At 72.7% G+C, this 54,366-nt stretch carries 55 protein-coding genes; 20 read left to right on the top strand and 35 right to left on the bottom strand.

The window, feature by feature from the left end; all coding sequences use genetic code 11:
- Positions 1-165: 165 nt before the first annotated feature.
- Both ACZ5GP_RS10400 and ACZ5GP_RS10395 read left to right on the top strand, forming a co-directional pair.
- Positions 166-957 (top strand): PTS sugar transporter subunit IIA, encoded by a 792-nt coding sequence (locus tag ACZ5GP_RS10400; RefSeq protein WP_468750440.1) that lies wholly within the window; start codon positions 166-168, stop codon positions 955-957.
- A 40-nt stretch (positions 958-997) separates the two neighbouring features.
- The gene (locus tag ACZ5GP_RS10395) at positions 998-2,575 is read left to right on the top strand and encodes a PTS ascorbate transporter subunit IIC (protein WP_468750439.1); all 1,578 of its coding nucleotides are present in this window, start codon (positions 998-1,000) and stop codon (positions 2,573-2,575) included.
- Between the two features lie 20 nt (positions 2,576-2,595).
- Here the strand turns inward: ACZ5GP_RS10395 and ACZ5GP_RS10390 are convergent, their stop codons facing one another.
- The 3 genes from ACZ5GP_RS10390 to ACZ5GP_RS10380 all read right to left on the bottom strand — a co-directional run bounded on the left by ACZ5GP_RS10390 (position 2,596) and on the right by ACZ5GP_RS10380 (position 5,212).
- On the bottom strand, positions 2,596-3,453 hold the full coding sequence (locus ACZ5GP_RS10390) for an endo alpha-1,4 polygalactosaminidase (RefSeq protein WP_468750723.1): 858 nt from the start codon (positions 3,451-3,453) through the stop codon (positions 2,596-2,598).
- 387 nt (positions 3,454-3,840) lie between these two features.
- Positions 3,841-4,683, bottom strand: coding sequence for a DUF1206 domain-containing protein (locus ACZ5GP_RS10385; RefSeq protein WP_468750438.1), 843 nt, complete (start codon positions 4,681-4,683; stop codon positions 3,841-3,843).
- 76 nt (positions 4,684-4,759) lie between these two features.
- Entirely contained in the window at positions 4,760-5,212 is a 453-nt protein-coding gene (locus ACZ5GP_RS10380) for an STAS domain-containing protein (protein WP_468750437.1), read from the bottom strand.
- Between the two features lie 310 nt (positions 5,213-5,522).
- On the opposite strand from ACZ5GP_RS10380, the gene ACZ5GP_RS10375 reads away from it, so the two are divergent.
- Positions 5,523-6,674, top strand: a complete 1,152-nt coding sequence (locus tag ACZ5GP_RS10375) for a hypothetical protein (RefSeq protein WP_468750436.1) — start codon at positions 5,523-5,525, stop codon at positions 6,672-6,674.
- Positions 6,675-6,698: 24 nt separating this feature from the next.
- On the opposite strand, the gene ACZ5GP_RS10370 is transcribed toward ACZ5GP_RS10375, so the two are convergent.
- The 5 genes from ACZ5GP_RS10370 to ACZ5GP_RS10350 all read right to left on the bottom strand — a co-directional run bounded on the left by ACZ5GP_RS10370 (position 6,699) and on the right by ACZ5GP_RS10350 (position 14,527).
- A complete protein-coding gene (locus ACZ5GP_RS10370) occupies positions 6,699-8,300 on the bottom strand; it encodes a sigma-70 family RNA polymerase sigma factor (RefSeq protein ID WP_468750435.1) in 1,602 nt (533 codons plus the stop codon).
- Between the two features lie 89 nt (positions 8,301-8,389).
- Entirely contained in the window at positions 8,390-11,164 is a 2,775-nt protein-coding gene (locus ACZ5GP_RS10365) for a helix-turn-helix transcriptional regulator (RefSeq protein ID WP_468750434.1), read from the bottom strand.
- A gap of 66 nt (positions 11,165-11,230) precedes the next feature.
- Positions 11,231-12,094: a bis(hydroxyethyl) terephthalate hydrolase gene (gene bdeA / locus ACZ5GP_RS10360; protein WP_468750722.1), complete on the bottom strand. Its 864-nt coding sequence runs from the start codon at positions 12,092-12,094 to the stop codon at positions 11,231-11,233.
- A gap of 201 nt (positions 12,095-12,295) precedes the next feature.
- Complete coding sequence (locus tag ACZ5GP_RS10355; RefSeq protein ID WP_468750433.1) at positions 12,296-13,495, bottom strand: alpha/beta hydrolase family protein; 1,200 nt, start codon at positions 13,493-13,495, stop codon at positions 12,296-12,298.
- 438 nt (positions 13,496-13,933) lie between these two features.
- Positions 13,934-14,527, bottom strand: coding sequence for a sigma-70 family RNA polymerase sigma factor (locus ACZ5GP_RS10350; protein WP_468750432.1), 594 nt, complete (start codon positions 14,525-14,527; stop codon positions 13,934-13,936).
- Positions 14,528-14,681: 154 nt separating this feature from the next.
- On the opposite strand from ACZ5GP_RS10350, the gene ACZ5GP_RS10345 reads away from it, so the two are divergent.
- The 3 genes from ACZ5GP_RS10345 to ACZ5GP_RS10335 all read left to right on the top strand — a co-directional run bounded on the left by ACZ5GP_RS10345 (position 14,682) and on the right by ACZ5GP_RS10335 (position 17,492).
- Positions 14,682-15,761: a MerR family transcriptional regulator gene (locus tag ACZ5GP_RS10345; RefSeq protein WP_468750431.1), complete on the top strand. Its 1,080-nt coding sequence runs from the start codon at positions 14,682-14,684 to the stop codon at positions 15,759-15,761.
- An 82-nt stretch (positions 15,762-15,843) separates the two neighbouring features.
- Positions 15,844-16,962 (top strand): GNAT family N-acetyltransferase, encoded by a 1,119-nt coding sequence (locus ACZ5GP_RS10340; RefSeq protein WP_468750430.1) that lies wholly within the window; start codon positions 15,844-15,846, stop codon positions 16,960-16,962.
- A gap of 131 nt (positions 16,963-17,093) precedes the next feature.
- The gene (locus ACZ5GP_RS10335) at positions 17,094-17,492 is read left to right on the top strand and encodes a nuclear transport factor 2 family protein (protein WP_468750429.1); all 399 of its coding nucleotides are present in this window, start codon (positions 17,094-17,096) and stop codon (positions 17,490-17,492) included.
- A gap of 36 nt (positions 17,493-17,528) precedes the next feature.
- Here ACZ5GP_RS10335 and ACZ5GP_RS10330 read toward each other — a convergent pair whose 3' ends face one another.
- From ACZ5GP_RS10330 to ACZ5GP_RS10315, 4 genes are read right to left on the bottom strand one after another with little or no spacing between them, the layout of a single operon-like run.
- Entirely contained in the window at positions 17,529-18,113 is a 585-nt protein-coding gene (locus ACZ5GP_RS10330; RefSeq protein ID WP_468750428.1) for an alkaline shock response membrane anchor protein AmaP, read from the bottom strand.
- A complete protein-coding gene (locus ACZ5GP_RS10325) occupies positions 18,110-19,147 on the bottom strand; it encodes a DUF6286 domain-containing protein (protein ID WP_468750427.1) in 1,038 nt (345 codons plus the stop codon). Before ACZ5GP_RS10325 ends, ACZ5GP_RS10330 begins: the two co-directional genes overlap by 4 nt.
- A complete protein-coding gene (locus ACZ5GP_RS10320) occupies positions 19,144-19,329 on the bottom strand; it encodes a hypothetical protein (RefSeq protein WP_468750426.1) in 186 nt (61 codons plus the stop codon). Before ACZ5GP_RS10320 ends, ACZ5GP_RS10325 begins: the two co-directional genes overlap by 4 nt.
- A gap of 58 nt (positions 19,330-19,387) precedes the next feature.
- Complete coding sequence (locus ACZ5GP_RS10315) at positions 19,388-19,924, bottom strand: Asp23/Gls24 family envelope stress response protein (protein WP_468750425.1); 537 nt, start codon at positions 19,922-19,924, stop codon at positions 19,388-19,390.
- 215 nt (positions 19,925-20,139) lie between these two features.
- On the opposite strand from ACZ5GP_RS10315, the gene ACZ5GP_RS10310 reads away from it, so the two are divergent.
- The 6 genes from ACZ5GP_RS10310 (at position 20,140) to ACZ5GP_RS10285 (ending at position 23,720) form a co-directional block, all read left to right on the top strand.
- Positions 20,140-20,730 carry an RNA polymerase sigma factor gene (locus ACZ5GP_RS10310; protein WP_468750424.1) on the top strand — a complete coding sequence of 197 codons (591 nt, stop codon included), beginning with the start codon at positions 20,140-20,142 and terminating at the stop codon, positions 20,728-20,730.
- Complete coding sequence (locus ACZ5GP_RS10305) at positions 20,721-21,401, top strand: Asp23/Gls24 family envelope stress response protein (protein WP_468750423.1); 681 nt, start codon at positions 20,721-20,723, stop codon at positions 21,399-21,401. The genes ACZ5GP_RS10310 and ACZ5GP_RS10305 overlap by 10 nt, the downstream gene beginning before the upstream one ends.
- Positions 21,398-21,766, top strand: a complete 369-nt coding sequence (locus ACZ5GP_RS10300) for a hypothetical protein (RefSeq protein ID WP_468750422.1) — start codon at positions 21,398-21,400, stop codon at positions 21,764-21,766. The genes ACZ5GP_RS10305 and ACZ5GP_RS10300 overlap by 4 nt, the downstream gene beginning before the upstream one ends.
- 155 nt (positions 21,767-21,921) lie before the next feature.
- Positions 21,922-22,536, top strand: a complete 615-nt coding sequence (locus tag ACZ5GP_RS10295; RefSeq protein WP_468750421.1) for a hypothetical protein — start codon at positions 21,922-21,924, stop codon at positions 22,534-22,536.
- 257 nt (positions 22,537-22,793) lie between these two features.
- Positions 22,794-23,060, top strand: a complete 267-nt coding sequence (locus ACZ5GP_RS10290) for a GlsB/YeaQ/YmgE family stress response membrane protein (protein WP_468750420.1) — start codon at positions 22,794-22,796, stop codon at positions 23,058-23,060.
- 96 nt (positions 23,061-23,156) lie between these two features.
- Positions 23,157-23,720 carry a type 1 glutamine amidotransferase domain-containing protein gene (locus ACZ5GP_RS10285; protein WP_468750419.1) on the top strand — a complete coding sequence of 188 codons (564 nt, stop codon included), beginning with the start codon at positions 23,157-23,159 and terminating at the stop codon, positions 23,718-23,720.
- 83 nt (positions 23,721-23,803) lie between these two features.
- Here the strand turns inward: ACZ5GP_RS10285 and ACZ5GP_RS10280 are convergent, their stop codons facing one another.
- The 8 genes from ACZ5GP_RS10280 to ACZ5GP_RS10245 all read right to left on the bottom strand — a co-directional run bounded on the left by ACZ5GP_RS10280 (position 23,804) and on the right by ACZ5GP_RS10245 (position 29,873).
- Positions 23,804-24,409, bottom strand: coding sequence for a hypothetical protein (locus tag ACZ5GP_RS10280; protein WP_468750418.1), 606 nt, complete (start codon positions 24,407-24,409; stop codon positions 23,804-23,806).
- A gap of 215 nt (positions 24,410-24,624) precedes the next feature.
- Complete coding sequence (locus ACZ5GP_RS10275) at positions 24,625-25,629, bottom strand: YdcF family protein (protein ID WP_468750417.1); 1,005 nt, start codon at positions 25,627-25,629, stop codon at positions 24,625-24,627.
- Positions 25,630-25,713: 84 nt separating this feature from the next.
- Positions 25,714-26,346 carry a hypothetical protein gene (locus ACZ5GP_RS10270; RefSeq protein WP_468750416.1) on the bottom strand — a complete coding sequence of 211 codons (633 nt, stop codon included), beginning with the start codon at positions 26,344-26,346 and terminating at the stop codon, positions 25,714-25,716.
- Between the two features lie 140 nt (positions 26,347-26,486).
- On the bottom strand, positions 26,487-27,065 hold the full coding sequence (locus ACZ5GP_RS10265) for a VanZ family protein (RefSeq protein WP_468750415.1): 579 nt from the start codon (positions 27,063-27,065) through the stop codon (positions 26,487-26,489).
- A gap of 184 nt (positions 27,066-27,249) precedes the next feature.
- Positions 27,250-28,188: a YihY/virulence factor BrkB family protein gene (locus ACZ5GP_RS10260; protein WP_468750414.1), complete on the bottom strand. Its 939-nt coding sequence runs from the start codon at positions 28,186-28,188 to the stop codon at positions 27,250-27,252.
- Positions 28,189-28,232: 44 nt separating this feature from the next.
- Positions 28,233-28,493, bottom strand: a complete 261-nt coding sequence (locus tag ACZ5GP_RS10255) for a hypothetical protein (RefSeq protein WP_358588724.1) — start codon at positions 28,491-28,493, stop codon at positions 28,233-28,235.
- A gap of 189 nt (positions 28,494-28,682) precedes the next feature.
- Positions 28,683-28,901 (bottom strand): hypothetical protein, encoded by a 219-nt coding sequence (locus ACZ5GP_RS10250; protein ID WP_468750413.1) that lies wholly within the window; start codon positions 28,899-28,901, stop codon positions 28,683-28,685.
- Positions 28,902-29,006: 105 nt separating this feature from the next.
- Positions 29,007-29,873: an ANTAR domain-containing protein gene (locus tag ACZ5GP_RS10245; protein ID WP_468750412.1), complete on the bottom strand. Its 867-nt coding sequence runs from the start codon at positions 29,871-29,873 to the stop codon at positions 29,007-29,009.
- Between the two features lie 374 nt (positions 29,874-30,247).
- Between ACZ5GP_RS10245 and ACZ5GP_RS10240 the strand changes: the two genes are divergently transcribed.
- The gene (locus ACZ5GP_RS10240; protein WP_358588731.1) at positions 30,248-30,427 is read left to right on the top strand and encodes a hypothetical protein; all 180 of its coding nucleotides are present in this window, start codon (positions 30,248-30,250) and stop codon (positions 30,425-30,427) included.
- 28 nt (positions 30,428-30,455) lie between these two features.
- Here the strand turns inward: ACZ5GP_RS10240 and ACZ5GP_RS10235 are convergent, their stop codons facing one another.
- From ACZ5GP_RS10235 to ACZ5GP_RS10220, 4 genes are all read right to left on the bottom strand, one after another.
- Positions 30,456-31,076, bottom strand: coding sequence for an L-threonylcarbamoyladenylate synthase (locus ACZ5GP_RS10235; RefSeq protein ID WP_468750411.1), 621 nt, complete (start codon positions 31,074-31,076; stop codon positions 30,456-30,458).
- Between the two features lie 98 nt (positions 31,077-31,174).
- Positions 31,175-31,633, bottom strand: a complete 459-nt coding sequence (locus ACZ5GP_RS10230; protein WP_468750410.1) for a hypothetical protein — start codon at positions 31,631-31,633, stop codon at positions 31,175-31,177.
- 109 nt (positions 31,634-31,742) lie between these two features.
- Entirely contained in the window at positions 31,743-32,240 is a 498-nt protein-coding gene (locus ACZ5GP_RS10225) for a hypothetical protein (RefSeq protein ID WP_468750409.1), read from the bottom strand.
- 14 nt (positions 32,241-32,254) lie between these two features.
- Positions 32,255-32,686 (bottom strand): hypothetical protein, encoded by a 432-nt coding sequence (locus ACZ5GP_RS10220; RefSeq protein ID WP_468750408.1) that lies wholly within the window; start codon positions 32,684-32,686, stop codon positions 32,255-32,257.
- Positions 32,687-32,823: 137 nt separating this feature from the next.
- Between ACZ5GP_RS10220 and ACZ5GP_RS10215 the strand changes: the two genes are divergently transcribed.
- The 5 genes from ACZ5GP_RS10215 to ACZ5GP_RS10195 all read left to right on the top strand — a co-directional run bounded on the left by ACZ5GP_RS10215 (position 32,824) and on the right by ACZ5GP_RS10195 (position 38,439).
- Complete coding sequence (locus ACZ5GP_RS10215; protein WP_468750407.1) at positions 32,824-34,140, top strand: ATP-binding protein; 1,317 nt, start codon at positions 32,824-32,826, stop codon at positions 34,138-34,140.
- The gene (locus ACZ5GP_RS10210; protein WP_468750406.1) at positions 34,137-35,258 is read left to right on the top strand and encodes a tetratricopeptide repeat protein; all 1,122 of its coding nucleotides are present in this window, start codon (positions 34,137-34,139) and stop codon (positions 35,256-35,258) included. Before ACZ5GP_RS10215 ends, ACZ5GP_RS10210 begins: the two co-directional genes overlap by 4 nt.
- Before the next feature lie 23 nt (positions 35,259-35,281).
- Complete coding sequence (locus tag ACZ5GP_RS10205; protein ID WP_468750405.1) at positions 35,282-36,565, top strand: ROK family protein; 1,284 nt, start codon at positions 35,282-35,284, stop codon at positions 36,563-36,565.
- Between the two features lie 101 nt (positions 36,566-36,666).
- Entirely contained in the window at positions 36,667-37,542 is an 876-nt protein-coding gene (locus ACZ5GP_RS10200) for an alpha/beta fold hydrolase (RefSeq protein ID WP_468750404.1), read from the top strand.
- 141 nt (positions 37,543-37,683) lie between these two features.
- The gene (locus ACZ5GP_RS10195; RefSeq protein WP_468750403.1) at positions 37,684-38,439 is read left to right on the top strand and encodes a calcium-binding protein; all 756 of its coding nucleotides are present in this window, start codon (positions 37,684-37,686) and stop codon (positions 38,437-38,439) included.
- A gap of 9 nt (positions 38,440-38,448) precedes the next feature.
- Here ACZ5GP_RS10195 and ACZ5GP_RS10190 read toward each other — a convergent pair whose 3' ends face one another.
- The 3 genes from ACZ5GP_RS10190 to ACZ5GP_RS10180 all read right to left on the bottom strand — a co-directional run bounded on the left by ACZ5GP_RS10190 (position 38,449) and on the right by ACZ5GP_RS10180 (position 43,051).
- Complete coding sequence (locus ACZ5GP_RS10190) at positions 38,449-40,275, bottom strand: RICIN domain-containing protein (protein ID WP_468750402.1); 1,827 nt, start codon at positions 40,273-40,275, stop codon at positions 38,449-38,451.
- 34 nt (positions 40,276-40,309) lie between these two features.
- A complete protein-coding gene (locus ACZ5GP_RS10185) occupies positions 40,310-42,130 on the bottom strand; it encodes an RICIN domain-containing protein (protein ID WP_468750401.1) in 1,821 nt (606 codons plus the stop codon).
- 90 nt (positions 42,131-42,220) lie between these two features.
- Positions 42,221-43,051, bottom strand: a complete 831-nt coding sequence (locus tag ACZ5GP_RS10180; protein WP_468750400.1) for an ANTAR domain-containing protein — start codon at positions 43,049-43,051, stop codon at positions 42,221-42,223.
- A 128-nt stretch (positions 43,052-43,179) separates the two neighbouring features.
- Between ACZ5GP_RS10180 and ACZ5GP_RS10175 the strand changes: the two genes are divergently transcribed.
- Positions 43,180-43,530, top strand: coding sequence for a helix-turn-helix transcriptional regulator (locus tag ACZ5GP_RS10175; protein WP_468750399.1), 351 nt, complete (start codon positions 43,180-43,182; stop codon positions 43,528-43,530).
- Between the two features lie 13 nt (positions 43,531-43,543).
- Here ACZ5GP_RS10175 and ACZ5GP_RS10170 read toward each other — a convergent pair whose 3' ends face one another.
- From ACZ5GP_RS10170 to ACZ5GP_RS10150, 5 genes are all read right to left on the bottom strand, one after another.
- Entirely contained in the window at positions 43,544-44,920 is a 1,377-nt protein-coding gene (locus ACZ5GP_RS10170) for an erythromycin esterase family protein (protein ID WP_468750398.1), read from the bottom strand.
- 152 nt (positions 44,921-45,072) lie between these two features.
- On the bottom strand, positions 45,073-45,696 hold the full coding sequence (thpR, locus tag ACZ5GP_RS10165; RefSeq protein WP_468750397.1) for an RNA 2',3'-cyclic phosphodiesterase: 624 nt from the start codon (positions 45,694-45,696) through the stop codon (positions 45,073-45,075).
- Positions 45,697-45,759: 63 nt separating this feature from the next.
- Entirely contained in the window at positions 45,760-46,818 is a 1,059-nt protein-coding gene (locus tag ACZ5GP_RS10160; RefSeq protein ID WP_468750396.1) for an LCP family protein, read from the bottom strand.
- A 73-nt stretch (positions 46,819-46,891) separates the two neighbouring features.
- Positions 46,892-47,392 (bottom strand): transglycosylase SLT domain-containing protein, encoded by a 501-nt coding sequence (locus ACZ5GP_RS10155; protein WP_468750395.1) that lies wholly within the window; start codon positions 47,390-47,392, stop codon positions 46,892-46,894.
- A 459-nt stretch (positions 47,393-47,851) separates the two neighbouring features.
- Positions 47,852-48,832 (bottom strand): TIGR03557 family F420-dependent LLM class oxidoreductase, encoded by a 981-nt coding sequence (locus ACZ5GP_RS10150; protein ID WP_468750394.1) that lies wholly within the window; start codon positions 48,830-48,832, stop codon positions 47,852-47,854.
- Between the two features lie 235 nt (positions 48,833-49,067).
- On the opposite strand from ACZ5GP_RS10150, the gene ACZ5GP_RS10145 reads away from it, so the two are divergent.
- A complete protein-coding gene (locus ACZ5GP_RS10145; protein WP_468750393.1) occupies positions 49,068-49,766 on the top strand; it encodes a TetR/AcrR family transcriptional regulator in 699 nt (232 codons plus the stop codon).
- Here the strand turns inward: ACZ5GP_RS10145 and ACZ5GP_RS10140 are convergent.
- The 3 genes from ACZ5GP_RS10140 to ACZ5GP_RS10130 are packed head-to-tail and all read right to left on the bottom strand — an operon-like array spanning position 49,763 to position 54,285.
- Positions 49,763-51,223, bottom strand: a complete 1,461-nt coding sequence (locus ACZ5GP_RS10140; protein WP_468750392.1) for an APC family permease — start codon at positions 51,221-51,223, stop codon at positions 49,763-49,765. The genes ACZ5GP_RS10145 and ACZ5GP_RS10140 overlap by 4 nt on opposite strands.
- The gene (locus ACZ5GP_RS10135; RefSeq protein ID WP_468750391.1) at positions 51,220-52,788 is read right to left on the bottom strand and encodes a GMC family oxidoreductase; all 1,569 of its coding nucleotides are present in this window, start codon (positions 52,786-52,788) and stop codon (positions 51,220-51,222) included. The genes ACZ5GP_RS10140 and ACZ5GP_RS10135 overlap by 4 nt, the downstream gene beginning before the upstream one ends.
- Positions 52,789-52,818: 30 nt before the next feature.
- The gene (locus ACZ5GP_RS10130; protein ID WP_468750390.1) at positions 52,819-54,285 is read right to left on the bottom strand and encodes an aldehyde dehydrogenase family protein; all 1,467 of its coding nucleotides are present in this window, start codon (positions 54,283-54,285) and stop codon (positions 52,819-52,821) included.
- Positions 54,286-54,366 lie beyond the last annotated feature (81 nt).

The following is a 54,366-nucleotide window of genomic DNA, read 5'->3' as shown; positions in this document are numbered from 1 at the left end:
CTTCCTCCCGGGGCCGGACGCGTATCACCACAAGGGCCATCCACCCGCTCACGTCACTCCTTCCGGGCGTTGTGCGCCCCTCCTGGCGCGCCGCACCCGGGTGGCGCGTCGCGGCCGTCGGCGGGAACCTGTGGTGCCGGGCACCCGTCGGCGAGAATCATGTGCATGGCAGCGCTGAACGAGATCCTCCCCGTGGCAGCCGTCCTCCTCGACGCGCCGGCGGCCGACTGGCGCGAAGCCGTCCGGCGCGCCGGTGACCTGCTGGTCGCGACGGGCGCCGCGACGGACGCGTACACCGCCGAGATGATCGAGAACGTCGAGCGGAACGGGCCGTACATCGTCATCGCCCCCGGTCTCGCCCTCGCGCACGCCAGGCCCTCGCCCGCCGTCCTCGCCACCGGCATGTCCTGGGTGCGGCTCGCGGCACCCCTGGAGTTCGGCCACGAGACCAACGACCCCGTCGGACTGGTCGTCGGCCTCGCCGCGAAGGACGCCGACGAGCACACCGCCGCGTTGGGCGCGCTCGCCCGGCTCCTCGCCGACCCCGACACCGCCCGCGCCCTGCGCGAGGCGGCCACCCCGCAAGCGGTGCGCGCCCTCCTGACGGTCGGGCCCGGGGACGCGCGTCCGGCGGCACACGGCGGCGGTTCGCAGCGCGGCGGCAGCGGTGCCCCGCACAAGATCCTGACCGTGTGCGGGAACGGCGTCGGCACGAGTCTGTTCCTCAAACAGACCCTGGAAGTCGTCCTGGAGCGCTGGGGGTGGAGCGGTTACGTCACGGTCGAGGCGACCGACACCATCTCCGCCAAGGGCAAGGCACACGAGGCCGTCGCCGTCCTCACGTCGCGGGAGATCGCCGGGACACTCGGTGACGTCGGTGTGCCGGTGAAGGTCGTCGAGGACTTCACCAGCGCGGCGGAGGCCGACCGCGTCCTGCGCGACACGTACGACGTCTGACGGCCCCGGCAGCGGCAGCGGCAAGGAGAGAGAACACACCATGGACCGGCTCGTGACGATCGCACAGTTCCTGGTCGACGAGATCCTCAGCCAACCCGCCTACCTCATCGGACTCATCACCGCCGCCGGGCTGATCGCCCTGCGGAAGTCCGCCGGGCAGATCGTGGGCGGCGCCATCAAGGCGACCCTGGGCTTCCTGCTGATCGGGGCCGGCGCCACCCTCGTCGTCGGCGCCCTCGCCCCGCTCGGCAAGATGATCCAGGGCGTCACCGGGGCGCACGGCGTGATCCCCACCAACGAGGCGATCGTCGGCATCGCCCAGGAGCAGTACGGCGCCCGCGTCGCCTGGCTGATGATCCTCGGGTTCGCCGTCAGCCTGCTCCTGGCCCGCTTCACGCCCCTGCGCTATGTGTTCCTGACCGGCCATCACATGCTGTTCATGGCGACCCTGCTGACGATGGTGCTCGCCATCGGGGGCCAGGACTCGTGGGTCGTGGTCGTCGTCGGCGGTGTCCTGCTCGGGATCCTGCTGGTGGCGCTGCCCGCCTTCGCGCACCCCTGGACCAAGCGTGTCACCGGCAACGACAGTGTGGCGATCGGCCACTTCGGCACCGCCGGGTACATCGCGGCGGGCGCCACGGGCCGGCTGGTGGGAGGCCGCAGCCGCTCCACCGAGGAGATGGACCTCCCCGAAGGACTGCGCTTTCTGCGCGACTCGATGGTGGCGACCGCCCTCTCCATGATCCTGATCCACCTCATCACCTCCCTCGTCTTCCTCGGCAAGGTCGGCAGGACGGCCGCCTTCCAGGCCTTCGGCGAGGACGGCGCGGCGGGCGCGGCCGGCGTCGGCGACTACGTCATGCGGTCCGTCATGCAAGGGCTCCAGTTCGGCATCGCGGTCGCCGTGATCCTCTTCGGCGTCCGGACGATCCTCGGCGAACTCGTCCCCGCCTTCCAGGGCATCGCGCGCAAGCTGGTGCCCGGCGCCGTGCCCTCGCTCGACGCGCCGATCGTCTTCCCCTACGCCCCGAACGCCGTCCTCGTCGGTTTCCTCTCCAGCTTCGCGGGCGGCCTCGTGAGCCTCGGACTGCTCGCCTGGATCTTCCACCCCGCCTTCGGTCTCGCCCTGGTCCTGCCCGGTCTGGTCCCGCACTTCTTCACGGGCGGCGCGGCCGGCGTCTACGGCAACGCGACCGGCGGCCGCCGCGGCGCGGCCCTCGGCGCCTTCGTCAACGGCGTCCTCATCACCTTCCTGCCGGCGCTGCTCCTGGAGGTCCTCGGTGCCTTCGGCGAGGAGAACACCACGTTCGGGGACGCCGACTTCGGCTGGTTCGGCGCGCTGGTGGGGTACGCGGCCCGGGCGGGAGAGGCGGGCGGGGCCGTTCTGATGCTGCTGCTCGGCGCGGTCATCCTGCTCGGCGCGATCGTCGTCCAGAAGTGGGTGGTGGAGACCGGCTGGGACCCGGGCGCCCACCGCGACGCCCTCCTGCCGCCGGCCAAGGGCCCGTCGGCGACCGCCGGGACCACGGACACAGGCGGTCCTGCGGCGGCGTACGGCAAGATCGCTCCTCCGCGCGGCGCCCCGAAGCCGCCTCCGCCGCCCGGGCGGCGGGGCTGACCGGCCGGAGGCCCGCGCGGTCAGCAGTGCCGGTACACGTGCCCGCCCTCGCCCGCGGGCAGGACGTCACGGTCGCGCAAGGTCACGGACAGTTTCGCACCCCAGGAGCGGCAGGCGGCGTCGAAGTCCTTCTTCTCGTACTCGATGTCGAAGACCCTGCCGTCGTACGCCACCTCGAAGGCGGGGCACTCCCGGTAGTGGGCGCACTCCTCGGTCACGGCGAAGTCGAATCCGATGGCGCGGCGCGGCGCCAGGAGGTCGGTGGTGTTCTTCTGGGCGATGGCCAGGCCCTCGTCGTGGGCGCGGCGGGCCAGGAGCCGGGCGAAGGCCGCCGCGTCGTCCACGGTGAGCAGCCCCTCGGAGCGCTCGTAGGAGTCGAGATTGTCGGGCTCCACGGCGTCGAAACCGGCCTCGGCGCACCCCTCGATCCACTCGCCGACGACATCGAGCAGGGCGGAGCGCTTGGCGGGGGTGGAGATGTCGAGCAGGGGCTCGTGCCAGTCCTCGTCGACGACCGTGCGCCCGGCGTCGTCGCGCAGGAGCAGCTCGGGGTGCTCCCGCTGCCACCAGCGCGCGGCCTTCCTGCCGGGTTGGGCCTGGAAGGCGTTGACGTAGCAGATGTTGTACAGACCGGGGGCGGGATCGGCGGCGCGATCGCGCGTGAGAGCCCGCACCTTCGCCGGGGGCCGGTAGGCGCCGCCCAGTTGGTAGTCGAACGGTGCGTCGACGGGCGGGCGCCGGACGGCGTCACCGGCGGGGGAACCGGGGGCCGGCGAACAGGCGGTGGCGAGGGAGCCGAGGAGCGCGAGGAGCAGCGCGCCGCCGATGCCGACGCGTGCGGTCCGCGGGCGGCGGTTCTTGCTGGTGGGCCACTTGATTCCGGTCACCGGGCCAGGATCGCAGCCCCGCGCCGTCGGACGGTGCGCGGGGCGCGTTCCCCGGGCGGTCAGGACAGGGTGCAGGGCCTTCGCCGGGCGGCAGGCGTCATGGGCGTCAAAGGCGGCGTCCAGGTCGACGCTGGACCTGTGTGTCACGGAGGTGGGGCGCCGAACTGCGGGGATACGCCCGGGTATGGGGAGGACGTGTGACAACCACCGGGCGCCCACGACGACGACCGGCGTCCGCCCCGCGCCCAGGGCCCTCGTGGTGAGGTCTGGTTGCTGCGCGGTGCGAACGCCGGTCCCGACCACGGGGTCACGAGATGACGAGGCGAACGGATGAGTGGGTGATCAAGTGAGCAGGTGAACGGGCCACCACGTGTCGCGTCAGAGCTTGCGCCAGCGCGCGTTGGCAAAGGAGAAGAGGCCGAAGGCGGCGAGCCCGACGGCGATGATCGCGAGCAGCCAGGGGCCGAAGCCGGTGTCGGCGAAGGAGCGCAGGGTGTTGTCCATGCCCTTGGCCTCGCCGGACTTGTGCCGCACACCGGCGGCGACGGCGAAACCGCCGGCCACCGCGAAGACGACGCCCCTGGACACCCCGCCGAAGACACCGAGGACGTCCACGGCCTGGCGTACCCGATGCGACATCTCGGACAGGCGCAGCCGCTTGTGGAACTTGCGCATGAGCGCGCGGCCGGCGATCCAGAGCCCCGCCACGAGCACGGCGGCACCCGCCGCGGCGACGATCCACCGCCCGCCGGGCCAGTCGAAGGCCTTGGCCGTCACGTCCTTGGTCTGCCGGTCGCTCGAGCCGCTGCCACTGCCCTCGTCACCGGTCGCGTAGGCGAGGACGGAGTACGCGACGAAGATGTAGAAGAGGCACCGCACGCCGGACATCGCCCGCTTGCTCGCCTTGCCACCGTCCGGGCCGGCCTGTCCGAAGAAGGCTTCCGAGAGCCGCCACAGGGCCATTCCGGCCAGGGCGATGCCGAGCAGCCACAGCAGGATGTTGCCGAACGGCCGGTCCGCGAGCTCCGCCACGGCGCCGCCGCGATCCGCCTGCCGGCTCCCACCGTCGGAGAAGGCGATCCGCAGGGCCAGGGCCCCGATGAGGAGGTAGATCACTCCGCGGCCGATGAATCCGGCGCGGGCGATCGAGGCGACGGTCGTCCCCTTGGCCGCCCGTCGGGCCCGGCCCTTTCCGTGTGCTGTCACCGAAGGCAGATGCATGGCTTCCCAATGCCCCGAGGGCCTCTCCTTATGCGGTCCGAACGGTCACGATGTGCCCCCGACCGGCGGGGGCGGGTCAGTGGTGGACGCTCCGCGCACCCGGTCGCGCGCTGGTGTACGGCGCGCCGGCCGGGATCGTGAAGCTCCGGTCGAGGCGGGTGATGCGCAGCACGCGCCAGTTGCGGGCACTGCCCGGCACGAGCCACAGCGTGCCCTGTCCCGCGGCCACCTGCTGCCGGATCCGTACCAGCAGCCGCAGGCCGCCGGCGTCGAGGAACGTCACCTTCCGAAGGTCCGCGACGACCTGCTGACCGGCTCGGTCGAGCAGTGCCGTCACACGAGGGGTGAGCTCCTGGTCGGCCCAGGCGTCGAGTTCGCCCCAGAACGCAAGGACATCCGTGCCGTTCACCACGCGATGGTGCAGGCCGAAGGTGAAGTCGGCGGTGCCCGTTTCCCAGTCCAGCAGTGTCCTGCCTCCTTCACTGAGAGTAATCAATTGGAGGGTGGTGCGGCTGGTGCAGAGTGGCATCGGGCGCCGCCGAATTCCAGGGCGGTACCGAATTCCTATGTTCATCGTTCCCGCTCAGCGCCGTTCGTACCCTTGCCCGGCCGGTAGTTTGAACGAACCGGCCGATGGATCACGACACAAGTAGTTGATTACTTACTGTAGTTGCGTTTCGGGTGGTCGGCACCCGGCCCTGACCCGCCGACGACAGCGGCGGCCCCCATCGCCGTACGCCGGGGCCGCCCGGGCAATTCGAACGGATCACCGCCTGCTTGTCGTGCCCGGCGCAAGCAGCGGATACGGTGCTGACGTGGTGATCGATAGGGAGGGGCCGATGCCAGGTACTGCGCTGCTCATCGCGGCGGCCCCCGTCAGCAAGAGCCGGCTCGTCGACGCGGCCTCCGTACTTCCCGTACTCGCGGCGGTGTCGCCCGCGGCGCTCGCCGGGACCGACACCGCGAGCGTGGTGGAACTGGCCGACCCGCTGGACCCGCAGACGGTCCTGACCCGGCTGCGGGCCGCCGCCATGGCGCCGGGGCCGTTGACGGTCTACCTGGTCGGGCAGGTCCATCTCGACCGGCGCCAGCGCCACCTGCATCTGGCGCTCGCCCGCACCACCCCGGCGACCATGCGCTACACCGGGTTCCCCTGGCACTGGTTCACCCAGGAACTCCGGCTGCGCCCCGCGGGCAGCACCACCCTCATCGCCGACCTGCACACCGACCCCGAGAGCTGGCAGGCCCTGCACGAGCACCCGCTCGACGCGGGAGCCGGCGTCGCGCTGTACGGCCGTATCGCCCCGCCCGCCAAGCGACGCGCCCCGGCGGCCCCCGCCTACATGAAGGCGCTCGCCACCGTGCTGCGCAGCGGCCACCGGCCTCCGCTCCCGCACCTTCACGAGCAGGCGATCGCCCAGTCCCTCGCCGAGGGCGCGCAGGACCTCGTGGTCGCCGACGAGCCCCGCCTGGCACCGCCCGCCGCCCACCAGCGGCTCACCGCCGGCCCTCCGCCGGAGCCAGCCGCCCCGGCGGGCGGGCCCGAGCCGCACGCCGGGGCGGCCGATCCGCACGCCGCGATCACCGCCGCCGTCGAGGCGGGCCGGCACGAGGAGGCGGCGGCCCTCGCCGCCTCCTGGGAGCAGACCGCGCTGCGCGCGCACGGTCCGGGCTCGAACGAGGTCATCCATTGGATGGAAGTCCGTGCGGATCTCGCCCGGTTCGCCGGTGACCCGGCGCGCAGCTGCGAGATCTGGCTCGCCGTGGCCGAGGCCCGCCTCACCGCCGGGCAGGCCCCCGACTCCCCGCAGGTGGAAGCCGCGGCGGACCGGGCCCACCACCTGTGGGACCGCGTACGCGACGCCGAGACCGTCCGGGCTCTTGGGCCCGACCTGATCCGCCTGCGCCGCCGGGTGCCGGGCCGCCGGCCGGGAACACTGCAGCTGGCGCAGCGCCGTCTCGAACAGTTCCACACGCAGCGCGTCGGCTGAGGGCTCCCGTCCGCCGGGCGGGAGTCAGCGCGCGGTGCCGAACGCCTGCGTCCACCAGGGACCGCCCGAGCCGTTGTGGATGCCCACGCCCAGCTCCTTGAAGGCGCAGTTGAGGATGTTGGCGCGGTGCCCGGCGCTGTTCATCCAGGAGTCCATCACGGCGGCCGGGGTCCGCTGGCCGCGCGCGATGTTCTCGCCGTAGGTGCTCCAGCGGTAGCCGGCGGCCGTGATGCGGTCGCCGGGGTCCGTGCCGTCCGGGCTCGTGTGGTCGAAGTAGTCGCGCGCCGCCATGTCGGCGGAGTGCTTGGTGGCGGCCGCGGCGAGCCGGCCGTTGGAACGGACGGGCCCGCACCCCGCCTTGGCGCGCTCGGCGTTGACCAGGGCGACGACCTGTGCGGCGGTGCCGCTCGGCGTGGCCGCCGGGGTGGGCTCGGGCGCCTTCGGCTTCGGCCTGGGCTTCGGCGCGGTCCTGGCGGGGCTCGGCTCGCGCTTCGGCGTGGGCTTCGCCTTCGGCTTCTTCTTCGCCTTCGTCCTGCTCGGGGTGGGCTCGGCCGACGCGGAGGCGGAGCGCTTGGGGGAGGGGGACGCGCTCTTGGAGGCTTCGGCTGCGGCGGGGGAGGCCGGTGCCGCGGCGGTGGCCGGGGCGGTCTCGTCCGTCTCCGGGCCGGTCAGCAGGTGGAGGGCGGCGCCCCCGGCGACGAGCGCGACGACCGCGGCCGCCGCGCCCGCGGTGCGGCGCCGGCGTCGGGCGCGCCCTCGGCGGGCCCGCGTCCGCGCGGGCACCGGCGCGCCGGCGGCGTGGGCGGACGAGACCGAGCCGACCGTGCCGAGGTCGGGCCGGGTGACCCGCTCCGTCAGGGCCGCACCGACGGGGACGAGGGCGAGCGCCACGAGCAGCCGCTCGGCGGGCACCAGGTCCGTCCAGTGCCCCGAACAGGCCACGCAGTCGCGCGCGTGGCGGGCCAGCCGCTTGCGCCACAGAGCCGAGGGCACACCGTCCCAGCCCGCGGTCAGCTGCCCGAGCGCCGCGCAGCGGGGCTCGGCCGCGAGGGCGCGGACCACCACCCGCGCCGTCTCCAGCTGCGCCTTCATCCGCTGCACCCGCACCGCCGCGTGCTGCGGGGACAGGTCGAGGGCCGCGGCGACCTCCGCCCGGGTCAGCTCGCCCGCGGACTCCAGCCACCACAGCGACAGCAGACCCCGGTCGTCCTCGTCCAGCCACCGCGTGGCCTCCGCGGTCTCCCTGCGCTGCCCGGACAGGCCGAGCCGCACGATGGTCAGGTCCACGAAGTCCGCGCCCGGGTCCACGACGTCGTAGCCGTCCACCGGGCCGCCACCGGCCGGTATCGCGCCCGTGGCGCGCTCACGCCAGTGCCCGCGTATCCGGTTCATGGTGATGGCCACCAGCCAGCTGCGGAAGTGGGCCGGATCGCGCAGCCCGTCCAGGCCGCCGAGGACGCCGAGCATGGTCTCCTGCACCACGTCGTCGACGTCCGCGTGGCCGCCGAGGGCCCGCCCCACGATGTTGTAGACCAGCGGCAGGTACTCCGCCACGAGCGCGTCCTGCGCCTGCTGGTTGCCGTCCTGCGCTGCCCTGACCATCGCGACTTGGCGTTCGCTGCTCACGCTGTGACCACTTTCTGTGTGGGGACCTGTCTCCTCCGACACAAGGGAGACGCGCGGCCCGCGCCCGGATAACAGAAATCCGGCGGACCTCACGCCTCGTCGTGGGCGGTGAGCCGCTCGGACCTGGCCACGAGCCGGGACAGTTCGACGCGAGAGCGTACCCCGAGCAGCGCGAAGACGTTCCGCAGGTGGTGGTCGACGGTCCGCGGGCTCAGCGACAGGCGCCGCGCCACCTCACGGTTGGTGGCGCCCTCCGCGACACAGTGGGCGATCCGCAGCTGCTGCGGGGTCAGCCGCGACAGGCCGCCCGGCACTCCGGTGCTCCACGCCTCCCCGGTGGCGCGCAGCTCGGCGCGCGCCTGCTCGGCCCAGGCGCGGGCGCCGCACCGCTCGAAGGAGACGAGGGCGTCCCGCAGCCGCCCCCTGGCCTCGCCGGGACGGCGTCTGCGGCGCAGCCACTTGCCGTACAGGAGCTGCGTACGGGCGTTCTCGAAGTCGCCGCCGGCCTCTTCATGGCGGGCGAGCGCGACGGTGTACAGGGCGTCGCCGTCCGCGGGGCCCGCGAGCAGGGCGTGGCAGCGGGCCAGTTGGGCGGGGGCCTGCGGGTCGGCGCCCTGGGCGGCCCACTCGGCGAACTCCGCGACCCGTTCGCGGGCCGCGCTCTCCTCCTCCCCGGCCAGGCAGGCCGCCTCCACGAAGCAGGGCACGGCGAGCATCCGCACGGCGAAGTGGCCCCGGCGCGGCCCCGGCCGCACCACCGGGCCGAGCCGTGCGGCGGCCTCAGGGGCGCGGCCGCGGCTCAGGTCGAGGCGGGCCAGCGCCCACTGGGCCAGGGTCGAGGCCTGCGCGAGGCCGTGCCGCCCGGCGGTCCGTGCCGCGGCGGCCGCGTGGGCGGCGACCGCCTCGTCCTCGCCCTCCACCGACGCCACCAGCGCGAGGATCGCGTGGTGCTGGGCGGCGATGTTGCGCTGCCCGGTACGGCCGGCGGTGCGCAATCCTTCCTCGGCGTGGGCCCGGGCGCGCGCGTGCCGCCCGGCCCGCAGCTCGGCGTACGCGAGGTACTCCAAAGCCTGCGGTACGTGGATCTCCGTGCCCCGCGCCCGCGCGGCGGCCAGGGCCCGGGCGTTGACGCGGGAGGCCGCATCGAAGTCCCCGACGAGGAGGGCGGCGACCCCGGCCCGCAGCAGCCGTGACGGCTCGTCCGCCCCCGCGCCGTGTGCCACGACGTCGCGCAGGCCGGGGCTCGCGGCACCGAGCCGCCCGCTCATGACGACGGACATGGCGGCGCGGTACTCCTCGGCCAGCGCGTCGGCGCCCCCGGCCGGCGGGCCGCTGGTCCCGGTCTCACGGGGGGTGCCGAGGGCCGCGAGGTAGGCCTCGGCGTCCCCCATGTCCCAGGCCGCCGCCATGGCGCACAGCCGGGCCTCCCGGGCGCCGTCCGGGTCGTACGGAGCGAGGAGTTCCGCCGCGAGCAGGAGCGCCTCGCGGGCATCGGCGACGGGGCCGTCCCCGAGCGTGAGCCGGCCCCGGACCAGTGCGACCGCGCCCCGCACCTGGGCATCGCTCGACTCGGCGCGGGCGGCGCTGAGCAGCTCATCGGCCTGTGCGGGGCGGCCCGCGAGACGGGCGTGGTGGGCGGCGGCGGCACGCCGCAGGGCACGCTCGCGTGACGCCTGGGTGAGATCCGCCGCCGCGGTCAGGGCCGCGGCGCGCAGCGCGTGGGACGGAGCGGTCCCGGGCGCGCGTGCCTCGACGGCCAGCGCCGTCGCGAGACGGGCGTCGGGCCGCTCGGCCGCCAGGGCCCGGTGCAGCCGCTGGAGCAGTGTCGGTGTGCGCCCGTCGTCGAGGGCCGAGGCCAGCAGTCGGTGGGCGGTACGGCGGCGGGCGGCCGGGGCCCCGGTGTACAGGGCCCGGCGCAGCTCGGGGGCGCCGAAGTGGACGCGGCCGGCACTCAGGCGCACGATCCCCGCCGCTTCCGCCGCACGCAGCGACGCACCGTCCAGGCCGGCCGCCGCGCCGGCCCGCAGCACGAGGTCCAGGTCCGCGCCGGCCGGCTCGTCCCCGGGGTCGTGGACGGCGGCGGCGATGAGCAGCAACCGCGCCGTGTCCCTGGGGAGTTCGGCCGGATCGATGCCGCCGTACGGCGGGGACACCGCCCCTTCGGCCACCCGTCGGGGCAGTGGCGCCCGCCCCGCCAGCTGATCAGGCGTGAGCCCGCCGATAAGGGCGTGGACCAGGCCGGGGTTGCCGCCCGCCGCACGGAGAACCGCCTCCCGTACGTCCGGGTCGGCGCCGCCCGTGGTGACGTCGTCGAAGAGCGCGGCCGCCTCGGACGGCGCGAGCGGGTCGAGGCGCCGGACGGGCAGCGCGGCCAGATGGGGATCGTCCGCGCGGTGCGCCGCGACGGACAGGAGGAGAGCGACGGGGTGGGGCCCGCCGAGGCGGCGGGCGGCGAAGCCGAGGGCCGCGCGGGAAGCCGTGTCCCACAGATGGACGTCGTCCACGCAGATCAGCAGCGGATGCCCGCCCGCGAGGTCGCGCACCACGGAGAGCAGGGCCCCGGGCCCCTCCGGCAGCGGACGCAGAGGCGCTCCCGCACACCACAAGGAGTGGACGCCGCTGTACGGGATCAGGGACTCGGCGGGGACGGCGCGCGTGCTCAAAACCGTCCCCGTCCCCGAAGAGCGGAACCGGTGGGCGGCGTGGGCGAGCAGCGTGGTGCGGCCGAGCCCTGGTGCCGCGGCCAGCACCAGGGCTCCGCCCCGTCCTTCGCGCACGCCGGTCAAGAGGGCGTCGACGGCGTGCAGTTGAGCGCTCCGGCCGTATATCCGGAGGGGACCCGTCGCAGTCGTCAGTCCGGCCACGACCGTCACGTTACTTCGGCGTAAAACTTCTTGGAACCCTCCTCGAACCCTCAAGCGGAGGCGTTCTCAGGAGGTGTGCGGGCAGTTGCCCCGGTACTCCTCGATCGTTGTGCTGGGGCGGGGCAGCGGACAGAGGAACTGCTCGTAGCGCTGATCGTTGTCGATGAACCGCTTGAGCCACGAGACGCTGTACTTCGCGATCGTGGTGTTCGAGGTGTTGGGCGTGAAGTGGGTCGCGTTGTTCAGCTCCAGATACGCCTTGTCGAGCGAGGCGGGCAGGGTCTCGTAGAAGGGCTCCGAGTGGGTGGCGACGGGGGCGACCGTGTCGCCGTCCGCGCCGACGACCAGGGTGGGGGTGCGCAGTTCGGGCCAGGTCTTGTCGAGGTTCCAGCCGGTCAGCGGGATCGCCGCCTGGAGACTGGGGCGGTCCTTGGCGGCCTCCAGAGTGCCGCCACCGCCCATGGAGTGGCCCATGACGCCGAGCCTGCTGCTGTCGACGCGGTCGCGCACGGAGCTGCGCTGCGTCAAGTAGTCAAGGGCCGACAAGAGTTGGCTGCCCCGGCTGGCGGGCTGGTCCAGGGTGGTGAGGGTGTCGATGGTGAAGACCACGAAACCTTGCGAGGCGAGCCGTGGCCCCAGCCAGGAGATGGACGACTGGGTGGCCGTGTAGCCGGGCGAGACGGCGACGGCGCCGAACGTGCCGTCAGCGGTGGACGTCGGGTAGTAGATCGTGCCGCCCCCGAAGCCCGTCACGCTCAGGGACGACACGCGGGTCTCGGACACGGCGTAGGGGCCGCGGGGGGCCTCGATGCTGGAGACGGTCGGCGCGGGACCGCGTTCGTACGGGTTCTCCGCGGCGCCGGCGCTGCCCGACTGCGCGGTGATCAGCCCGCCCACGGCGAGCAGGGCGGCGAGCCCGGCCCGCACCAGGCGCGGACGGAGCCGGCGGGTCGGACGCGGAGGGGGCGGGGTGCCGAGGAATGCGTCGGTGAGCTGCTGCACGGCGGTCGTGTCCTTTCGGCGAGCGTTTGCTGGCAGCGGCAACTGTCCGGGCACACCCGCCCCGGGCACATCGGTGAAATCACCGGTCTTCGGCGCGGAGCCGAGCCGGGCGGCCGCTCCTTCGGCCGGTCAGCGCTTGGGGAAGGCGACCTCGGGGTGCTGAGGTGCCGGGCCGTCGAGCAGCGGCCGCGGCGCTCCCCGCAGCCACTTCTCGAAGAAGGCGCCGGCGTAGGCGCGGGTGATCCGCTGGGACCGCTCCCCGGAGAGCGGCACGTCGGGATCGACCATCCCGGCCTGCTCCGCCAGGACGGGCACGTCGGTGAACGTGAAGTGCCCGGCGCCCTTGACGGTGAGCCACCGCTTCCAGCCGTCGAGGCCCTGCCAGGTGCTGTCCCAGTTCTCCCCGTCGCCGCGCCCCGGGGTGTGCTCCGCCTCGGTGCCGAGCATCAGGAACGGGCGGCCGTCGATCCCGCCGGGGTCCGTGTGGAAGTGGCCGTCCATGTTCATGCCCGCCCGTACGCGGCCGTCGTGGGTCATGGTGGCGAGTGCGGCCGCGCCCCCGATGGAGTGCCCGCCGGCCCCGATCCGGCGGGGGTCGATCATTCGGGAGTGCTGCCAGGCGGCGTCGCGGCCGGTCAACCGGTCGATGACGAAGGACAGGTCCTTGGCCCGTCCCTCGGTGATGACCTTGCCCATCCCCGGCTTCTCGGCGGGACCGCAGGCCTCGCAGGTGAGGATCCGCCCGCCGGGGAACGCCGTGCCGAGCGACTCGTACGCGTGGTCGACGGTGGCGACGACGAACCCCCGGGCGGCGAGGTCCTCGGCGAGGTGGGTGAGCGTGGACCGGGGCGCGCTGAAGCCGGGGGAGAGCACGACCAACGGGAAGCGCCCCGGCGCGGGCCGTGCCCCGGAGCGGGCATGGGTGCGGGTGGCGCTGTACGCGGCGGGCGAGAGCTGCCCCTGCACGCCCCACCACTCCAGCAGGAGGCGGGCCTCCTCCTCGGAGGTGTACGCGGTCGGCCGCCCGCCGCTGTGCCGGCCGGGGTAGTAGACGGACAGCATCAGTTCCCGCGCGCCCGCCGACGGCACCCATGGATCCCGGCGGCTCTTGTCGACCAGATGCAGGGTGTCCCGTCCCACCGCGTACGGCCCGGTGGGGCGCGGCAGCCGCAGCGGAGCCGACGACGGTTCATCGGCCGTGACATGTGCGGAGCCGGCCGGCCGGGGCGCGGAGTGCGCGGTCGCACCGCTGACGGCGGGCACCGTGAGGGCGAGGACGAGAGCGGCGGCGAGGGTGTTGCGGCGCGTGGCGTTTCGGGCTGGTCTCATGTCGAGTGACGCTAGTGCGCGGCCCGTTGTCGGCACGTCGCCCCGTGGTCGGACCCGGGGCAGACCGTGGAGGTACGCGCGCGTCAGCTTCTGGTAGGACCACCGGCCGCGCCTTCGACCCGCGGTGTGGCCAAGGGGGCCGCGTTGCAGCGGCGGAGAGGCCGCGTACGGACAGCGGTGGAGGGCCGCGTCGGGCCGTGGGGACGCGCCCGCGCGTCACGGGGCGCCCCCACGGTCCTCCGCCGCCGTTCGGGGGTGACGGCGACGCCCCTCAGCGGCGCCGACCCCGCTGAGAGGCGTGGGGAGCGAGGTCCGGGCGCCCCCTGCCGACCCCGAGTCGGCGACGACCACGAAGGGCTGCCCCTTGCTTCCGCCGGCCGGGGGCGCCCGGATGCACCAGGCCGAGAATTTCTCTCGCTTCCTCCGGCCGAGGACGTCTCACGCTTCGCGGGAGACGTCCCCCAGCAGCGTGCGGAGCCGGTGCATGCCGCGCCGCGCGTGGCTCTTGACCGTGCCCAGCGGCCACCCGGTGCGCTCGGCGATCTGCGGCTGGGTGAGATCTTCGTAGAACGTCAGGCGCAGCACCGTCCGCTGCGGTGCCGGAAGCCGTGCCAACTCCCGTTCCACGAGCACCCGGTCGAGGACCACGTCCGCCTCCGGGCGTCCGGGGCGGCCCGTGGCGTGCAGCAGCCCCGCGTTGTCCACGAGGTCCGCCCTGCGCGTCCTCGCCGTCAACGCGTCCGCGACCTTCCGCCGCGTGATGCCCGTCAACCAGGCCATGGGGCTGCCCAGTTCGGGCCGGTACCCGGCGTGGCCGCGCCACGCGGCGAGGAAGACCTGCTGGGCGACGTCCTCCGCCTCGCGGCTGTCGCCGAGCGCGCGCCACGCCAGTGCCCGCACCCGGGGCCCGCACCTGCGGTACACCGCGTCGAGACACGCCTCGTCACCGCGGGCCAGCCCCGCCGCCAACGCGTCTTCCCTCCACGGCACTTCGCCGAAGGCCGCCGCGGGCTGTGACACCGCTGTGCTCATCGACGCCTCGTCCGCTCCTCGTAGTGGTCGCCGACGCCTCGTTCCCGAAGCGAATCGGTCAGGCGGGCCGCGGTTTCGGCCGCGGCTGGGTCATCTTGGGAGCAGCCTCGGACACCCGGCAACCCGCATCGGTTGTGCGTCGTATCGTGAGCGCATGAGCCAGCCTCCGGGACGCAGGGGACGCACCGGCGAGGTGCGGGACCGCCCGCCGGACGAGGCGTGGGACGGCGGGACGGGCGGTGCGCCGGAGGGGGCCGCCCTCACCACCGGCGCCCTGGCGAGACGCCTTGGAGTGTCACCCACGACCTTGCGCACCTGGGACCGCAGGTACGGCCTCGGCCCCGCCCGGCGGGAGCCCGGCCGCCACCGCCGCTGGTCGGAGCGGGACATCGCGGTCGTCGAGGAAATGGGCCGCCTCACCTCCCTGGGCGTACCTCCGGCCGACGCCGCCCGCACGGCCCTCCAACTCACCCCCGCTCCCCGGGACACGGGCCCGGCTCCCACCCTCGTGCCCGCGCCCCGGCGCCCGTCCCGCACCCCCGGTCCGGCGCGCACCGGACCGCCCGACTCCCTCGCCCGCCGGCGAAAGGGCCTTGCCCGCGCCGCCGTCCGGCTCGACGCGCCCGCCGTCCAGGACCTGCTGACCGAGACGGTGGAGCGCCACGGCCTCATCACCGCCTGGCAGGAAGTGATGGTGCCGACACTGCACGCGGTGGGCCGCAAGTGGGAGGAGGCGGGCGACCGGTACGTGGAGGTCGAGCACCTGCTGTCCTGGCACGTCTCCCGCACCCTGCACCGGTGCGCCACCCCTGCGAACGCCTCGCCCCGCGCGACACCGCTCGTGCTGGCCTGCGTCCCCGGCGAGCAGCACTCGCTCCCGCTGGAGGCGCTCAGCGCGGCTCTCGGCGAACTGGGCGTCCCCCAGCGCATGTTCGGCGCGGCCGTGCCCGTCGAGGCGGTCTCGGCGGCGGTCCGCAGGACGGGCCCCGAGGTCGTCGTCCTGTGGTCACAGGCCCGCTCCACCGCGAGCGTGCCACTGGCCCGGCACCTCGCCGACACCCGCTGGGGCGTGCGCGGCGCCCGCGGCCGGCCCGTCGTCATGCTGGGCGGCCCGGGCTGGGCGGGACCGGCGGTGCGCGGCGCGCTGCGGCCGACAACCCTCCAGGAGGCGCTGGTCCAGATCGGCGCCGTGCGGGGTCGGCCGGCCGACCGGCCGAGGGAGGGGCCGGGTTGACCCGCGCGGCCCGTCGGCACCCCTGACACATGCGTACGCTTTCGCGACCTTTGAGCATCGCCGAGAGGACGGTCGATCTGAGGTGGACATCACCATCCACGGGCTCGATGGGCTGAGCGACGCCCTGCGCTCGGCCTGGCACCGGGCGATGGACGAGTCGCCCGAGTACGCCAACCCCTTCCTCGCACCGGAGTTCGCGGAAGGCGTCGCCGGATTCCGGGCCGGCGCGCAGGTGGCCGTCCTACGGGAGAACGACCGGCCCGTGGGCTTCCTCCCGTACGAACGCAACCCTCTCGGTGTCGGCCGCGCCATCGGGCTCGGCCTCTCCGACTGCCAGGCGCTCGTGCACCGCCCCGGAGTGACCTGGGACACCGAGGACCTGCTGAAGGCCTGCGGCCTCTCGGTCTTCGAGTTCGACCACCTCGTCCAGGAGCAGAAACCCTTCACCGACCACGTCACGGGAACGTTCGCCTCGCCGGTGCTCGACCTGACGGCCGGCGACGGCAACTACCCCCAGTGGCTGCGCGCCGCCTACCCCGGGCTGGCCAAGACGGCCCTGAAGAAGGAGCGCCGCCTGGCCCGCGACGTCGGCGAGACGCGGTTCGTCTACGACGAGCGCGACCCGCGCGTACTGCGCACCCTCATGCGCTGGAAGTCCGCCCAGTACCGCAGGACCGGCCGGATGGACCGGTTCGCGCGGCCCTGGATCGTCGGCCTGGTCGACCACCTCTTCCGGGTCCGCGAGGAGCACCTCACCGGCGTGCTGTCCGTCGTCTACGCCGGTGACCGGCCGGTCGCCGCGCACTTCGGGCCCGCCTCGCGCACGGTCCTCGCGGCGTGGTTCACCGCGTACGACCCCGCGTTCCGCTCCTACTCGCCGGGCCTGATGATGCACCTGCGCATGGCCGAGGCGGCGGGGCGCGCCGGGGTGCGACTGATGGACATGGGGCGGGGCGAGAAGGAGTACAAGGACTGGCTCAAGACACGCGAGCTGCGCGTGGGCGAGGGCTTCGCGACCCGCCCCCACCCGGTGGCCGCCGCACACCGCCTGTGGCGCGGACCCGTGCGCGGCCTGCGGAACACGGTCCTGGCACACCCGACCCTGCGGGAACCGGCCGACCGGCTGCTGCGGACCGCCGGGGCCCTGCGCACGTCGTACCGGTGGCAGGACCCTACGGCTCGCGGCTCAGCGCGCGGATGACACGCCGACCGGAGCCGACCTGGCGCAACGTGGACGCCACTGCTCGCCCGCAGGATCAGCAACGCCCTGACGAAAGAAGCCGTACGACCCGTACCCCCGGCATCCGTGCACCGCGCTGCTACCGTCGCGCCATGTCCAAGGCTGAGATAGACACGCTGACCGCCGACTTCTTCGGCGCTTTCGACAACCGGGGCGGCAAGCCCGCCGACGTGGCCCGGCTGCGTCGCCTGATGCTCCCCGGCGGGGTGATCGTCAGCACGGGCGAGAAGCTCACCGCCTACACCGTGGAGGAGTTCATCGAGCCCCGCGAACGGCTGCTGGCCGACGGCCGGCTCGTCGAGTTCTCCGAATGGGAGACCTCCGAGCGGACCTCGATCGTGGGCGACATCGCGGCGCGGTTCGGCGAGTACCGCAAGTCGGGAATCCTGGACGGCGAACCGTTCGAGGGGAGCGGCACCAAGAGCATCCAGTTCGTCCGCGGCGAGGACGGCTGGCGGATCGCATCGTTCACCTGGTACGACCACTCCTGAGGTCACTCTGAGGTCGGCCTGTGGTCGCCCCCGAGGTCAACGCAGCCGTCGAGTCCTGTGGTGACGGGCCGTCAGCCGTACCTCGACCGTCAAGGGGCGGGGCGCCGCCGCGGCCCTCGCCTCGGCGACGGTCCGGCGCACCAGATCGCCCAGTACGGCCTCCGGGCGGCCGTCGACGGTGAGGACCAGAGTGATGCGCGCCCTCAGCCGCCGCGGACGGCCGAGCAGGGTCACGTGCGCGCGGGCCACCCCGTCGAGCCCCTGGGCCCGTTCGGCCATCGCCGCGGCGAGCGCGGGGCCGGACAGCGTCACCTCCGGCTGCCCGAGCGGCAGTTCACGCAGCCGCCCCGCCCGGACCTGCGCCACGCCCCAGCACAGCGACAGCAGTACGCCGACGGCCAGCGCGCTCATCACGAGTGGCGGCCACCAGCCCTGGTCCCGCCAGCGGCCGAGGGCGTCCCCGTCCAGCCACGATCTGTCGGAACCGAGCCGGGGCCAGTCCGAGGGCAGCCGGTCGCGCACGACACCGGTCGCCGAGCCCAGCACCGCCCCCGCTGCCACCAGTGCCGCGCCGACGCAGGCCAGGACGGCGCGATTGGTGCCGTTACGGAACCGGCTCATGTGCGGCTGCTCCTCTGCGTCGTAGCCGGCGTGGCCGTCGTAGCCGTCGTGGCGTCCGGCGTGGGGGAGGGCGGGACGAGTGAACCGGCCGAGCCGGAACCCGTGCTCGGCCCGGGCGGTGTCGGAGCGCGCCAGAGGGGATCGGTCCGCACCCGCGCCCTCAACTGTGAGGCCCTCGCCAGGCCACAATCGGCCAGCGCCTCCTCGCAGGCCTCCGTCACCGCTCGGCGCGCGGAGTCCAGGCCGCCGAACCCGAGCCGGGCGCGTACCCGCGCCCCGCGCCGGCCGACCCGCACGCGCACCCGCGTGATCCCCGGCACCTCCGACACGGCGTCGCGCAGCAGTGCCGAGACGGCCCGCCGGTCGAGGACGGCCCGGACGCCCTTGGCCGGCGCCGCCATCGGCAGCAGGCTCCGCCGACCCGGGGTGAGCGCCAGTACCAACAGCCACACGCCGAGCAGGAACACGGCACCCGCCAGCACCACGCCGGGCCAGACAGCACGGTCCGGGCCGTGTGCGACCAGCCACTCCATGAGCCGGGCCCGCCATCGGGCGGGCGGACGGCCTGCCGCGTGCACCCGGACCACGTCGTACAGGAAGGCCCCGCAGACCGCCGCGCAGCCGAACGCCGACACCGCGGCGGGGACCCGGCGTTGCGACCAGGGCCGCCCGGTCCCGGACCGGACCCGCGCCGCCCGCGACCCCGGCACGGCCACCTCCGCACCCTGCTTCGGCTCCCGCACCCGCAGGGCGCGGACCCGCACCCGTGCCGAGGGCACGACGAGTCCGGTCAGTCCGGCCGTCCGGTCGGCGACATGCGAGCGCACGCGTTCGCCCGCGTCATCGAGCACCGTCGGATAGGGCAGCGTCACGGCGACGCTCACCCGGGCCCGGCGGCCGCGCACGGCGGCGGCCCCCCGGGCGGCCTGGATCTCGCCCGAGGGCAGCGCCTCCGTGGCGGCCCGTTCCGCGATGCGGCGCACCGCGCGCTCGGCCACGGTGGTCGCGCCGCGGTCCGCCGCCGGCACGCTCATCGCCGCTCCCGGTCACGGCCGCCGAGGAAGGACCGCAGGTCCGTGCCGTCGTCCACCAGGCGCCCCACGACGAAGCCGACCGCGCCGAGCGCGGCCACCAGAAGGAAGGCGCCGAAACCGCCGAACCACCCGGCGAAGCCGAGGGCCATCCCGGCGATCATGCCGGCCAGAGCTGTGCTCACCACTCACCTCACACCACAGAAGGAGACACCACGGCCATGCCCGGACCCGCTCGGGGCGCTACTCCACGCGCGTCTCGCCCGTGGAGTCCGCGGCGTCGTCGTCCGGCAGCCGCACGTCGTTGACCGCGACGTTGACCTCGACGACTTCCAGGCCCGTGATGCGCTCCACGGCCGCGACGACGTTCTCGCGCACGTCGTGCGCGACGTCGGTGATCGGCACGCCGTACTCGACGACGATGTCCAGGTCGATGGCCGTCTGCCGCTCGCCGACCTCCACCTTCACCCCGCGTCCGACGTTGGGGCGTCCGCCGGGGACGCGGTCGCGGACCGCGCCGAGGGTGCGCGAGAGTCCGCCGCCCATGTCGAACACGCCGGGGATCTCCCGCGCCGCCATGCCGGCGATCTTCACCACCACGACGTCGGCGATGGAGGTCTTCCCACGCGTCGCGGCGGGCTCGCCCGGGCCCGTCCGGCCCGTCACGGTGGTGGTGCCCGCGCTCTTGTGGATCGTGCCGGTGGAACCGGTCGAGCCCGCCGGGTCGGCGGGGTCGCCACCGGACGTGGTCGCGTTCGAGCGGATGTCCTGAGTCGTCATGCCGCCATCTCCTCGGTCGAAGTCATGCCGTCGGTCGCCGGTGCGTTGCGCACCCGACCGGGTGCCCGGCTTCCCGCTTGTCTGACACGGTTGCCGGCAATTCGTTACGCGCCTCGGCAGAACTTCTCCTTCCGGGAGGTAACGTGCCCTCGCCGCGTAACGCCGGCGGCCTTCCGTGTGTCGTACGAGCACGACCTGGATGAGAGGAGCCGCGTGTGCCCGGGGACCGGGGCCGAGCGCCCGAGGGCCGAGCGGAGCAGCCCGCACGGCACGACGACGGATTGCTGGCGGTACGGGCCGGGGAAGGTGACGAAGAGGCCTTCGAGGAACTGGTGCGTCGCCACGCGCCCCCACTGTTGCGCCTGGCGACGCGGCTGCTGGGAAGCAGGACGGAGGCCGAGGACGCCGTGCAGGAGTCTTTCGTGAGCGCTTGGCGCAAGCTGCCGGAGTTCCGTGCCGACGCGCGGTTCGGCACCTGGATACACCGGATCGTCACCAACCGGTGCCTGAACGTGCTGCGCGCGCGCCGCCCGGCCCTCGACCTGGCGGGTGTGCCCGAGCCGCAGGCGCCGGACCACGAGGCCTCGCCCGCACGGGTGGCCGAGGGGCACGCGGCCGTGGCGGACCTGACCAGGGCGATGGCGGGTCTGTCACCGGAGCAACGGGTGTGCTGGGTGCTGCGCGAACTCAACGGCCTCTCCTACGAATCCATCGCCGAGTCGGTCGGGATCAGCCCGGAGGCGGTGCGCGGCCGCGTCTTTCGGGCGCGGCGCTATCTCACGGAGGCGATGGCCGCATGGCGATGAACGAGGAGACCGGATCGGGCGCGGAGCACGGAGCGGTCACCGGGGGGCGGCAGCCGGACGAGGACTTCGCGGAGCGCGAGCCGCTGCCGTGCGGACGGGACCTGTGGGGCGTCTGGGAGCGCGGGGAGAGCGGCGAGGCCGACCCCCACGCCGCCGGGTGCCCGCACTGCACGGAGGCGCTGGAGACCCTGCGCCGTCTGGAGGACGTCGTCTCCGCCGCGCGCCGGCGGGAACCGCGCGAGCGGGAGGCCGACGCCTCCGCGCTCGTCGGCCGGGTCATGGACGTGGTGCGGCTCGAACTGCGGCCCGGCCGGACGCTTCCGCTCGGCGAGGAGGAAGAGGACGCGTGGATCGTGGAGGCGGCCGCCGCCCGGACCGTGCGCGCGGCGGCGGAGAGCCTGGCGGGGGTGCGGGCGGGCAGCTGCCGCATCGAGGTCCCGCCCGAGACCGACGAGCCCGCCGGACCACGGGACCGGTCGCGCAGGGGTCCCGTCATGATCCGCCTCGAAGTGGAGGCGGCACTCGCCCCGAATCTGCGGGAGACCGCCGAGCGGGTCCGCCGGCGGGTCCTGGCGGCGGTCCGCGCCGAACTGGGCATGCCGGTCCTGGCCGTCGACGTGACGATCACGGACATCACCGGCGACGACGACACCGAAGGACGGCAGCCGTGACCGAACAGCCCGCTTCCGGTGATCTCACCGACGCCGTCGCACGGGCGGTGCTCGGCACGGCCGGGGTCGCCTTCCTGCGCCCCGGCCTGGCTCAACTGCTGCGCGCCTCGGGCCCCTTGACCCGGCTGAACCGGGACGGCGGGGGTGCGGGCCCCGGCCGGTCCGGGCGCTCCGCGGGCGTACGCCTGAGAGGGGGCGGTGACACGGGGCGGTGGCACGTGGAGGTCCACGTCGTCCTGCACCGCGGCCACCGCGCGGTGGACGTCACACGGGCGGTGCGTGCCGCCGTCGCCGAGACCGTGCGCGAAGCGGTCGGGACACCCGAACTCCCGCGGGTCTCCGTGACCGTGACGGGGCTGGTGTGAGGCGGCGTGTTGCCGTTCGGTGACATGGCGGACAGACCTGTGACGCGCGAGAGGGCAACGACCCCGGGGTGTGGCGGGTCGTATGGGGCGTGGGATCCAAGGGCGGACCGATCCGTCCGAAGCACGCCGACCGACCGAAACCATGTGGGGGAACGATGAGGATGAACACGCGTATCGACAAGAGGCTGCTCGCCGCGGCCGCCGTACTGGCCGCGTCCGGTGTCGCCGCGGGAACGGTGCCGGCCTCCGCTGCGGACGACACCCCCCGCTTCCTGGCGGCTTCCGAACTGCCGCCGCACGCCTCCTCGGCCTGGCAGGCCGGGCCGGTGACGGCGGGGCAGCCGGACCCCCTGCCGATGTGTGTCGGTGAGGCGCTGCCGTCGACCTCCGTGCACCGTGTGTACCGCACGGACCTGGACACCGGCGCGCTGCAGGTGACCGTGGTCGAGCGCAGCGAGCAGCGGGCCAAGGACTTCGCGGCCCTGCTGCGCAAGAAGCTCGACGGGTGCGCCGAGACGGTGATGAAGCTCGACCCCGAGATCACCGCGAAGCAGAAGTACTACGGCAAGGTGAACGTCGAGGAGGGCGCCCATGTCTACGGCGTCCACACGGTCGCCTCGTGGGGGGCCTCCGACATCAACATGTTCTCGGTGGGGCGCGACGGCACCACCGTGACGCTCGTGCAGTGGGGTCAGATGGGCGGCTTCGCCAACGCCCAGGTCTCCGACTTCAAGGCCACGACCGCCACGGCCGTCAACAAGCTCTACTGACGGTCGCGGAGCTCTGCTGATGTCCGGCTGCTGATGTCCGGCCCCGACGGACCCCGTACGGCATCCGTCGGGGCCGGACATCAGGACTTCGTGCCCTGCCGGGAGAGTCGTTGGTCCCGAGTGCCGCCGAACCCACCGGGGCACCCGTACATTGCTCCGGTCGCCGGACTCGTCTGGCGCCGCCCCAGAGTGTGGTCATGCTGAAGGCGGGTACCGGAGCGACCGATCGACTTCGAAAGTGAACGGAAGGTAGCACCGTGGGCGTCATCGCCTGGATTCTGGTCGGCTTGATCGCAGGGGCGATCGCGAAGGCACTGACGCCGGGGAGGGACCCGGGCGGAATCATCGTCACCATGCTGATCGGCATCGTCGGCGGGCTGCTCGGCGGCTGGCTCGGCAAGGTGATCTTCGGGGTGGAGTCGATCAACGGGTTCTTCCACCTGTCGACGTGGATCGCCGCCGTCGTCGGATCGGTGGTCGTCCTGTTCCTCTACCGCATGGTGTCCGGCCGCACCGCCCGCTGAGGCCGAAGAACACGGCGCACGAAGAACTCGGCGTTCGAAGAAGACAGCGCCGAAGGAAGCCGAAGGAAACAGCACAGCACCAGGAAGGCAACGTCAATGGCTGACAACACCCTGAACGGCCGCCGCGTACTGGCGATCGTGACCAACTACGGAGTCGAACAGGACGAGCTGGTGGTGCCGGTGCAGCACCTGCGCTCCCGCGGCGCGCACGTCGACGTGGCGGCCGTCTCGGCACAGGAGATCCGCACCCTGGTCGGGGACAAGGACCCCGGCAAGAGCGTCGACGCCGACCTCACCCTCGCCGACGTGGACGCCTCTTCCTACGACCTGCTGCTGGTACCCGGTGGCACGGTCAACGCCGACACCCTGCGCCTGGAGGAGAGCGCCGTCGACATCGTCCGCTCCTTCGCCGAGCCCGGCCGCAAGGTCGCGGCCATCTGCCACGGCCCGTGGCTGCTGGTGGAGGCCGACGTGCTCGACGGCAAGACCCTGACGTCCTACGCCTCGGTCGCCACCGACATCCGCAACGCCAAGGGCACGTGGGTCGACAAGTCGGTCATGCGCTGCGACGCCAAGGGTTGGGAGCTCATCACCTCCCGCAACCCCGACGACCTCGACGACTTCCTCCGCGAGATCGACTCCGCGCTCGAAGCGGCCTGAGCGGCGGCCCGCCGCGGGGCGAAAGCACCTGACACACCGGTGGCCGGGAGACTTCCTCCCGGCCACCGGTGTGTCCGCGCGCGTCAGGCCTCCCGGCGCCGCGCCCGGTACACGGTGTATCCGCCTGCCGCGAGGATCAGTGCCACGCCGGCCCCCACATATACGGCGTCCGCGCCCCGGGACCCGCCCGTCCCCGCCCGCACACCCCGCTCGGGGGTCGGCGTGGCCTCTCCCGCCACGGTGATCGAGTACGTGGACGTGCCGCCGCCGGGACACGAGACGTGCACGGTGTGGGTGCCGGAGTGGGCGTCCGGGCGAAGGGTGCCCGTCCCCGTGTAGATGCCGGCCGAGCCGGTGGACAGCTGGACGTTCTGGGTGAAGGCGTCGGAGCGGGCGGTGGCCGACGGGGCGTGGCATCCGCCGCTGACGGAGACGACCACCGACTGCCCCGGCCTGCCCGGGCTCGGTGTGATCGACAGCGACGGCCGGCCCCCGGCCTCCTCGGGCGGCCGCCCGGCCTCCTCCTCCATCGGCCTCTCGGCCTCCTCCTCCATCGGCATCGTCTCTTCCATGTCGCCGCGCGTGTGCGGCGCCGTCGGAGGTTCTGTCTCGGCCCGGGCCTGCGGAGCGAGCGAGGCGAACGCCATGGCGGTGAACACGGCTGCGGTGACGGTGGGACGGACGCGCATGAGTGGAGACCTCGATCCTTCGCGCGGCCGGGAGCACGCCTCCCTGCGGACTCCGCGCTGCCCCTCATGCAAGGCGCAACCAGCTCCCTGTGCGCGCCGGACACGGCCACGCGGAGTAGCCCCCGCCACGCGGCCGGTCGGATCGGCGAACGGGTGACGACCGGACCAGGGGGGGCCGATGACACGGGGAACCGGTGACGCGGGGGCTTCTCGCGCTAACGGGCCGACCAGACCAGCACTCCGCCGAGCACGAACAGCAGGCAGATGGCGAGGTTGGTCCAGCGGTAGGCGACCAGCACGGCGGCGAACTCGCGGAGCGTCGCGTTGGGCCAGAAGTACCGGGCGGTGGGCGCGCCGACCACCTGGCCCCTGACGCCGAGCCGCCGGGCGGTGACCGCGGCGCGGAAGGCGTGGTAGTTGTTCGTGACGACCACGCACCGGTAGTCGGGCTTCGCCGCCTCCATGATGGCCTTGCTGAACAGCAGGTTCTCCTCCGTGGTCGTCGACCGGTCCTCCCGCTCGACGAGGTCGGCCGGAAAACCGCGCTCCGTCAGATAGTCGGCCATGGCGTGGGATTCCGGCAGCTCCTCGTCCGGCCCCTGACCGCCCGAGGTGATGAGCACGGGGGAGCCCCCGCGCGCGGAGAGCCGCTCGTGCACCTCCCGCGCCCGCCCGAGCCGACTGGCCAGCAGCGGCGGTACCGTCGAGCCGCCGACGAGCCCCGAGCCGAGGACCACCACGAAGTCGGCCTTGCGGCGGATCCGCAGCCGCCCGTAAAGGAAGGCGTAGCAGACGAAGCTCAGGAACAGGAACGAGATGTAGCCCGACAGGCCGAGGGCGGCCGCCCCCACCCCGAGCAGCAGCGGCGTCCGCACCACCGCGGCCGTGATGACCAAGGCGATCACGCCGAGGATGCCCAGGGCGGCCATCAGCGAGAGCAGATTGGTCGGGCTCCTGCCCTCCTTGCGCGCCATCCGCAGGCCGTTGACGAACAGCAGGTAGGTCAGGACGAGGATCCCGAGCGCGCCGACCGTCAGCAGGGAGAAGGCGATGACCAGGCCGGACGTCGACCCCGACCGCAGCAGTTGGGACATCCAGGCGACCAGCCCGCACACGACGGCGAGCCCCAGGAGCACGGCGTTGCCGAATCTTCGGCGTTCCCGCAGTACCCGCCAGCAGAAGACGAGGAAGAGCAGGGCTGCCGGCGCGTAGACGAACATCCGCACAGCGTAAGGGGGCGCCACGTCATGGGTGACGCGCACCCCCTGTCCGCCGGCTGCCCGGTGCGCCCGGAGCGCCCGGCGTCAGCGCCGGGTGGAGTGGGCCGTGCGCTGGGACGGCACCCCGAAGGGGCGGTACGGCCGGGGGTGACCGGCCTGCGCGTCGGCCTTGCGGTCCTGCGGCCGGGCCAGGAGCAGCTCGTGGAAGAGCTGGTACCCGGCGAGCATCGCGCGGCGCATGGACTCCGTGTCGGTCTCGCCGGCGGCCGCACGCTGCGCGCACTCGTGCAGCTCGCGGCTGCCCTGAGCATGCCGCGGGCAGTGCAGGGACAGGGCGTCGGCCTGCCGCTCACGCGACTCCGCGGGGAAGCCGCGCTCCACGGCCAGCCGGTTGAGCAGCGCGTTGGCGCGGGCGACCGTCTGCCCCGGGGCCTCGATGAACCGCTCCTGCACGAGGGCCCATTCGGTGCCGTAGCGCTCACGGACCTCCGTGGTCAGCCCCTTGACCCGCAGACCGCCGAAGCGCCGCAGCCGCTCGCTGAGCTCCCGCTCGGCGGCCGCCGTGTCCCCTTGGTTCCGTGTCACCGCGCGATCGAACTCAGGGCCGAAGCGGCGCCGCAGGTCGTCGGTGGTCGTCTGGTTCAGCGGGCGGGCGAGCAGCAGCGCGGTGACGATCGCCACCGCCGCACCCAAAATGGCCAGCATGCTTGCGGACATGTGCCTGCCTTCCGCAGAGGATCCCTCACGCGAGGCTTTCGCTACAGCGAGTTACCTCCGGAGGGGGCAAATAAACGCATTGGGTGACATTCGCAGGGTGATTCACCTTTCCAGGCCTGAGGAGGCCTGAAAAGGCCTGGTCAGGGGCTCGACAGGCCGCGTTTGGTGAACCGGTGCCACCAGTGCCGGCGGCGCGGGTGCACGGCCCGCCCGAGCCGCCGCCCCAACAGGAGGTAGCCGAGCAGCGCGCCCGTCGTGTTGAGGATGACGTCGTCGATGTCGAAGGTGCGGCCGGTGACGAAGGCACCCTGGGCCAGTTCCACCAGCACCATGGTCAGCGCCGTGGCCACCGCCACCCGTACCAGTCCCCGCGTACGGGGGAGCAGCACCGGGAACAGCATCCCGAACGGCACGCCCAGGAGGATGTTGCCGCCTATCTGCTTGACGGTGTCGCGGAAGGCGGGCTGGCCGAGATAGTCGCGGATGGAGTCGCCGGGCGTGAAGTTGCTGTGCGTCAGGTCCACGGAAGCCGCCGAGGGCTGCAAGGTCAGACGGGCGAGCACCACCCCGAAGGCGACCATCCCGGCGAAGGCGACGAACATCGCGGCTCCGCGCGCCACGGGGGACAGCGGCGCTCTGCGCCGGTCCGCAGCGTCGGCGTCCTGTTCTCGTGTACCGCCTTCTTCCGTCAGCTGCCGGTAACGTTCTGTTCGTGCCATCAGTACCTCCGGGGCGTTGGGGCTCTGGACCGGGCGGCACGGCGGGTGGTGCCACGCCGACGGGTTCCTCCGTCCGCGCGTTCCAAGCACGGTCCGACGCCCCGACATTCGGCGAAATCCCGGCACCCCGCGAGAGGGCTCCGGCGGTCGGCCGGCAGGACGAGGGCCGTGCGACGCCCCGACGTCAGCGCGCGACGGCCCGGGCGCGGGCCAGTTCCACCGTGAACTGCGCCCCGGCGAGCAGTGCCAAATTGGAGACCCACAACCACACCAGGAAGACGACGACGCCCGCGAGGGAGCCGTAGAGCTTGCCGTAGGTGCCGAACCCCGACGCGTACCAGGTGAACAGGCCGGAGGCGAGCAGCCACAGCAGCGCGGCCAGCAGACCGCCGGGCAGTATCTGCCGCCAACCGCGCGCCACGGGCGGCCCGTTGCGAAAGAGCACGAGGACGAGCAGCGCCACCAGACACAGCAGCGCCGGCCACTGCAGCACGCTCCAAGCGGTCCGCCCCGCGTCGCCGAGGCCGACGCGCCGCCCCAGCCCGGCGGCGAGCGGACCACTCAACACGAGCAGCAGCGCGCTGGCGACCAGCAGCGCGAGCAGCGTCACCGCGGTCATGAGGACGCGGTGCGCCTTGCGCAGCGCGGGCCGGCAGTCCTCCACACCGTGCATCGCGTGCAGCGCCCGCCGGAAGACGGCCGCGTAACTGGACGCCGACCACACCGCGCTGACCGCTCCGCCGATCATCACCATGAGGGCCGCGGACCGGGCGTCGGCCATCTCGCTGAGCGCTTCGTGCAGGGAGCGGCCCGACTCCGCGGGCGCCCAGTCGGTGACCTCCGCGATGAGCGCCTCGGTCGTCGCGGGCGAGACCAGGCTGATCAGACTCACCGTGACGAGCAGGGCGGGAAGCAGCGCGAGGATCGCGTAGTACGTCAGCGCCGCGGCCCAGTCCGATACGTCGTCGTTCCACATGGATATGGGGGTGCGCCGCAGCGCGCGGCGCCGCGTGGCCCACGCCGACGACACCTCCGCGGGCCCGGCCGGGGCGGTGGAGGCCGCCCCGGCCCCGTGCGGGAACCCCGCGCACGCTCCGTCGGCGGTCGACGGCGGACTGTCCATGGGGATGCTCCTTCTCGGATGTGCGCGACGCGAGGGTGCCGCGGTCAGTCCTGCTGCTCCGCCTCGTTGCGGTTGAGGCCGTGGGCCAGTTCCTGGAGCACTTCGTGCTGGGTCTTTCCGGTCATCTCGGCGAGCTGCAACAGCAATGCGGCACACAACGCTGTCGCACTGTCGGCGAGTTGATCCAGATTGCCGTCGGCGGCACGCTTCTCCGCGACGTATTCCTCCATTACGGGCTCGCCGGAAATGTAGGCCGTCATCGCCTCGATGCCCGCACGCACACGGTCGTAGTCATTCATCGTCATGGCCGTAGACTTTCACGTTCTCTCATCATCACGCCAAAGACGGTGACGACGTACCACCGGACCTTCCGGTGGACCTTCCGGCAGAAAAACAATCCGAAGGGAAACCCGCGGCGGTGCTGATCGTCTTTGTCGCACGGCCGCGGCCGGGGCCCGCGTGAATCCCTTCGGGCCCCGGCCGCGGCCGTGCGGTCAAGCAGCTTCGCTGTTCCGCAGTTGCCTGTGGTGCTGTGGCGCCGGTGTTGCGTCGCTGCCACCGGGAATCAGGCGCAGGTGCTGCCGACGGGCATGACGGGCATGTCGGGCGGACGCCGTCTCGCTTTTGGCGGCGAGAAGCCCGTCTTCCAGACGTGCCATCACGAACAGCAGAAACGCCAGCCCCGGCAGGAGTAGGACGGCGACCGCGATCATGCCGCTTCCCTTCCGTTGAGGACGCGGTCCGAGTGCCCGTCAAATCGGGGGAGACGACCGCCCTGGCGTGAAGATTCCGCGACGAGCCGCCCGGGCCGCCCGTGGCTACCGGTCGCGGGCCAGTCGGTGGAGGTCCTCCAGGGCGTCGAGCAGGACCGTGCGCCGATGCCAGTCGATCCATGAGCCGACGGCCCGGCCGGCGTCCTGGAGCGCCAGGAGCTGGGTCCGGCTGAAGCCGGCGAGGGGCCGCGCGTGGTGGGAGGAGATGACCCCGTGGACGTTGTCGGCCGCGTCGACGAGGGGCACGCTGTGGCAGGCACGGCTGCCGGCCGAGAGGATCACGCGCCGGGTGGTGTCGTCGAACCCGCGCGACGAGGCGATCTCCTTGACGGTGACCTGGTGGCTGGCGCTCGCCGCCCGGGAACAGGAGGTGCCCCCGTCCACGAACGCGAAGTAGTCGGTGAACTCACGGGGCAGTCCGGCGTGCTTCTCCATGCGCAGCACACCGTCCTCGACCAGCTGCACGTTGCCCATGTACGTACTGGTGATGTTCAGGACGCGGCGCAGCGCGGCGCCGAGCACCTCGCCCTGGTTCCGCGCGTCGAGGGTGCCCGCGCCGAGCGTGCCCAGCGGCGGTGCCGGACGGCGCTCCCGCACCCCGAACCACACGGCGGCACCCGGCGTCGGCCCCGGTGTGCGGGCGACCGCGGTGGCCAGCTGGTGCATCTTGATGTTGGCCCGCTGAGAGGCCTGGCGCAGCAGATCGAACGCCGCGTCCGCGTCCGGCAGACGGTACCGCTCGATCAAGACGCCCTCGGCCAGCGCGATCCTGGGGCGGGCGCGGACCTGCACCTCGAGTTCGGCCACCTGCCGTTGCAACTGCTGGGCCCGGGCGGCGAGCCGGTCCGCCCCGCTCTCACGCGAGGCCGGCTGTTCGTCCTCGGGGCGAGCCCCGGTCTGGTGCTCCGTCATGCTTTCTTTCTCCCGCGGCGCGCTCGGAACTTGCTCCTCGTGGTTCGGTGAGCAACAACGTTCACGAGGACTGCGCTGTCCTCGCCGCTCCGCCCGGCCCCGGAGAGGGGCGCTCCCCACGCACGGTGGCCGACAGTAGCCGGGTCCGTTCGGCCTTGTCATGGCGGGTCGGAAAGAGCGGTCGAGAACCGCTGATGGGACGGGCTGCGGGACCGTCTTGCCTGGTCACAGTCGGTAGGGCCGGGCGGAATCAGGGCCCGCTCCCAAGCCGGTCACGCTCGGCAGGCATGGAAGGCCCGCCCCGGGGCAAGCGGCCGGTGAGTCACCCCCCTTGTCCCGCGCGGGATAGCACCGCGCCCCTCGAAGGAGTAACCGTGCTCGCTCTCGCCGCCGCCGTCGTCTTCGGCATTGCCTGGATCCTGCATCTCACCGAGACATCGACCAACATCTTCTTCGGCACCACCAGCCTGATGCTGCTCGGCCTGACCCTGACCGCGATACACCTCGCGGGCATCGGCGCCGGCTGGTCCCCGCAGAGCCGCCGGCGCCGCTGACCGCGGAGCGCGCCGACGGCGGGGGCCGCTAGGCGAAACGCGTCGTGTCGCCCGCGCCGTGGCGCACGACCTCGGCCTCGCCGTCGGAGAAGTCGATGACGGTGGTCGGCTCGGTGCCGCAGTCACCGGAGTCCAGGACGATGTCCACGACGTGGTCGAGCCGCTCCTTGATGTCCCAGCCCTGGGTCAGCGGCTCCTCCTCGTCGGGCAGCAGCAGGGTGCTGGACAGCAGCGGTTCGCCGAGCTCGGCCAGCAGCGCCTGGGTGACCGTGTGGTCGGGGATGCGCACCCCGACGGTCTTCTTCTTCGGGTGCAGCAGCTGGCGGGGGACTTCCTTGGTCGCGGGGAGGATGAAGGTGTAACGACCGGGAGTGGCGGCCTTGATCGCGCGGAACACGTCGTTGTCGAGATGGACGAGCTGACCCAGCTGTGCGAAGTTCCGGCACATGAGGGTGAAGTGATGGCGCTCGTCGAGATCACGGATCGCACGGATCCTGCCGATGCCGTCGCGGCTGCCCAGCCTGCATCCCAGCGCGTAGCAGGAATCCGTGGGGTACGCGATGAGCGCGTCGGCGCGGATGCTGTCGACCACGGTGGTGATGCTGCGCCGCTGGGGATTGTCGGGGTGCACGTCGAAGTACTTCGCCATCGGACGAGTCTAGGTGATCAACGCGCGGATGGCAGCGCGGCGCCCTCCCGGTGGGCAGAGTCGTGTGCGCCGACCCTCCCACCGGTGGCGCGTCGCGGTCAGTGCCAGGGGCAGCGGGGCAGGCCGGGGAAGGGGTCGGTGGAGGTGAGGACGCTGCTCGCCGGCACGTTGCCCCACGCCTGGAGGCTGGGCAGGTTCACCGCCTCGTCGCCCTGCGTGTAGTACCAGACGTTGTTCCCGCCCTTGTGCGCCTCGCCGTACGACCAGCAGACGAACCAGCTCTGGGTCGTCTTCAGCCGTCCCGTGACCGGAGCGTCGAAGGCCGGGCGCCCGTACAGGTCCCCCGGGGCGTTGGCGCAGTACAGGTCGCCGGAGAAGGCGTTGCCGAGCGTGTCCTTGTGGGTCACTCCGGGCCGCAGCACGCAGGTCACCTCGTCCGCGCCCGCGGCGGCGGGCGCCGCCGAGGCCGGGGCGGCGGCGGGCCAGGTGACGGCCGCCGCCAGGGCGAGGGCCGACGCCGCGATCCGCGCGGGACGCAAGACGGGGGAGAACGCCATGAGTTCACTCCTCGGTTTCGATAAGCGAGTCGGTTCGATGAGCCAGTCGGTTCGATGGACGAGCCGGTTCCGTGGACGAGCGGGCGGCCGGGGGAGCGGAGGGCGCCGCTCAGCTGGGCAGGCAGGCCGGCAGGCCGGGGAACGGGTCGGGCTCGGTCTCCACGCGGAACGCCGGCACGTACCCCCAGCCCTTCCACAGCGGCCAGTTGGTCACCTCGTCGCCCTGCGTGTAGTACCAGATGCGGTTGCCGCCCTGATGCAGGTCACCGCTCTGCCAGCACACGTACCAGCTCGGTGACGTCGTCAGCTTGGCGATGACCGTCCCGTACACCTCCGGGGTGGCGAAGACGTCCGCCACCGTGTTCTCGCAGTACAGGTCCTTGGTGTACGTGTGTCCCTTGACGTCGGTGTGCCGCACACCCTCACGGATGTAACAGACCGGCCCCGCCGCCGTGGCGCCGGCACCCGCCTCCGCGGTCGTGGCGTCGGCGCTCGCGGACAGGCACATCGAGGCCACCGCCGCGGCCAGCAACGCCCCGGCGACCCGGCCCCCCGCGCCGCGCCGCCCCCGCGGTGCCGGACGGCCGCCACCCGCCTTCGCGTTCATCCGTGTCAACTCCCTCACCCCCACGAGCACTTGGGCAGGCCCGGCACCGGGTCCTCGGTGGTCTCCAGCATCACGGCGGGCATGTAGCCCCAGCCCTGCGCGGTCGGCCGCGAGACCACCTCGTCGGCCTGCGTGTAGTACCAGATGTTGTTGCCCCCGGCGTGCTGGTCGCCGACCTTCCAGCACACGAACCAGCTGCGGGTGGTGACCATCCGGCCGACCACCGGGCTGCCCGTGAACGACTGGAGGCGCACATCGCCCGGCGCGTTGTCGCACATGATGTCCGCGTCCCACTTCATTCCGGTCCAGTCCGTGTGCGGATGGCCCTCCCGCATGACGCACGGCGTGACCGAGGCCGCGGCCCCGGCCGGTGCGGGCGCCGCGCCCAGCAGACCCGTCGTGGCGATGGCGGTCGCGAGCAGCACACCACCGTTTCTTCGCCTCATGGGATCTCCCCGTCCTCCCGTGAATCCGTCTCCTGGCGGGATACTTGCGCAGTCCGCTGACACCGGTCTGACCTCCCGCCGACGAAGATCCGCCGCCCGGCGGGGGAGCGCCGAAGGCGTGTACATAAGGTGGCCGCATGTCCGAGGACTCCCCCCTGATACGAAGCCTGCGCACCGCCGTCGAAGCGGCACCCGCCGACGTCCCCCTACGGCTGCATCTGGCCGAGATGTTGCTGGACGCCGGGCAGCCGGACGCCGCGGTCGCGGAGGTCGCCGTCGCGCTGCAGCACGCGCCGGGCGACGCCCAGGCCCGTACGCTGATGGCCCGCGCGATGGGCGCGCCCGCCCCCGCACCACAGCCCGCGCCCGTAGCCGCCACACAGCCCGCCCCCGCGCCCCCGCAGGATCGGCCGCTCGTGACCGCCCCGGCGCCCGCGCCCGAGGAGCCCAAGGGCCGCGCCGGCTTCGACTGGCGTGCCGCCGCGGACCAGGTCGGCGACGTGATCCCGCCCCGCTTCGTCGAGACCCCCCTGACCGCCGACGGCAGCGGCGACCCGGGGGACGCCTCCGCCTGGGACGTCGACACGCCCGGCACGATCCGCCTGGCGGACGTCGGCGGCATGCGGGAGGTCAAGGAACGCCTGGAGGCCGCGTTCCTCGCCCCGATGCGCAACCCCGAGCTGCGCAAGCTCTACGGCAAGAGCCTGCGCGGCGGGCTCCTGCTGTACGGGCCGCCCGGCTGCGGCAAGACCTTCATCGCCCGGGCGGTCGCCGGCGAACTCGGGGCGGGATTCCTGTCCGTGTCGGTCAACGACGTCCTGGACATGTGGATCGGCAACTCCGAGCGCAACATGCACGAGATCTTCCGGACGGCCCGCCGCCAGACGCCCTGCGTCGTCTTCCTCGACGAACTCGACGCGCTCGGCGCCAAGCGCAGCCGCACCCAGCACAGCGGCATGCGCAACACCGTCAACCAGCTCCTGACCGAGCTGGACGGCATCGACTCCGCGGCCAACGAAGGCGTCTTCGTGCTCGCCGCCACCAACGCGCCCTGGGACGTGGACATCGCCCTGCGCAGGCCCGGGCGCCTGGACCGCACGCTGCTCGTCCTGCCGCCCGACGCCCCGGCCCGCGAGAGCATCCTCCGCTACCACCTCGCCGAACGCCCCGTCGAGAACATCGACCTGGGCAAGCTCGTCAAGGTCACCGACGGCCTGTCCGGCGCCGACCTCGCCCACCTGTGCGAGGCGGCGGCCGAAAGCGCCCTGCTCGACTCGGCGCGCACCGGCACCGTCCGCATGATCGGCATGAAGGACCTGCTGGGCGCCGCGAAACAGACGGTCCCGTCCGCCGAACCGTGGTTCGCCTCGGCACGCAACGTCGCCATGTACGCCAACGAGGGTGGCACGTACGACGACCTGGTCACCTACCTGAAGAAGAAGCGGAAGCTGTGAACGCGCTGCACCCGGCCGTCGACAAGGCCCAGGCCCTGATCGAACTCGACCGTTACGACCAGGCGAAGGCACTGCTGGCCGGCCGCCTCGCCGAGGACCCCGACGACGTGCGCGCCTGGGTCAAGATGGGCTACTGCCACCTCAACACGGAGCAGCCCAAGGAGGCGGCGGCCGCCGCCGACGAGGCCCTCGGGCTGGCCCCCGAGGACTACGGCGCGCTCAGGCTGCGCGCCCAGGCGATGGTGCGCGACAACGGCTGGCTCAAGGTCCAGCCCGTGCTGCGCGAGCTGATCCGCGTCGCGCCCGAGGACTCGTTCGCGTACGCCATGCTCGCCGACGCCGTGTGGCGCGAGTCGCTGGTCCGTTACGGCAAAGAGAGCGGCGCCCGACAGCTCACCGCCGACGTGATCGACCGCATCACCCGGGAAGCCGCCGACCTGGCGATGGAGGCACTCCGGCTGGGCCCCGAGGACCTCTACGCCCACGAGATCGCGCACCGCATCGCCAGCACGGCCGGGAACGGCACGGTCTCGGACATGCTCGACGAGGCCATCCTGCGCATCGACCCGCAGCACGCCGAGGCCCTCGCCCGCCAGACGAGGAAGGCGGCGCGGGCACCGGGCGTCGGGGCCACCCAGGCCGCCGACCTGTACGCGGACGCGCTCGCCGCCGAACCGAACTCCGCCGACATGCGGGAGCAACTGGACCACGCCACCTACCGCCTCCTGCGCGGCACCCGATGGCTCGCCGTCCTCTGCGTGGCGCTGGCGGGCGCCATGGTCGATGTCTTCCCCGCCGAGGACCGCCCCGCCCCCGAGCTGCCCGTGCCCGTCGGCCAGCGCCTGTGGTTCCTGTTCATCATGGCCGCGATCTGGGCCTTCGGGGCCTGGCGCCGCTATCGCCGGCTGCGCGCGGGCGTGCGGCTCAACGTCCGCTCCCTGATCCGCCGGGGCCGCTGGGCTCGCGTCGTCCTCGCGCAGGCGGGCTGGGCGATGCTGTGCGCCGTGCTGATCGCCGAGATCCCCTGGACGGACCGGTCCGTGCCGCAGCTCCTGTTCTGGGCGGGCCTCGTCCCGACGGCGGCGACCATCTGGTTCGACCGGAAGAAGGCCCGCTAGCAGCAGTTACTCTCGATCCCACCATGACGAACCACCGCACGCCGCTGGAACCCAAGGCGGACAAGGACACGGTGCGCCGGCACAACCTGAGCCTCGTGCTCCGTGCCGTGCACGACGAGGGCGAGACCACCCGGGCCGCCGTCGCCGGCCGCTCGGGGCTGACCCGCGCGGCCGTGTCCTCGTTGACGGAACAGCTGCTGGCCGGCGGCTTCCTGACGGAGTCCGGCAAGGCGTTCAGCGGTCAGGCCGGGCGCCCCGGCACGGTCCTGAAGGTGGCGCGCACCGGATTCGCCGGACTCGGCGTGGAGATCAACATCGACTACGTCACCGTCTGCGTTGTCGACCTCGCGGGCACCGACCGGGTACGCCTGACCGAACACGTCGACAACCGAGACGTGCCGCCCACCGAGGTCATCGCACGCGCCGCGCGGATCGCCGCCCACGCCCTGGAGTCGGCGGCGGAGCAGGATCTGCACCCCGCGGCGGCCCATCTGGCCCTGCCCGGACTGGTCTCCGGCGGCGTGGTGCGCCACGCCCCGAACCTGCGGTGGAACCGCGTCGCCGCCGAGGGCATGTTCGCCCAGGCCCTGTCGAAGCTGCGGCTCACGCGACCGCCGCACCCCGCCGCCGACCCCGCCCCGGGTCCGCTGCCGGTGACCACGGGCAACGAGGCGGACGCCGCGGCGCTCGCCGAGCTGTGGTTCGGGCGGCTCGGCAAGGTCCGCAGCTTCCTCTACCTCACCGGCGAGATCGGGATCGGCGGCGCCCTGCTCGTCGACGGTGAACTGCTGGGCGGCGCCCACGGGTTCGCGGGCGAGATAGGGCACTTCGTCGTGGACGAGGAAGGACCGGAGTGCCGCTGCGGCGCGCGTGGCTGCCTGGAGCAGTACGCGGGACAGGCGGCACTGTTGCGCGCGGCGGGCATCGCCGAGGACGCCGGGCAGCCGGGCGTCGCCACGCTGGAGCGCAGGGCATTGGAGGGCGACGAACAGGCACGCGCCGTCATCGCGGCCGCCGGGCACACCCTGGGCCTCGTACTGTCCGGCGCCGTGAACCTCGTGGACCCGGACGCGGTCGTCCTCGGCGGCACCTACCGCGCCCTGATGCCCTGGCTGCGCGGCCCGATCGACCGGTGTCTGGAGCGCCGCGTCGTCTCCGGCCTGTGGAGCGCGGGCAGCGGCAGACTGCGCGCCTCGTCCGTGGCCGGCGACGCGGCCCGCGGATCGGCGGCCCTGGTCGTCAGGGACGTACGGGCGGACCCGCTGGGGTACGCGGAGCGCGCTGCCACGGCTCGTGGCCGCCGCTGACCCGACCGACCGGACGCCGGCGCGGTGGTGTCCCGCCCGTCAGTGCGGGGAACCCCGGGACCGACAGGTGCGGTACGCCGACGGAGACGGAGGGGCAGATCTTGTTCGAGGACTTCGAGACCAGGCGGGTGCAGCTCGACGAGGCATCCATTTTCGTCCGGCACGGCGGCGAGGGGCCACCGGTGGTCCTGCTGCACGGCCACCCCCGTACCTCCGCGACCTGGCACCGCGTCGCCCCGCTCCTCGTCCGGCGCGGCTTCACCGTGGTCTGTCCCGAGCTGCGGGGATACGGCCGCTCCACCGGTCCGGCGCCGACCGCGGACCACGCCGGGTACTCCAAGCGGGCCGTCGCCGGTGACGTCGTCGAGGTGATGCGCTCCCTCGGCCACGACAGGTTCGCGCTGGCCGGGCACGACCGCGGGGGCTGTGTCGCGCTGCGTCTCGCGCTCGATCATCCCGCCGCGGTCGAGCGGGTGGCGCTGCTCGACTGCCTGCCCCTGACCGAGCACCTGTCCCGCATCACGGCCGAGTTCGCCACGCAGTGGTGGCACTGGTTCTTCTTCGCGCAGCCGGACATCCCGGAGCGGGTCATCAACGCCGACCCGGACGCCTGGTACCGCGGCGACCCGCACCGCATGGGGCGGGAGAACCACGACGAGTGGCGCGCGGCGACGCGGAACCCCGCCGTGGTGTGGGCGATGCTGGAGGACTACCGGGCCGGCCTCACCATCGACCGCCGGCACGAGGAGGAGGACCGGGCCTCAGGGGCCCGGATCCAGTGCCCGGCCCTGATCCTGTGGTCGCTCCGGGACGACCTGGAGGACCTGTACGGGGACCCGCTGAAGATCTGGCGCCGGTGGGCACCGGACGTACGGGGCCACGGCATCGACTCCGGCCACCACATGGCCGAAGAGGCCCCGGAACCACTCGCGTCCTCCCTCGCGCATTTCTTCCGGGCGCCTGGCCGGCCGGGCTGAGGACGCGGGGGTTGTACAGGACACGCGTGGTGATCAACACACTGATGGAGACGCGGTGAAGAACGTAGAGTCATCGTGATCACAACTTCTGCCGGGGCGGATCATCAACTCCGGCGTCACCACCATCCCGTGGGGGGATTCATGCGTCACCGCATCCGCATCGCCGTGCTCGGCTCGGCCCTGGCCGCGACCGGCATCATGGCGCCCAGCGCCTTCGCCGCCCCGTCCGCCGGCTTGACCATCGACAAGGTCACCGTCAACGGCGGCAAGCCGATCGTGCTCGGCACCACCGCCGCGCAGTCCTTCACGGTCTCCGTGACGGCGTCCGACGACTCCGGCATCGAAGAGGCCGACATCACCCTGTACGGTCCGGCCTCCGCGATCGCCCTGCCCGCCTCGGCGCCCAAGTGCGTGGAGTCGAGCGCGACGACCGCGACGTGCACGGCGAAGTTCACCCTCGACCCGGACACCGACTTCTACGACAACAGCCCGGCCGGCGCCTGGTACGTCGACACGATGGTGACGGCGAAGGACATCGACACCGTCCTCCTGGAGAAGGCCGGCACCTTCAAGGTGCAGCGCCTGTCCAAGCTGACGGCGGACGCCTCGCCGGAGCCCATCAAGAAGGGCAAGACGCTCACCGTCACCGGCGCGCTGACCCGCGCCAACTGGGAGACCCACAAGTACGCGGGCTACACCAACCAGCCCGCGCAGCTGGAGTTCAAGAAGAAGGGCACCACGACCTACACGGCCGTGAAGACCGTGAAGTCCGACACCAAGGGCAACCTGAAGACCACGGTGAAGGCCGCCACCGACGGCTACTTCCGCTGGAACTTCGCCGCGAACGCGACGACGTCCGGGGTCAAGGCCGCCGGCGACTACGTCGACGTGCGCTGACCCACTCCCTCAGGCGACACCACGCCGCACGAAGACGTCGTACGTGCCGTTGGTGTCGCCCGGGACCAGGTCCGAGGCGGCCGAGGAGAAGGCCACGAGCGCCCCGTCGGCGCTGATGGCGGCCTCGGACGAGTAGTGGTCGACGTCCTCCCCGTCGGTGTGGGCGGTGCTGACGCGCCGCGTCCCGCCGGACTCCCGGTCGTGGACGAACACATCGCTCACACCGTTGGCGTCACGGGCGATGAGGTTGGCGGCCGAGGACGAGAACGCGACATGGCGCCCGTCGGCGCCGATCGACGCACCTCCCGAATGCCCGTCGCCCTGCGTGCCGTTGTCGGCCAGGCTCACGCGCTGCGTGGTGCCCGACTGCCGGTCCCGCACGAACACGTCGATGCGCCCGTTGGTGTCACCGGCCACGAGGTTGGTGGCGCTCGACGAGAAGGCGACGTGGCGCCCGTCGGCGCTGAGGGACGGGGTCATCGAGCCCCGGTCGCCCTGGCCCCCGCCGCCGGTCACGCTCACGCGCTGCGTGGTGCCGCTCTGCAGGTCGCGTACGAAGACGTCGTCGGCGGCGTTGGTGTCACCTGCCACGAGGTTGGTCGCCGAGGAGGTGAAGGCGACGTGCCGGCCATCCGCGCTGATCGACGCCGCCGTCGACCCCCCGTTGCCCTGGGCGCCGCCGCCCGAGACACTGACGCGCTGCGTGGTCCCGGTCTGCCGGTCGTGGACGAAGACGTCGTCGGCCCCGTTCGTGTCACCCGGCACGAGGTTGCTCGCGCCCGAGACGAAGGCGACGTACCGCCCGTCGCCGCTGACCGACGGCGAGAACGACCACCCGTTGCCCTGGACACCGCCACTGGTGACGCTGACCCGCCGCGTGGTGCCGCCGGTGCGGTCGCGCACGAAGACGTCCCGGTGCCCGTTGGTGTCACCGGCCACCAGGCCCCGCGCGACGGACTCGAAGGCCACGTACCGTCCGTCCGCGCTGATCGACGGTTCGTCGGACCACTCGGCGGGCTGACTCTCGGCGCCGCCGTCGGTGAGGCTGACGCGTTCGGTGACGCCCGCCGTCCGGTCCCGCACGAACACGTCCGCCGCCGCGTTCTTGTCGCCGGGTACGAGGGTCGTCGCGTCGGAGGTGAAGGCGGCGTACCGCCCGTCCCCGCTCAGGGCCGGCACGGCATCCATGAGCTGCGCGGTCGTCTGGGCGCCGCCCGAGGCCACATTGATCCGTTCGGCCACGGTGGCGGGAGGCAGCACGGGCGGGTCGTCCAGCGGGCTCTCGTTCCCCACCCGGGGCGCCCGCTGCATGAATCCGCTGCCCGACTGCCCGTAGCACTGCGCCAGTTGGAGAGCGGCCCCCGCCTCATGGGAGCCGGAGGCGACATCGAGGCAGAGGGCGGGCGCGGGCCCGGCCGCCTGGATCCCCACATGCTCGGTGCCGGTGTCCAACAGCCGGAAGTCGGCCCCGGCCGTGACGGTGCAGTTGCCCTGGCGGGTGCGGGTGCCGACGTGGGCGGAGGCGGGGTCGGGGACGGTCAGGCAGAGGTTGCTGTGGGCGTTGACGATGTTCAGGGTGCCGCCCCCGCTGGGGGACTCCCGGACGTACCATTCGGCGCCGGCCTGTCCGGTGCAGTCGGCCTGTACGACGGGGGCGTCCTGGGACGGGGAGGAGTCCTTGGTCTCCAGGCACTTGCCGCTGTGGACGGCGACGACGTTCACCGCGGACGCGGCATGCGCGGCGGGAACGCCCAGCGAGAGCGAGGCCACCGCCATGACGGCCGCCGACGGCACGATCAGCAGCCGCATCCGACGCGACCGCACGGGCTGACGCATGATCAAGCTCCTTGGGGCATGGGGATTTGGGGCGCTAGGGAACGACGCGACGGACGAACACGTCGGGGCGGCCGTTGCTGTCGTCGGCGACGAGGTTGGTGGCACCGGAGGCGAAGGCGACGGAGCTTCCGTCGGCGCTGACCGACGGCGAGGAGCACGGCGCGTCCGCCTCGATGCCGCTGCCTGAGGTGCTGACCCGGTGGGTGACGCCGTTCTGCCGGTCCCGTACGAACACGTCGGCCACGCCGTTGGTGTCGCGCACGAGCAGATTGGTCGAGCCGGAGGTGAAGACGACGTACCGCCCGTCCCCGGCGACCGCCGCGTCCGCCGCGTAGCCGTTGCCCTGGCCGCCACCGCCCGAGAGGCTGACGCGTTCGGTGGTGCCGCTCTGCCGGTCGCGCAGGAAGACGTCCTGCTTGCCGTTGCTGTCGCCCCTCACCAGGTTCGTCGCGTGGGAGGCGAAGGCGATGTGCCGGCCGTCCGCGCTGATCGACGGCGCGGCGGCGGAGCTGTTGCCCTCGCTCTCGTCGTCGGCGACGCTGACCCGCTCGGTGGCGCCGCTCTGCCGGGACCAGACGAAGACGTCATGCTGATTGTTCGTGTCGCCGGGGACGAGCGCGGCGGAGTCGGAGAGATAGGCGATGTGCCCGCCGTCCGCGCTGATCGCGGGGGCGGTCGAGCTGTCGTAACCGTCGTTGCCGCCGCCGGTCTCACTGACGCGCCGGGTGGTCCCGCTCTCCAGATCGCGTACGAAGACGTCCCATTCGTTGTTGACGTCCTCGGGCACCAAGGTGGCGGAGAAGGACGCGAAGGCCACGTGGCGTCCGTCGGCGCTGAGGGAGGGTTCGGACGATCCGGAGTTGCCCTGGGTGCCGTCGCTCGCGACGCTGACCCGCCGCGTGGTGCCGGTCTGGAGATCGCGTACGAACACGTCGCCCGAGCGGTTGGTGTCACCGGGGACCAGGTTCGAGGCGTCGGACGCGAAGGCCACGTGGCGTCCGTCGGCGCTGAGGGAGGGTTCGGACGATCCGGAGTTGCCCTGGGTGCCGTCGCTCGCGACGCTGACCCGCCGCGTGGTGCCGGCCTGGAGATCGCGTACGAACACGTCGCCGTGGCCGTTGGTGTCGCCCGCCACCAGGTCCGCCGCGTTGGAGACGAAGGTCACGTGACGCCCGTCCGCGCTGATGGCCGAAGCGCCGTGGGAGTCGGAGACCGGCTTGGACTGGCCACCACCGGTGGCGACGCTGACCCGCTCCGGGGGCGCGGTGGGAGTGCCGGGCGGCGGTGGATCGAGCGGGACTTCGTTTCCGACGCGAGGGAGCCGTTGCGCGAAGCCGGATCCGGACTGTCCCTCGCAGGTGGAGAGTTGGACGGGCACACCGACCGCGTGGGAGCCGGAGGCGACGTCGAGGCAGAGGGCGGGGGCCGGTGCGGCGGCCTGGATCCGGACGTAGGCGGTGCCGGTGTCGACGAGCCGGAAGTCGGCCCCGGCCGTGACGGCGCAGTTGCCCTGGCGGGTCCGGGTGCCGGCGCGGGCGGAGGCGGGGTCGGGGACGGTCAGGCAGAGGTTGCTGTGGGCGTTGACGATGTTCAGGGTGTTGCCGCCGCTGGAGGATTCGCGGACGTACCATTCGGCGCCGGCCTGTCCGGTGCAGTCGGCCTGTACGACGGGGGCGTCCAGGGACGGGGAGGAGTCCTTGGCCTCCACGCACTTGCCGCTGTGCACGGCCGTGATGTTCACCGCCGAGACGGCGGCCTGCGCGGCCGGGACGCCCGCGCCGACGGAGGCCGCCACGGCACCCCCCACCGCGATCAGGGCCGCGCCCGTCCGCCACCGCCACCGCTGTAGGCGCATCGCCCTCGTCCCTCCCGCCGGGTCCTGGCAGCGTGGCCGCCGGCGCTGACGCGCCTCTGACGCGACGCCGTGCTCCCAGGTGCGCGGGATTCAGGGCCCGCAGGCCGGCGGTGTGCCGAGCGGCCCGGACGCGGGGCGCGGAGTGCTCGTCGTCGCTCCGGTGCGGGGCGTCGGCCGGGCGGTGTCCGTCCTGGCGATCGCGGCCGCCAGCTGTCTGCGCACGGCGTCGGGCAGCGTGTTGCCCGACGCCGTGCCCACCAGGTCCCCGGCCAGGCGGTGCAGCTTGGTGTTGGTGTTCTGCGACGCCGAGACCAGGACGTCCCAGGCCGCCTCGGGACTGAGGTTGAAGGAGGACATCAGCATGCCGCGCGCCAGGTCGATGGTGGGCCTGGTCTGCAGGGCCCGGCGCAACTGGGCGACCACGGTCCGCAGATCCTGTTCGGTCTCCTCGCCCTCACCGGCCTCCTCGCCCTGATCGGGTCCGTGGTCGGTCGCCGCCGCAAGGTGCTCGCCTGCCGGCTCGACGGGCGCGAGGAGGCGGCGGGTGCCGGTCAGGGCGAGCAACCGGTCGACCGACGGACTGCTGCGGCCGATCGTGAGGGCCTTGCCCTGTTCGAGCGCCGACTGGCGCAGGCCGAGCAGCAGATTGAGCCCCGAGCAGTCGCAGAAGTCCACCCCGCTCAGGTCGAGGTCGATGACGCGCGCCGACCGGTCCAGGGCCTGCCGCAGATCGGGCCGCAGCAGCCGGCCCGCCTCCAGGTCCAGCTCTCCGCGCAGGATCACCCGCACCCGCTCGCCCTCGACCAAGGAGTCGAAGGTCACCGGCAGCGCCGCGGCCTCCCGTGTCGCCGGTGTTCGGTCGCCCCGCCCGCGGTGGCCACCCTCCCGCACGAGGGATTCGGGGTGTACAGGCTCCGGCATGGCCTCTCCCTCTTGTTTCGCTCAGCGCCGCTCCTAGGCTGCCCTTCGCAGCCCACACACGTCAACTAATACCTGAAACACAGTACGTGTTTTTGAAAACACGTACGCATCATCGCTAGAGTTGACCCATGGATGGAGTGCCCGAGCCACACACCGGATGGACGTTTCTCACCAATCACGCGCGAGTGCTGGCCGCTATCGCGGATGATCACAATGCCCGTATCCGCGACATCGCCGCACACTGCCGCCTCACCGAGCGCGCGGTCCAGAAGATCATCGCCGATCTCGAGGCGGACGGTTATCTCTCCCACACCCGGGAGGGCCGCACCAACACCTACCGGATCGACCCCAGCAAGGTGTTGCGACACCCGGCCGAATCGGGCCTGGCCGTGGCGTCTTTGCTGTCCCTGCTCGTCCGCGACGAGGCCGACCGCACCTCATCCCCGGAAACCACCGACAGAGACCGCGCCACCGCCTGACGCGCGCCCCGGGTCAGATCTTCTGGGCAGCGCGGACCCGGTGCAGGTGGACGAGAACGTCGTAGGCCCTGCCGAGGGCCAGGGTGGGGAGCGGGTCCGGCGTGTAGGTCGAGCCCGCGTCGTAGACGGGGCGGGCAGTGTCCAGCCAGGCGTCGGCCGGGACGCGGACGTCGCGCAGATCGACGTAGAAGTCCCGGTGGCGCACCCGGTCGAGGGTGTACTCGTGCATGTCGGGGCTCGCGGGCGGCACGGTGGTCTCGCGCCAGTCGCCGCCAAGAGCGGCGTCCTTGGTGAGGAACGAACCGCCGGCGAAGGTGAAGCCGATGATGACGTAGTTCCGGCCGAGGGCGTCGCGCAGGTAGGAGCCCTGCGTCTTGGGGTACATGACGGGGTCGGTCGACAGAAGGCCGACGTGGCCGTTGTGTGCCGACAGCAGAACCTTGTGACCGGTCTCGCGACGCCACCACGTGATGTTGTCGGCCATCGCGCGATCGCGCAGGTGCTCGGCCGCGGCCACCGAGGCCGGGTCGGTGACGTCCAGCACGGTGAAGGCGAAGGTCTGCGCGATGTTCCTGGCGTGCTGCACTGCCCACGCGTGCCCGGTGCCGCCCGCCCCCTTGCCCGCGGTGACCACGTCGAGCGCCTGCTGGGCCTTGACGGCGTTCTGCCGTCGCAGCGCGAGCGGCCTGTTCAGGTACTCGAAGACATCGTCCAGCGGGCGCAGTTGCGCGTACAGCGCGGTGAGCCGTGCCAGCGAGCCCGGGTCGGCCTCGCGCACGTGGGAGAGCACCCGCTCGAAGAGCGCGTCACCGAGCCGGGGGGCGCCGATGTCGTCGCCCATGAAGTGGACCCTGCGCCGCGGGTGCCGACGGTTGTGCTCCCGCATCCAGGCGATCAGGCTCACGAACTCCGCACGCTCCCACGGGGATCCGGCCAGCGTCTCCTCGGCGATCCGCCGGGCGTCTCCCTCGCCGCCCTGGAGGTACTCGTCGATCCTCAGCCCCGCCGACCAGCTCATCTCCAGGGCGAACGTCGTGAAGCCCTCGTTCTCGACGAGGTGGCGGAACACCCGCTCCTTCATGGCGAAGAACTCGTGCGAGCCGTGGGTGGCCTCACCGAGGCCGACCACCTCGGCGTCACCGATCATCGCGCCGAGTGCCCGGAGATCGGCGGTGCGGGTGCCGGGCTCGGTGGAGCGCAGCGGGTGGGCGGCACGCTCGATCGCCCGTACGACGGCGGCCTGTCCCGTGCCCCCCGTGCCGCCGGCCGTCGCGCCCGCGCCTCTCTCCGCGGCCGCGCCCGCCCTTGGCGCCAGCAGAGCCGTGGCCGCGCCCGCCGCCGTCACCGCCAGCAGTCCCCGCCGACCGAGCCGCTTCTCGTGCACCGTCATCCTGATCGCTCCTCGCCCATCTCACCTCATGTGTCCCGAAGGACCGGTGAGTCGATCATGATGGACAGTGCGGTGGCGGCGCGCTGAGGCGGCCCTCCGTCCTGACCGGGGGATAACCCCCCTCGGCGGCGGCCGGGGTGGCACGCCGAGGGTCAGGAGAATCGCGAGCGCGGAGCCGGTCGCTTCCGGGTCCCGAAGCGCCAGGCGTCGACGTCGCGGTAGCGGATCGGCCCCGGACCACGGCCGATGTTGCTGGCGACCAGATGCAGACGTTCGGCCGGCCACGGGCGGCCCGTGAACCCGGTCAGGCCCGCCGCGGTCTCCGCGGCGCACGAGGGAGTGTCCCGCCGCGCCCGGGCCAGCGTCAGATGCGGGCGCAGCGGCCGGTCCGCGAAGGCCACACCGCACTCCTTGACCACGGCACGCACCTCGGCGGCGAGCTGCCGCAACGCGTCGAGGTCCCCGTCGATCCCGCACCACACCACACGCTCGTCGAAGTGCCCGCCACCGCGCAGCGCCAGCGTGAGGGGCGCGCTGGCGGCCGCGAGGTCCGCGAGCGGGGGACACAGCACAGGAACGACCGCGCTCGGCACCTCGCCCAGGAACGCCAGGGTGATGTGCCAGTCCTCGATGCGGTTCCACCGCATGCGCGGATGGGCGTGATAGGCGGGAGCCAGCTCGGTGGCCAGTTCCCGCTTGGCGTCGTCGGGCGGGGCGAGGGCGACGAAGACGCGAACGGTCGCGGGCGGGGGCGCGGGCTGGATCTGTTCGTTCACGGAAGCCTTCGTACCGCATCGGGGCGGGCGGATGGCCCGGGGCCCCCGCCATGGCCGGCGCTGTCAGCCCGAGGACACCGGGGAGTCCGTCCGCTCGCCCACCGAGCCGTCCGTCGATCCCGGGATGGGCCGGTCCTGGCGCAGCGCGGCCCAGACCCGGTGCGCCGCCTCGTCCAGCGGTTCGACGCGGCCCGCGTTCCTGGCGTCGTAGGTGACGGGCATCGTCACCATGGTGGTGCGGTCGGGGCTGATGCCCTGGAGTTCCTTGGCGAGGCCCAGCAGCTTGTCCGCGGACGCCAGCTCGGAGTCCGCGCCGAGGGCCTTCGTCGCGGTGTCCGCCAGGGCGTACGACTTGGCCGGGTCGCCGAACGGCTCGACGGCGTGGGCGCGTTGGATGAGGGCCTTGACGAACGCCTGCTGGAGCCGGATGCGGCCCAGGTCACTGCCGTCCCCCACCCCGTGCCGGGTGCGGACGAGCGCCAGGGCCTGCTTGCCCCTCAGGGTGTGCTCACCGGCGTCGAGGGACAGGCCGCTGTTCGTGTCGTGGATGGCCTCGCGGGTGGTGATGTCCACGCCGCCCAGCTCGTCGATGAGCTTCTGGAAGCCCTTGAAGTCGACTTCCAGGTAGTGGTCCATGCGGACGCCCGACATCTTCTCGACCGTCTTCACCGTGCAGGCCGGCCCGCCCACCTGGTAGGACGAGTTGAACATGGCCTGCCGCGCGGCCGGTGCGCCACCGCCCTCCGGGCCGACGCAGCTGGGCCGCTCCACCATCGTGTCGCGGGGGATGCTGACGACCGACGCCTTCTTGTGGGACTTGTCGACGTGCACGACCATCGCCGTGTCCGCGCGGGCTCCGCTGACACCGCGCCCGTACTGTCCGTGCGTGCCCGCCCGTGAGTCGGACCCGAGCAGGAGCAGGTTCATCGAGCCGTCACGCTGCCCGCCCGGCCGGTCGTGTCCGAGGGCGGCGTCGATGTCCGTGCTCTGGACGTTGGCGTTCAGGTGCTGCCAGGTGTAGGCCAGGCCCCCGCCGCCGATCAGGGCCGCTCCCAGAGCGCCCCAGGCGACGTACCGCAGGGCCCTGGGCGCCCGGCGCCCGGTTCGGCTCTCGCGCGACATGCGGCTGCTGCCCTTCCTCGTCGGCGGATGACTCTTCGGCGGGTGACCCTTGGGGGGTGACTCAGGGGGTGCCTCAGTAGGCGGAGTCGACGTTGTCGATGGAGCCGTACTTGTCGGCGGCGTAGTTGGCCGCGGCGGTGATGTTGGCCACCGGGTCGGTCAGGTCGTTGGCGGTGCCGTCGACGTGGTACGCCTCGAAGGTGGGCTGGATGACCTGGAGCAGCCCCTTGGACGGGGTGCCGTTCTGCGCGTTGACGTCCCAGCCGTTCTGGGCGTTCGGGTTGCCCGCGGACTCGCGCATGATGTTGCGGTGCAGCCCCTCGTAGGTGCCCGGGATGCCCTTGGCCTTCATGATGGCGAGCGCCTCACGGATCCAGCCGTCGAGGTTGTCGGCGTGGGCCGCCTTGGGCGCCGCGGCCCGGGAGACGGGCGCGCTCGTACCGGTGGGCTCCGCGGCGTGGGCGGGGGAGGGGGCGAGCGTCAACGCCGCGGCGGCGGCGCCTGCGGTGGCGATGCCGGCGACGGAGAACTTGCGGAGCCGGGCGGTGCGGGGCTGCGTCTGGGTCGTGGCCATGCGGGGGTGACTCTCCATGCGGTGCGTGGGCGGGGCGGGGGAGGGCTCGGGCGGAGCGATACGGATGCGCTCGGTGCGAGGCCGGGCTCCCCGGAACTTCAGCCAGAGTGAACGGTGCCCGGCGCGGGACGCAAGGATGTGACGTACTACCGAAGGCCGCAGATGCCCAGGTCAGGACGCCTGTCGAGGTCGTGTCGGCCCGAGCGGCGCGGCCCTCGCAGACCACTACCGTCCTTAGCATGTGACGTGGCCCCTATGGGTGGGCTCACAGTCCCCGCCCCCTGGCGACCCCGGAAGAGTGACCCGGCCCACGCCCCAGTGGATTTCCCGGGGCCGCCCGCCGAACGGGACGCCGAAGCGTGGGCAGCACACAGAGCGCCCCGCCCGGATGGGCGGGGCGCTCTGTGTGGGTGCGGGCGTGTTTTCAGGCCTGCGACTGCGCGTGGGTGCGGGTGCGGCTCAGCCCTGCGAGCCGTCCGGCTTCAGCTGCCGGAGGGGACCGTCGAGCTCGCGCTGGTAGAAGTCGATGAAGCCGTCCGGGTCGGGGCCGGCGTTCTGCATGACCAGCCGGTCGAAGCCCGCGTCGACGAACCCCTGAGCGGCCTCCAGGTACCGGGACGGCTCGTTGCCGCAGGCGAACTTCTCCAGGATGTCCTCCTCGCGCACGGTCGTGGTCGCCGCGTCGAAGTTCACCGGGTTGGGCAGCTCACTCATCACCTTCCACCCGGTCAGCGCCCACCGCGAGGTCTCCAGGGCGGCCTTCGCCGCCGTGTGCTCGTCGGGCGCCCAGGCCATCGGCACCTCCGCGTAGCGCGGGCCGGTGCCACCGGCCTCACGGTAGTGCCGGACGATCTCCGGCTTGTCCTCCGTGGCGAACAGGCCGTCGCCCAGCTCCGCGGCGAGCCGCGAGGACGGCTTGCCGCTGGCGGCGACCGCGATCAGGGGCAGCTCGTCGGGCAGGTCGAACACGCGAGCGTCCGCCAGCCGCAGGTGCTTGCCCTCGTAGGACCGGTATCCGCCGCTCCATAGCAGCCGGATGATCTCCAGGGCCTCCTTGAACATCTCGTGCCGGGTGCTGACCGTATCCGGGAAGCCCTGGCCCACGACATGCTCGTTCAGCCGCTCGCCCGAACCGAGGCCCAGCACGAAGCGGCCCTCCGACAGCAGGGCCAACGTGGCGGCCGCCTGGGCGATGATCGCCGGGTGGTAGCGCATGGTCGGGCACGTCACGCCGGTCGCCAGTTCGATCCGGGACGTCTTGGCCGCGATGGTGCCGAGCACCGTCCAGGCGAAGGGGGAGTGGCCCTGGTTGTCGAGCCACGGATGGTAGTGATCGCTGATCTCGACGAAGTCGAAGCCCGCCTCCTCCGCGAGGACGGCCTGCCGCACCAGTTCCGCCGGACCGAACGCCTCGGCGGCCAGCTTGTAACCGATCTTCATGTTGTTCCTCGTCTCCTTGCGCCGGCGCCGTTTCCGTCCGCACAGGTACCCGCCGAAGACGGGACATAACGCGTCCCGGCGGCCCATCGGAAGCCACCCCCATTGTTTTCACCGGGCCGACTCCACCGCACCCCGGGACGCGTCCGTCGTCTCCACCACACCCCGGAACCGACGGGCGTCGGCAAAAGTCAACAGGTGTGAAGTTCGAGCCGGAGCCGTACCGTACGCTGACGCCATGCCCGCGACCCCCCGACGCCGCCCCGCCACCCGCAGGGGCCGCCCGGTCCTCACCCGCGAGAGCATCGCCGCCAGGGCTCTGGAGATGGTCGGCTCGAAGGGCTTCTCGTCCCTGACGATGCGCGCGCTGGCCAACGAACTGGGCGTCACCGTACGGTCGTTGTACAACTACGTCGAGGACCGCCAAGATGTCGTCCACCTCGTGGTCGACCTCATGCTCAGCTCCTGGAACCCGCCCCCGCTCGACCCCGCGAGCTGGGAGCGGTCCGTCGCCGACTACGCCCGGTCCCTGCGCGAGCTGTACCGGCGCTGGCCCCGCGCCCTGCTCGTCTCTCTCGACGAGGACACCCCGCCGGCCTCCGTGCACCCCAACCGGCTGCTCGACCTGGACCGGTTCCTGCGCTTCCTGCGGGACGTCGGCCTCGACCTGCCGGCGGCGCTCGCGGCGCACCGCCACCTCTGCCTGCTGGTCCTCTCCTTCGCCCTCCTGATCGACCAGGAGAGCGACCGGTCCGGGGCCGGCCGGAGCCCGCTCGTGCCCGCCGCATGGCTGACGACCCAGGGCGACCTCGACGTCCCCACCCTCCGCCAGGCCGCCCTGCTGCCCCTGCCCACCGCGGACGAGCAGTTCGACCAGCTCGTCTCCACCGTCACGACCCTGATCCGCGACCACCTCGACGTCGGCGAGAAACCCTAATCCGGGACGGCGTTCGCCGAAGGGGCGTCACTGCGGCCGTAGTGACGCGTCGTGAACATGTACACGAGCCCCACCCCCACCACGATGCCGCCGCCCAGCAGCACGATCCAGTTGTCGTACCAGGCCGCCTCGGGAGTGCGGGGCCAGGCGATGGTGATGATGGCGAAGATGCCGTAGGCGAGCGCCCCGATGTTCACCGCGAGGCCCCACCGGCCCAGCCGGTACTCACCGCTCGGCCGCCAGCCCTTGAGGCGCGCGCGCAGGGCGGCCAGCACCACCATCTGGAAGGCGGTGTAGATGCCGAGGATCGCGAAAGAAACGATCTTGGTCAGGGCGTCCGTCGAGATCAGCGACCCGACCGCGATCAGTGCGGGAATCGCCGCGGCGACCAGCAGCGCGTACTCGGGTACCGCGCGGCTCGGCGAGAACCTCCGCAGGAGCCGGTGACCGATGATCATCTCGTCGCGTGCGTACGAGTAGATCAGCCGGCCCGCCGCGGCCTGGAGGCTGATCGTGCAGGAGAGGAAGGAGATCAGCACGACGGCCATCACCACCCGCGCGCCGGCCTCCCCGAGAGCGTCGAAGAGGATCCTGACGGCCGGATCGGAGTCCTGCCCGGAGATCACCGCCCGGTAGTCGACGACGGCCAGCAGCAGCGTCAGACACGTGAAGGTCGCCGCGGCCCCGCCCACGTAGATGGTGCGGCGCATCGCCTTGGGAATCACCTTGCCCGGGTGCTTCACCTCCTCGGCCACGTCCCCGCAGGCCTCGAAACCGTAGTACTGGTAGAAGCCGATGATCGCCGCCCCGAGGAACACGGGCAGATAGGAACTGTCCCCGGCGGCGCCGTAGTCGTCGAAGAGGACACCGAGACCGTGGAAGCGGTGGGTGACGAGCAGGATGATGCCGACGACGAGCGCACCGATCAGCTCCGCGCCGAACCCGATCAGCGCCGCCCACGAAAGGGCCTTCGTACCGGCGTAGTTGATGAGCACGGCGATGACGATCAGCCCGATCGTGCACAGCACGGTGGTGTGCACGGTGGCGTCGAAGCCGAGCAGGATGGCGATGTAGGGCCCGGCGCCGTACGCGACGCTGGTGATCGTGACGAGCAGCGCCCACATGTAGATCCAGCCGGTCATCCAGGCCCAGCGCTTGCCCCACAGCCGCCGCGCCCACGGGTAGACCCCGCCCGCGACCGGGTACTGCGCGACGACCTCGCCGAAGACCAGCGCGACGAGGAACTGGCCGCAGCCCGCCATGAGGAACGCCCAGATCATCGGCGGGCCGCCGTCGGCGAGGGCGGTGCCGAAGAGGGTGTAGGTGCTCACCACCGGGGAGAGGTAGGTGAAGCCGAGGGCGAAGTTCGCCCACGGTCCCATGTCCTTGCGGAACTCCGACTTCTCTTCCCCCGGGGCGGCGTCCGCCGTGCCGTCCGGCGCTCCGGCCGTGGTCACTGGACCGCACCTTCGGTGGGCACGGGGCCGGGCCCCGGCCGAGCGCAGATGAGGTCCGCCGCGCGCTCGGCGGCGAGCAGCACCGTCACCATCGGGTTGATGGTCGGCATGGTGGGGAAGATGGAGGCGTCCACGATGCGCAGCCCGTCGTGCCCGCGCAGCCGCAGCTGCGGATCGACGACCGCCATGGGGTCGTCCTCGGCACCCATCTTGCAGGTCCCTGCCGGGTGGTAGACGGTGTGGGCGGCGCGTCGCCCGTACTCGGACAGGTCCGCGTCCGACGTCACGTCCGGGCCCGGCGCCACCTCCCGCACGAGCCAGTCGCTGAGCGGCGCGGTGGCGGCGACCTCGCGGGCGATCCGCAGACCTTCGACGATCGTACGTTCGTCGTGCCCCTCCGGATCGGTGAAGTAGCGGAAGTCCAGGGCAGGTTTGACCGACGGGTCGGCGCTGCGCAGCCACATGCGGCCGACGGAACGGGCGCGCGGCACGTTCGGGGTCATGCAGACGCCGTGCTCGGGCACGGGGTAGCCGAGACGCTCGGTGTTGACGGTGAACGGCACCTGGTAGAAGTGGAACATCAGGTCGGGACGCGGGCCGTCCGCCGTGTCGCGGCGCAGGAAGAGTCCGGCGTCGGAGTCCATGGCCGAGTTGGGCGGCAGCGGCCCCCGGGTCTCCCACACCATCACGGACTCGGGGTGGTCCAGGAGATTCTCGCCCACCCCGGGGAAATCGGCGCGGACCTCGATGCCCAGGTCGCGCAGCTGATCGGCGGGGCCGATCCCGGAGAGCAGCAGCAGCCTCGGCGTGTCGATCGCCCCGGCGCACAGCAGCACCTCCGCCTCGGCCTCCAGTGTCGAGAGGGAACCGTCGGGGTTGCGCACCTGGACGCGGGTGAAACGGCCCTCGCTGTCGGGCAACAGCCGGTAGGCCCAGGTCTCCAGACGCAGTGTCAGGTTCGGGCGGTCCATGATGGGGTGCAGGTACGCCACCGAGGCGGAGGAGCGGGTGTTCGTCTTCGGGTCATAGGCCAGGGAGAAGAAGCCGGCGCCGTCCGTGAAGGGGCGGGCGTTGAAGTCCTCGATGACCGGGACGCCGAGCCGGGTGGTCGCCGCCCTGACGAAGTCCTCGGCGATCGCGTTGCGGTCGGCGGCGGCGACGGGCACGATGTTGTTCCGCAGCCGTGTCCGGTAGGGCAGGATCGTCTCCGGCCCCCAGCCGTCGCAGCCGGCCGCCACCCACTCGTCGAGGTCCTGCGGGAACGGCAGGAAACTGATCAGTGTGTTGTGCGAGGAGCAGCCGCCGAGCACCCGCGCCCGCGAGTGCAGGATGTGCGAGTTGCCGCGCGGCTGCTCCTCGGTGGTGTAGCCGTAGTCGAACTCGCCGCCGAGCAGGTTGATCCAGTTGCGCAGCCGCAGAATGCGCTCGTCGCCCACGTCGCTGGGCCCGCCCTCCACCACGCACACGCGGCTGGCCGGATCCTCGCTCAGCCGCGCGGCCAGTACCGACCCCGCCGTACCGCCGCCGATGACCACGTAGTCGTAGGTCGTCGTCTCGTCGTCCATGCCGTCGCCCTCTCTCTCGCCCTTGCCCGCTCAGCCCTTGAACCAGCCGGAGACGCCCGGCCTCAGGTTCTGGTAGATGTGCTTGGCCTCCTGGTACTCGCGCAGCCCCGTGGGCCCGAGCTCCCGGCCGAATCCGGAGCGGCCGAAGCCGCCCCACTCGGCCTGGGGGACGTAGGGGTGGAAGTCGTTGATCCAGACGGTGCCGTGCCGCAGCCGGGCGGCGACGCGCTGGGCGCGGCTCGCGTCGCTGGTCCACACCCCGCCGGCCAGGCCGTACCGCGTGTCGTTGGCGAGTTCCACGGCCTCCTCCTCGCTGTGGAAACGCTCCACGGTGACCACCGGACCGAAGACCTCCTCCTGCACGATGCGCATGGAGCGGTCGCAGTCGGCGTAGATGGTGGGCAGCAGGAAGAAGCCGCGCGACAGCTCGGGATCGTCGGGGCGCCGGCCGCCGCAGACCAGCCGGGCGCCTTCCTCCCGGGCGATCTCCAGATAGCCCTCGACCTTCGCCCGGTGCTCGGCCGAGCTGAGCGGCCCGCTCTCGGTCGCGGGGTCGAGGCCGTTGCCGAGCCGGATGGCCCCCGCGCGGGCGGCGAGGCGCTCCACGAACCGGTCGTGCAGGGAGTCCTCCACCAGGAGGCGGGAGCCTGCCGAGCACACCTGACCGGAGTGCAGGAACGATGCCTCCAGCGCGTGATCGACGGCGGCGTCGAAGTCGCAGTCGGCGAAGACCACGTTGGGGTTCTTGCCGCCGAGTTCCAACGCGAGGTTCTTCACGCCGGGGGCGCACGCCTCCATGATCCGGCGTCCGGTGGCAAGACCACCGGTGAAGGACACCATGTCCACCTCGGAGTGGGCGGACATGGCCGCGCCGACGGTGGCGCCCGGGCCGAGCACCAGGTTCGCCACCCCGGCCGGGGTACCCGCCTCGGCGAGCAGCCGGAACATGTGGATCGTGGAGAGCGACGTCGTCTCACTGGGCTTGAGCACGAGGGTGTTGCCCGCGGCCAGCGCGGGGGCGACCTTCCACGAGGCCTGGAGCAGCGGGTAGTTCCATGGCGCGATGAGCGCGCAGACCCCGATGGGGTGGTAGGTGACGCGGCTGAGCACGTCGGGGCCGACGTCCACGACCCGGCCGCCGTCCTTGTCGGCGATCTCGGCGAAGTAGCGGAACGCGTTCGAGACGTCCTCGACGTCGATGCGTGCCTCGGCGAGCGTCTTCCCGGTGTCGAGGGACTCGACGTGGGCGATCTCCTCCTGGTCGCGCAGGAGGTACCGCGACACCTTCAGCAGTACGTCGGCCCGCTCCCGGGTGGGTGCCGACGGCCAGTCACCGCGGTCGAAGGCGCGCCGGGCGGCTCGGACGGCGAGGTCGACGTCGGCCTCGTCCGCGTCGTCGACCTGCTGGACGACGGACGCGTCGTACGGGTTGATCACGTCCCGCCGCGCGCCCCGGACGGCACCGGTCCACTCCCCGTCGATGAACAGCTCCGCCATCGTGGCCTCCCTCGTTCCCACACCTGTCCGGTACCGACTGACCACCGGCACGGCATACCGGGCACCAACATCGTCCGCCGG

Source organism: Streptomyces sp. NPDC031466, assembly GCF_055581265.1.
The sequence above is the reverse complement of the archived record's forward strand: the minus strand, read 5'-3'. Positions and strand labels throughout refer to the sequence as shown.

Excerpts from the sequence above, each read along its gene's own strand:
- ACZ5GP_RS10400 (WP_468750440.1), top strand. The coding sequence starts at position 166 with ATGGCAGCGCTGAACGAGATCCTCCCCGTGGCAGCCGTCCTCCTCGAC.
- ACZ5GP_RS10395 (WP_468750439.1), top strand. The coding sequence starts at position 998 with ATGGACCGGCTCGTGACGATCGCACAGTTCCTGGTCGACGAGATCCTC.
- ACZ5GP_RS10385 (WP_468750438.1), bottom strand. The coding sequence starts at position 4,683 with ATGCATCTGCCTTCGGTGACAGCACACGGAAAGGGCCGGGCCCGACGG.
- ACZ5GP_RS10380 (WP_468750437.1), bottom strand. The coding sequence starts at position 5,212 with ATGCCACTCTGCACCAGCCGCACCACCCTCCAATTGATTACTCTCAGT.
- ACZ5GP_RS10375 (WP_468750436.1), top strand. The coding sequence starts at position 5,523 with ATGCCAGGTACTGCGCTGCTCATCGCGGCGGCCCCCGTCAGCAAGAGC.
- ACZ5GP_RS10355 (WP_468750433.1), bottom strand. The coding sequence starts at position 13,495 with ATGAGACCAGCCCGAAACGCCACGCGCCGCAACACCCTCGCCGCCGCT.
- ACZ5GP_RS10350 (WP_468750432.1), bottom strand. The coding sequence starts at position 14,527 with ATGAGCACAGCGGTGTCACAGCCCGCGGCGGCCTTCGGCGAAGTGCCG.
- ACZ5GP_RS10345 (WP_468750431.1), top strand. The coding sequence starts at position 14,682 with ATGAGCCAGCCTCCGGGACGCAGGGGACGCACCGGCGAGGTGCGGGAC.
- ACZ5GP_RS10335 (WP_468750429.1), top strand. The coding sequence starts at position 17,094 with ATGTCCAAGGCTGAGATAGACACGCTGACCGCCGACTTCTTCGGCGCT.
- ACZ5GP_RS10330 (WP_468750428.1), bottom strand. The coding sequence starts at position 18,113 with ATGAGCCGGTTCCGTAACGGCACCAATCGCGCCGTCCTGGCCTGCGTC.
- ACZ5GP_RS10325 (WP_468750427.1), bottom strand. The coding sequence starts at position 19,147 with ATGAGCGTGCCGGCGGCGGACCGCGGCGCGACCACCGTGGCCGAGCGC.
- ACZ5GP_RS10315 (WP_468750425.1), bottom strand. The coding sequence starts at position 19,924 with ATGACGACTCAGGACATCCGCTCGAACGCGACCACGTCCGGTGGCGAC.
- ACZ5GP_RS10305 (WP_468750423.1), top strand. The coding sequence starts at position 20,721 with ATGGCGATGAACGAGGAGACCGGATCGGGCGCGGAGCACGGAGCGGTC.
- ACZ5GP_RS10295 (WP_468750421.1), top strand. The coding sequence starts at position 21,922 with ATGAGGATGAACACGCGTATCGACAAGAGGCTGCTCGCCGCGGCCGCC.
- ACZ5GP_RS10285 (WP_468750419.1), top strand. The coding sequence starts at position 23,157 with ATGGCTGACAACACCCTGAACGGCCGCCGCGTACTGGCGATCGTGACC.
- ACZ5GP_RS10280 (WP_468750418.1), bottom strand. The coding sequence starts at position 24,409 with ATGCGCGTCCGTCCCACCGTCACCGCAGCCGTGTTCACCGCCATGGCG.
- ACZ5GP_RS10275 (WP_468750417.1), bottom strand. The coding sequence starts at position 25,629 with ATGTTCGTCTACGCGCCGGCAGCCCTGCTCTTCCTCGTCTTCTGCTGG.
- ACZ5GP_RS10270 (WP_468750416.1), bottom strand. The coding sequence starts at position 26,346 with ATGTCCGCAAGCATGCTGGCCATTTTGGGTGCGGCGGTGGCGATCGTC.
- ACZ5GP_RS10265 (WP_468750415.1), bottom strand. The coding sequence starts at position 27,065 with ATGGCACGAACAGAACGTTACCGGCAGCTGACGGAAGAAGGCGGTACA.
- ACZ5GP_RS10260 (WP_468750414.1), bottom strand. The coding sequence starts at position 28,188 with ATGGACAGTCCGCCGTCGACCGCCGACGGAGCGTGCGCGGGGTTCCCG.
- ACZ5GP_RS10255 (WP_358588724.1), bottom strand. The coding sequence starts at position 28,493 with ATGACGATGAATGACTACGACCGTGTGCGTGCGGGCATCGAGGCGATG.
- ACZ5GP_RS10250 (WP_468750413.1), bottom strand. The coding sequence starts at position 28,901 with ATGATCGCGGTCGCCGTCCTACTCCTGCCGGGGCTGGCGTTTCTGCTG.
- ACZ5GP_RS10245 (WP_468750412.1), bottom strand. The coding sequence starts at position 29,873 with ATGACGGAGCACCAGACCGGGGCTCGCCCCGAGGACGAACAGCCGGCC.
- ACZ5GP_RS10235 (WP_468750411.1), bottom strand. The coding sequence starts at position 31,076 with ATGGCGAAGTACTTCGACGTGCACCCCGACAATCCCCAGCGGCGCAGC.
- ACZ5GP_RS10230 (WP_468750410.1), bottom strand. The coding sequence starts at position 31,633 with ATGGCGTTCTCCCCCGTCTTGCGTCCCGCGCGGATCGCGGCGTCGGCC.
- ACZ5GP_RS10225 (WP_468750409.1), bottom strand. The coding sequence starts at position 32,240 with ATGAACGCGAAGGCGGGTGGCGGCCGTCCGGCACCGCGGGGGCGGCGC.
- ACZ5GP_RS10220 (WP_468750408.1), bottom strand. The coding sequence starts at position 32,686 with ATGAGGCGAAGAAACGGTGGTGTGCTGCTCGCGACCGCCATCGCCACG.
- ACZ5GP_RS10215 (WP_468750407.1), top strand. The coding sequence starts at position 32,824 with ATGTCCGAGGACTCCCCCCTGATACGAAGCCTGCGCACCGCCGTCGAA.
- ACZ5GP_RS10205 (WP_468750405.1), top strand. The coding sequence starts at position 35,282 with ATGACGAACCACCGCACGCCGCTGGAACCCAAGGCGGACAAGGACACG.
- ACZ5GP_RS10195 (WP_468750403.1), top strand. The coding sequence starts at position 37,684 with ATGCGTCACCGCATCCGCATCGCCGTGCTCGGCTCGGCCCTGGCCGCG.
- ACZ5GP_RS10190 (WP_468750402.1), bottom strand. The coding sequence starts at position 40,275 with ATGCGTCAGCCCGTGCGGTCGCGTCGGATGCGGCTGCTGATCGTGCCG.
- ACZ5GP_RS10185 (WP_468750401.1), bottom strand. The coding sequence starts at position 42,130 with ATGCGCCTACAGCGGTGGCGGTGGCGGACGGGCGCGGCCCTGATCGCG.
- ACZ5GP_RS10180 (WP_468750400.1), bottom strand. The coding sequence starts at position 43,051 with ATGCCGGAGCCTGTACACCCCGAATCCCTCGTGCGGGAGGGTGGCCAC.
- ACZ5GP_RS10175 (WP_468750399.1), top strand. The coding sequence starts at position 43,180 with ATGGATGGAGTGCCCGAGCCACACACCGGATGGACGTTTCTCACCAAT.
- ACZ5GP_RS10170 (WP_468750398.1), bottom strand. The coding sequence starts at position 44,920 with ATGACGGTGCACGAGAAGCGGCTCGGTCGGCGGGGACTGCTGGCGGTG.
- ACZ5GP_RS10160 (WP_468750396.1), bottom strand. The coding sequence starts at position 46,818 with ATGTCGCGCGAGAGCCGAACCGGGCGCCGGGCGCCCAGGGCCCTGCGG.
- ACZ5GP_RS10155 (WP_468750395.1), bottom strand. The coding sequence starts at position 47,392 with ATGGCCACGACCCAGACGCAGCCCCGCACCGCCCGGCTCCGCAAGTTC.
- ACZ5GP_RS10150 (WP_468750394.1), bottom strand. The coding sequence starts at position 48,832 with ATGAAGATCGGTTACAAGCTGGCCGCCGAGGCGTTCGGTCCGGCGGAA.
- ACZ5GP_RS10145 (WP_468750393.1), top strand. The coding sequence starts at position 49,068 with ATGCCCGCGACCCCCCGACGCCGCCCCGCCACCCGCAGGGGCCGCCCG.
- ACZ5GP_RS10135 (WP_468750391.1), bottom strand. The coding sequence starts at position 52,788 with ATGGACGACGAGACGACGACCTACGACTACGTGGTCATCGGCGGCGGT.
- ACZ5GP_RS10130 (WP_468750390.1), bottom strand. The coding sequence starts at position 54,285 with ATGGCGGAGCTGTTCATCGACGGGGAGTGGACCGGTGCCGTCCGGGGC.